Origin of the sequence: Pseudomonas spartinae (assembly GCF_965197125.1) — a bacterium.
GTDB classification, from domain to species: Bacteria; Pseudomonadota; Gammaproteobacteria; order Pseudomonadales; family Pseudomonadaceae; genus Aquipseudomonas; species Aquipseudomonas composti_A.
In genome coordinates, this window is the sequence record NZ_CBDAMB010000016.1 from 55274 (window position 1) to 108104 (window position 52831).

Annotated in this window: 46 protein-coding genes; 24 read left to right on the plus strand and 22 right to left on the minus strand. The window is 62.2% G+C overall.

What is annotated here, in order from left to right; genetic code table 11:
• The first annotated feature begins 47 nt into the window (after positions 1–47).
• The 4 genes from ACN8M7_RS23975 to ACN8M7_RS23990 all read left to right on the plus strand — a co-directional run bounded on the left by ACN8M7_RS23975 (position 48) and on the right by ACN8M7_RS23990 (position 6148).
• The gene (locus ACN8M7_RS23975; protein WP_490262391.1) at positions 48–785 is read left to right on the plus strand and encodes a putative metalloprotease CJM1_0395 family protein; all 738 of its coding nucleotides are present in this window, start codon (positions 48–50) and stop codon (positions 783–785) included.
• A 169-nt stretch (positions 786–954) separates the two neighbouring features.
• On the plus strand, positions 955–2760 hold the full coding sequence (locus ACN8M7_RS23980) for a phenylacyl-CoA dehydrogenase (protein WP_490262392.1): 1806 nt from the start codon (positions 955–957) through the stop codon (positions 2758–2760).
• A gap of 115 nt (positions 2761–2875) precedes the next feature.
• Positions 2876–4195: a GGDEF domain-containing protein gene (locus ACN8M7_RS23985; RefSeq protein WP_490262393.1), complete on the plus strand. Its 1320-nt coding sequence runs from the start codon at positions 2876–2878 to the stop codon at positions 4193–4195.
• A 174-nt stretch (positions 4196–4369) separates the two neighbouring features.
• Positions 4370–6148: an acyl-CoA dehydrogenase C-terminal domain-containing protein gene (locus tag ACN8M7_RS23990; RefSeq protein ID WP_490262394.1), complete on the plus strand. Its 1779-nt coding sequence runs from the start codon at positions 4370–4372 to the stop codon at positions 6146–6148.
• A gap of 52 nt (positions 6149–6200) precedes the next feature.
• Here ACN8M7_RS23990 and ACN8M7_RS23995 read toward each other — a convergent pair whose 3' ends face one another.
• Positions 6201–6794: a HutD/Ves family protein gene (locus ACN8M7_RS23995; protein WP_061242719.1), complete on the minus strand. Its 594-nt coding sequence runs from the start codon at positions 6792–6794 to the stop codon at positions 6201–6203.
• A 226-nt stretch (positions 6795–7020) separates the two neighbouring features.
• On the opposite strand from ACN8M7_RS23995, the gene hutI reads away from it, so the two are divergent.
• From hutI to hutC, 5 genes are all read left to right on the plus strand, one after another.
• Entirely contained in the window at positions 7021–8259 is a 1239-nt protein-coding gene (gene hutI, locus ACN8M7_RS24000) for an imidazolonepropionase (protein WP_490262395.1), read from the plus strand.
• Positions 8249–9184, plus strand: a complete 936-nt coding sequence (gene hutG, locus ACN8M7_RS24005) for a formimidoylglutamase (RefSeq protein ID WP_490262396.1) — start codon at positions 8249–8251, stop codon at positions 9182–9184. Before hutI ends, hutG begins: the two co-directional genes overlap by 11 nt.
• A gap of 26 nt (positions 9185–9210) precedes the next feature.
• The gene (gene hutU / locus ACN8M7_RS24010) at positions 9211–10875 is read left to right on the plus strand and encodes a urocanate hydratase (protein WP_490262397.1); all 1665 of its coding nucleotides are present in this window, start codon (positions 9211–9213) and stop codon (positions 10873–10875) included.
• Positions 10876–10992: 117 nt separating this feature from the next.
• Complete coding sequence (gene hutH / locus ACN8M7_RS24015) at positions 10993–12528, plus strand: histidine ammonia-lyase (RefSeq protein ID WP_490262398.1); 1536 nt, start codon at positions 10993–10995, stop codon at positions 12526–12528.
• A 129-nt stretch (positions 12529–12657) separates the two neighbouring features.
• Positions 12658–13368: a histidine utilization transcriptional repressor HutC gene (gene hutC / locus ACN8M7_RS24020; RefSeq protein ID WP_061242708.1), complete on the plus strand. Its 711-nt coding sequence runs from the start codon at positions 12658–12660 to the stop codon at positions 13366–13368.
• 80 nt (positions 13369–13448) lie between these two features.
• On the opposite strand, the gene ACN8M7_RS24025 is transcribed toward hutC, so the two are convergent.
• The 7 genes from ACN8M7_RS24025 to ACN8M7_RS24055 all read right to left on the minus strand — a co-directional run bounded on the left by ACN8M7_RS24025 (position 13449) and on the right by ACN8M7_RS24055 (position 22349).
• Entirely contained in the window at positions 13449–14108 is a 660-nt protein-coding gene (locus ACN8M7_RS24025; RefSeq protein ID WP_490262399.1) for an endonuclease, read from the minus strand.
• 374 nt (positions 14109–14482) lie between these two features.
• Positions 14483–15361: an alpha/beta hydrolase family protein gene (locus ACN8M7_RS24030; RefSeq protein WP_490262400.1), complete on the minus strand. Its 879-nt coding sequence runs from the start codon at positions 15359–15361 to the stop codon at positions 14483–14485.
• Complete coding sequence (locus tag ACN8M7_RS24035) at positions 15358–15939, minus strand: TetR/AcrR family transcriptional regulator (RefSeq protein WP_490262401.1); 582 nt, start codon at positions 15937–15939, stop codon at positions 15358–15360. The genes ACN8M7_RS24030 and ACN8M7_RS24035 overlap by 4 nt, the downstream gene beginning before the upstream one ends.
• 311 nt (positions 15940–16250) lie before the next feature.
• Positions 16251–16808: an NADPH-dependent FMN reductase gene (locus tag ACN8M7_RS24040; protein ID WP_061242700.1), complete on the minus strand. Its 558-nt coding sequence runs from the start codon at positions 16806–16808 to the stop codon at positions 16251–16253.
• A 193-nt stretch (positions 16809–17001) separates the two neighbouring features.
• Entirely contained in the window at positions 17002–18555 is a 1554-nt protein-coding gene (locus ACN8M7_RS24045) for an acyl CoA:acetate/3-ketoacid CoA transferase (RefSeq protein ID WP_490262402.1), read from the minus strand.
• 83 nt (positions 18556–18638) lie between these two features.
• On the minus strand, positions 18639–20024 hold the full coding sequence (locus ACN8M7_RS24050) for a GntP family permease (RefSeq protein ID WP_490262403.1): 1386 nt from the start codon (positions 20022–20024) through the stop codon (positions 18639–18641).
• A gap of 864 nt (positions 20025–20888) precedes the next feature.
• A complete protein-coding gene (locus ACN8M7_RS24055; protein ID WP_490262404.1) occupies positions 20889–22349 on the minus strand; it encodes a sigma-54 interaction domain-containing protein in 1461 nt (486 codons plus the stop codon).
• Positions 22350–22647: 298 nt separating this feature from the next.
• Here ACN8M7_RS24055 and ACN8M7_RS24060 point away from each other — a divergent pair, with 298 nt between their 5' ends.
• From ACN8M7_RS24060 to ACN8M7_RS24080, 5 genes are all read left to right on the plus strand, one after another.
• A complete protein-coding gene (locus ACN8M7_RS24060) occupies positions 22648–23649 on the plus strand; it encodes a DctP family TRAP transporter solute-binding subunit (protein WP_061242691.1) in 1002 nt (333 codons plus the stop codon).
• Positions 23650–23808: 159 nt separating this feature from the next.
• Positions 23809–24285, plus strand: coding sequence for a TRAP transporter small permease (locus ACN8M7_RS24065; protein ID WP_021490336.1), 477 nt, complete (start codon positions 23809–23811; stop codon positions 24283–24285).
• Entirely contained in the window at positions 24275–25570 is a 1296-nt protein-coding gene (locus ACN8M7_RS24070) for a TRAP transporter large permease (RefSeq protein ID WP_061242689.1), read from the plus strand. Before ACN8M7_RS24065 ends, ACN8M7_RS24070 begins: the two co-directional genes overlap by 11 nt.
• 123 nt (positions 25571–25693) lie before the next feature.
• Complete coding sequence (locus ACN8M7_RS24075) at positions 25694–26791, plus strand: GGDEF domain-containing protein (RefSeq protein ID WP_490262425.1); 1098 nt, start codon at positions 25694–25696, stop codon at positions 26789–26791.
• Positions 26792–26887: 96 nt separating this feature from the next.
• Positions 26888–27046: a YqaE/Pmp3 family membrane protein gene (locus tag ACN8M7_RS24080; RefSeq protein ID WP_074939855.1), complete on the plus strand. Its 159-nt coding sequence runs from the start codon at positions 26888–26890 to the stop codon at positions 27044–27046.
• Positions 27047–27183: 137 nt separating this feature from the next.
• Here ACN8M7_RS24080 and egtD read toward each other — a convergent pair whose 3' ends face one another.
• The 3 genes from egtD to ACN8M7_RS24095 all read right to left on the minus strand — a co-directional run bounded on the left by egtD (position 27184) and on the right by ACN8M7_RS24095 (position 30932).
• Positions 27184–28146, minus strand: coding sequence for an L-histidine N(alpha)-methyltransferase (gene egtD / locus ACN8M7_RS24085; RefSeq protein ID WP_490262405.1), 963 nt, complete (start codon positions 28144–28146; stop codon positions 27184–27186).
• A gap of 2 nt (positions 28147–28148) precedes the next feature.
• Positions 28149–29432 (minus strand): ergothioneine biosynthesis protein EgtB, encoded by a 1284-nt coding sequence (egtB, locus tag ACN8M7_RS24090; RefSeq protein ID WP_490262406.1) that lies wholly within the window; start codon positions 29430–29432, stop codon positions 28149–28151.
• 528 nt (positions 29433–29960) lie between these two features.
• Positions 29961–30932, minus strand: a complete 972-nt coding sequence (locus ACN8M7_RS24095) for a LysR substrate-binding domain-containing protein (protein WP_490262407.1) — start codon at positions 30930–30932, stop codon at positions 29961–29963.
• 126 nt (positions 30933–31058) lie between these two features.
• On the opposite strand from ACN8M7_RS24095, the gene ACN8M7_RS24100 reads away from it, so the two are divergent.
• The 3 genes from ACN8M7_RS24100 to ACN8M7_RS24110 all read left to right on the plus strand — a co-directional run bounded on the left by ACN8M7_RS24100 (position 31059) and on the right by ACN8M7_RS24110 (position 32600).
• Positions 31059–31487 carry a nuclear transport factor 2 family protein gene (locus ACN8M7_RS24100; protein WP_490262408.1) on the plus strand — a complete coding sequence of 143 codons (429 nt, stop codon included), beginning with the start codon at positions 31059–31061 and terminating at the stop codon, positions 31485–31487.
• 57 nt (positions 31488–31544) lie between these two features.
• Positions 31545–32228 (plus strand): type 1 glutamine amidotransferase domain-containing protein, encoded by a 684-nt coding sequence (locus tag ACN8M7_RS24105; protein ID WP_490262409.1) that lies wholly within the window; start codon positions 31545–31547, stop codon positions 32226–32228.
• A 75-nt stretch (positions 32229–32303) separates the two neighbouring features.
• On the plus strand, positions 32304–32600 hold the full coding sequence (locus ACN8M7_RS24110; protein ID WP_490262410.1) for a putative quinol monooxygenase: 297 nt from the start codon (positions 32304–32306) through the stop codon (positions 32598–32600).
• Between the two features lie 18 nt (positions 32601–32618).
• Here the strand turns inward: ACN8M7_RS24110 and ACN8M7_RS24115 are convergent, their stop codons facing one another.
• From ACN8M7_RS24115 to prpR, 8 genes are all read right to left on the minus strand, one after another.
• Entirely contained in the window at positions 32619–34511 is a 1893-nt protein-coding gene (locus ACN8M7_RS24115; protein ID WP_490262411.1) for a methyl-accepting chemotaxis protein, read from the minus strand.
• 78 nt (positions 34512–34589) lie between these two features.
• Positions 34590–35852, minus strand: coding sequence for an OprD family porin (locus ACN8M7_RS24120; protein WP_490262412.1), 1263 nt, complete (start codon positions 35850–35852; stop codon positions 34590–34592).
• A gap of 90 nt (positions 35853–35942) precedes the next feature.
• Positions 35943–37121 carry an acetyl-CoA C-acetyltransferase gene (locus ACN8M7_RS24125; protein ID WP_490262413.1) on the minus strand — a complete coding sequence of 393 codons (1179 nt, stop codon included), beginning with the start codon at positions 37119–37121 and terminating at the stop codon, positions 35943–35945.
• Between the two features lie 105 nt (positions 37122–37226).
• Complete coding sequence (locus ACN8M7_RS24130) at positions 37227–38999, minus strand: acyl-CoA dehydrogenase C-terminal domain-containing protein (RefSeq protein WP_490262414.1); 1773 nt, start codon at positions 38997–38999, stop codon at positions 37227–37229.
• A 41-nt stretch (positions 39000–39040) separates the two neighbouring features.
• Positions 39041–40699, minus strand: a complete 1659-nt coding sequence (locus tag ACN8M7_RS24135) for a cation acetate symporter (protein ID WP_490262415.1) — start codon at positions 40697–40699, stop codon at positions 39041–39043.
• Positions 40696–41025 carry a DUF485 domain-containing protein gene (locus ACN8M7_RS24140; protein ID WP_490262416.1) on the minus strand — a complete coding sequence of 110 codons (330 nt, stop codon included), beginning with the start codon at positions 41023–41025 and terminating at the stop codon, positions 40696–40698. Before ACN8M7_RS24140 ends, ACN8M7_RS24135 begins: the two co-directional genes overlap by 4 nt.
• Positions 41026–41111: 86 nt before the next feature.
• On the minus strand, positions 41112–42713 hold the full coding sequence (locus ACN8M7_RS24145) for a long-chain fatty acid--CoA ligase (protein ID WP_490262426.1): 1602 nt from the start codon (positions 42711–42713) through the stop codon (positions 41112–41114).
• A gap of 237 nt (positions 42714–42950) precedes the next feature.
• Positions 42951–44921, minus strand: a complete 1971-nt coding sequence (gene prpR, locus ACN8M7_RS24150; protein WP_490262417.1) for a propionate catabolism operon regulatory protein PrpR — start codon at positions 44919–44921, stop codon at positions 42951–42953.
• A gap of 204 nt (positions 44922–45125) precedes the next feature.
• Between prpR and ACN8M7_RS24155 the strand changes: the two genes are divergently transcribed.
• From ACN8M7_RS24155 to ACN8M7_RS24180, 6 genes are read left to right on the plus strand one after another with little or no spacing between them, the layout of a single operon-like run.
• Positions 45126–46187 (plus strand): phosphotransferase family protein, encoded by a 1062-nt coding sequence (locus tag ACN8M7_RS24155; RefSeq protein WP_490262427.1) that lies wholly within the window; start codon positions 45126–45128, stop codon positions 46185–46187.
• A complete protein-coding gene (locus tag ACN8M7_RS24160; RefSeq protein WP_490262418.1) occupies positions 46184–46561 on the plus strand; it encodes a DUF6285 domain-containing protein in 378 nt (125 codons plus the stop codon). The genes ACN8M7_RS24155 and ACN8M7_RS24160 overlap by 4 nt, the downstream gene beginning before the upstream one ends.
• A complete protein-coding gene (locus tag ACN8M7_RS24165) occupies positions 46551–47261 on the plus strand; it encodes a histidine phosphatase family protein (protein ID WP_490262419.1) in 711 nt (236 codons plus the stop codon). The genes ACN8M7_RS24160 and ACN8M7_RS24165 overlap by 11 nt, the downstream gene beginning before the upstream one ends.
• A 34-nt stretch (positions 47262–47295) precedes the next feature.
• Entirely contained in the window at positions 47296–48471 is a 1176-nt protein-coding gene (locus ACN8M7_RS24170) for an acyl-CoA dehydrogenase family protein (protein ID WP_490262420.1), read from the plus strand.
• Complete coding sequence (locus tag ACN8M7_RS24175) at positions 48468–49247, plus strand: SDR family NAD(P)-dependent oxidoreductase (protein WP_490262421.1); 780 nt, start codon at positions 48468–48470, stop codon at positions 49245–49247. The genes ACN8M7_RS24170 and ACN8M7_RS24175 overlap by 4 nt, the downstream gene beginning before the upstream one ends.
• Before the next feature lie 23 nt (positions 49248–49270).
• Positions 49271–49585 (plus strand): YdhR family protein, encoded by a 315-nt coding sequence (locus ACN8M7_RS24180; protein ID WP_490262422.1) that lies wholly within the window; start codon positions 49271–49273, stop codon positions 49583–49585.
• 46 nt (positions 49586–49631) lie between these two features.
• On the opposite strand, the gene ACN8M7_RS24185 is transcribed toward ACN8M7_RS24180, so the two are convergent.
• Positions 49632–50621, minus strand: a complete 990-nt coding sequence (locus ACN8M7_RS24185; protein WP_490262428.1) for an NAD(P)H-quinone oxidoreductase — start codon at positions 50619–50621, stop codon at positions 49632–49634.
• Between the two features lie 136 nt (positions 50622–50757).
• Between ACN8M7_RS24185 and ACN8M7_RS24190 the strand changes: the two genes are divergently transcribed.
• Entirely contained in the window at positions 50758–51642 is an 885-nt protein-coding gene (locus ACN8M7_RS24190; protein ID WP_490262423.1) for a LysR family transcriptional regulator, read from the plus strand.
• A gap of 35 nt (positions 51643–51677) precedes the next feature.
• On the opposite strand, the gene ACN8M7_RS24195 is transcribed toward ACN8M7_RS24190, so the two are convergent.
• Positions 51678–52451 (minus strand): SDR family oxidoreductase, encoded by a 774-nt coding sequence (locus tag ACN8M7_RS24195; protein ID WP_490262424.1) that lies wholly within the window; start codon positions 52449–52451, stop codon positions 51678–51680.
• 284 nt (positions 52452–52735) lie between these two features.
• Positions 52736–52831 (minus strand): transposase domain-containing protein (locus ACN8M7_RS24200; protein WP_143485438.1); only part of this gene is annotated, 96 nt, incomplete at its 5' end.

Genomic DNA, 52831 nt, shown 5'->3' on the forward strand with positions numbered 1-52831 from the left:
CACCCCGGCCGCGCGGATGCGGCCAGCAGCGGGGCAGGAGGGCGCTCATGCAGATCGGCAGCAGCCTGCCACCTTTCACTCCCGCGCCGTCCGCCAGTACGGCAAGGCCGCTGTCGCCCGAAGTTTCCCCTGACATTGCCCGTGCCGACCAGGCACCTGTCGCTGCGCCGCAAGAGCAGCAGGCCGACTCCCCGGCCTCCGGTCGAGACGAGGCGGATCGCGATGCCAGCCCATCGAGCCGTGCAGGCGAGCCTGAGCCCAGCCCCCAGGAGCAGCGCCAGCAACAGCTGGAAATCACCGATCTCGTTCAGCGTGACCGAGAGGTGCGCACCCACGAGCAGGCGCATGCTGCCGTCGGCGGGCAATACGCGGGAGCGCCGACCTACAGTTTCAAGCGCGGCCCCGATGGGCAGCGTTATGCCGTTTCCGGTGAAGTCGGCATCGATACCTCCCCCGTCCCCAATGACCCCGAAGCGACGCTGCGCAAGATGGAGATCGTCCTGCGCGCGGCGCTCGCGCCCATCGAACCTTCCCCTCAGGACATGCGCGTAGCCTCTCTGGCCCAGGCGCAAGCGGCGCAGGCCCGCGTCGAACTGGCCGAGCTGCGGCGCGCAGAGGCCACCAGCGCCAGCGAGGAGGCGGTGGCCGATGACGCGTCTCGCCCCGCCGATGAACAGCCTGCCGAGCAGCCGCAGCAGGCTTCGCCGCCAGCGCCTAATCTTGATCTGTATCGGCGCCTGGGCGAATCGCCCGCGCCGCAGCCTCGCATCGATCTGGTCGCGTAGCTGGCCGATTGGCAGCGCTTGACAAGGGGGTGGCGTAAACGTATGTTTCAAACGCCTGTTTGATTGCTTTGGCCGCAACCTCGTGGCCGGGCAGCCGGGAGTGATCCCGAGAGCGACCGCCAAGACGGTCACCCCAACTACTAGGAATCCACCGCAGAGGTTTACCGTTATGCCTGACTACAAGGCCCCCTTGCGTGACATTCGTTTCGTTCGTGACGAGCTGCTGGGTTATGAAGCGCACTACCAGAGCCTGCCAGGCTGCCAGGACGCCACTCCGGACATGGTCGACGCCATCCTCGAAGAAGGCGCCAAGTTCTGCGAGCAGGTTCTGGCACCGCTGAACCGTGTGGGTGACACCGAAGGCTGCACCTGGAGCGAGTCCGGCGTGAAGACTCCGACCGGCTTCAAAGAGGCTTATCAGCAGTTCGTCGAAGGCGGCTGGCCGAGCCTGGCTCATGACGTCGAGCACGGCGGTCAGGGCCTGCCGGAATCCCTCGGCCTGGCCATCAGCGAGATGGTCGGTTCGGCCAACTGGTCGTGGGGCATGTACCCGGGCCTGTCCCACGGCGCGATGAACACCATCTCCGCCCACGGTACCGCCGAGCAGCAGCACGTCTACCTGACCAAGCTGGTCTCCGGCGAGTGGACCGGCACCATGTGCCTGACCGAGCCGCACTGCGGCACCGACCTGGGCATGCTGCGCACCAAGGCCGAACCGCAGGCCGATGGCAGCTACAAGGTCAGCGGTACCAAGATCTTCATCTCCGCGGGTGAGCACGACATGGCCGACAACATCGTCCATATCGTTCTGGCCCGTCTGCCCGATGCACCGGCTGGTACCAAGGGTATCTCGCTGTTCATCGTGCCCAAGTTCCTGCCCAACTCCGAGGGCGGCGTAGGTGAGCGCAACGCGGTGTCCTGTGGCTCGATCGAGCACAAGATGGGCATCCACGGTAACGCCACCTGCGTGATGAACTTCGATGGCGCCACCGGCTTCCTGATCGGCCCGGCCAACAAGGGCCTGAACTGCATGTTCACCTTCATGAACACCGCTCGTCTGGGTACCGCGCTGCAAGGCCTGGCCCACGCCGAAGTCGGCTTCCAGGGTGGCATCAAGTACGCTCGCGAGCGTCTGCAGATGCGTTCGCTGACTGGCCCGAAAGCGCCGGACAAGGCGGCTGACCCGATCATCGTGCACCCTGACGTACGCCGCATGCTGCTGACCATGAAGGCGTTCGCCGAAGGCAACCGCGCCATGGTCTACTTCACCGCCAAGCAGGTGGACATCGTTCAGCACAGCCAGGACGAAGAAGAGAAGAAAGCCGCTGACGAACTGCTGGCTTTCCTGACTCCGATCGCCAAGGCCTTCATGACCGAGGTGGGCTTCGAGTCCGCTTCCCATGGCATGCAGATCTACGGTGGCCACGGCTTCATCAGCGAGTGGGGCATGGAGCAGAATCTGCGCGACTGCCGCATCTCCATGATGTACGAAGGCACCACCGGCGTTCAGGCGCTGGACCTGCTGGGCCGCAAGGTGCTGATGACGCAGGGCGGCGCCCTGAAGAACTTCACCAAGATCGTGCACAAGTTCTGCCAGGCCAACGAAGGCAACGATTCCGTCAAGGAGTTCGTCGAGCCGCTGGCCAAGCTGAACAAGGAGTGGGGTGACATCACCATGAAGATCGGTATGGCGGCGATGAAAGATCGCGAGGAAGTCGGTGCCGCGTCGGTGGACTACCTGATGTACTCCGGCTACGCCTGCCTGGCCTACTTCTGGGCCGACATGGCACGCCTGGCTGCCGAGAAGCTGGCCGCCGGTGCTGAAGACGAGGCGTTCTACAAGGCCAAGCTGCAGACCGCTCGCTTCTACTTCGCGCGTCTCCTGCCGCGTACTCGCGCGCACGTCGAAGCCATGCTGTCCGGTGCCAATAACCTGATGGAGATGGATGAAGAGCACTTCGCGCTCGGCTTCTGATTCCTTCAAGGTTGAATAACAACGCCGCCCCTCGGGGCGGCGTTGTCGTTTTTGCGCCGGGTACTGAAGCGAATGTCGCATCCTGTCGCTGTTTTCAAGAGTCGAAGCAGGCAGAATGCCTGCATCTCTCGCCAAGGATGTCAGCGTGATACGTCTGGCCAATTTGCGCCTCAGCCACTTCTTCTCCTCGCTGCCGTTGCTGGTGGGGGCATTGCTGGCTGCGCGCTTGCCTGTATTGAGCGAGTTCTTCATCTCCCTGTTCAACGTACTGCCGACCCTGCTGCTGTTGCTCGGCGGCGCCTTCTGTCTGGTCTATGGTCGTCAGCGTGAAGTGTTTCTGCTGCTGGCGCTGTATGTCGGCTACTTCCTGCTGGATATCCAGGTCGATCACTTTCGTAACAATGGTCAGGTGCGTGACGATGCGGCGCTGGTCTTCCATCTGATCTGCCTGCTGCTGCCGCTGCTCTATGCCCTCTACGGTTGCTGGGAGGAGCGCTCGCATCTGCTGCAGGACATCTTCGCCCGCTCGCTCGTGCTGCTGGCCGTCAGCGCGGTGGCCGTCGGGCTCGCGCGGCGTTATCCACAGGGCATCGCCGAATGGCTGGCGCAGATCCACTGGCCATCGCTGCACGGTGCCTGGATGAGTCTCGCGCAGCTGTCCTACCTGGTCTTCCTGCTGGCGTTCATTGCGCTGCTGGCGCAGTACCTGAGCCGCCCCCGCCCGCTGCATGCGGCGCAGCTGGTGGGTTTGTTCGGCCTGCTGTGGATGCTGCCGCAGGTGTTCATCCTGGCCAACGCGCTGCAAGTGATGATCAGCCTGGTGATGCTCATGCTGGTGGCGGCGGTGGCGCATGAGGCTTACCAGATGGCCTTCCGTGACGAACTCACCGGGTTGCCTGGACGGCGCGCGCTCAACGAGCGCCTGCAACGCCTGGGGCGTGATTACGTGATCGCCATGGTCGATGTCGATCACTTCAAGAAATTCAACGATACCCACGGCCACGACGTGGGCGATCAGGTGCTGCGTCTGGTCGCCAGCCAGCTGCGCAAGGTCGGTGGCGGCGGCAAGGCGTATCGCTATGGTGGCGAGGAGTTCACCCTGCTGTTTCCCGGCAAGAGCGTGGAGCAATGCGTGCCGCATATCGAGGCCGTGCGCGTGGCCATCGAGCAATACCGCATGCAGCTGCGCGACTCGCAGAGCCGACCGCGTGATGATCGTGAGGGCAAGCAGCGCCGCGCCGGCAAGACTGCCAGCGAAGTCTCGGTGACCGTGAGCATGGGAGTGGCCGAGCGGCAGGCCGAGCAGCGCACGCCGCAGGAGGTGATCAAGGAAGCGGACAAGGCGCTCTACAGCGCCAAGGCCGCCGGGCGCAACTGCATACGCAGCGCCTCGCATCGGCGTGGCGCCGTCAAGCTGGCGTCAGGGGGCCAATGAGGTCCTGGCGGACGAATGGTCGTGACGGCATGTCAGTCGTTCTGCAGGGGTGTTTTCACATCAGACAGTTGCTGACCTGTCGTGAATTATTGGTCACAACATGACCCTATGTGTCTATAAAGTTGTTCAAGTAAACTCGGTCATCTCACGTAAGTCCGTTTTCGAGGATGTGCCATGGCCGATTACAAAGCCCCCCTGCGCGACATGCGCTTCGTGCTCAATGAAGTATTCGAAGTCTCCAAGCTCTGGGCCGAGCTGCCGGCCCTGGCCGAGGTGGTGGATGAAGACACTGCCAATGCCATTCTCGAAGAGGCCGGCAAGGTCACCGCTGGCAGCATCGCCCCGCTGAACCGCAGCGGCGATGAAGAAGGCTGCTCCTGGGAAGATGGCGTGGTGAAAACCCCGGCTGGCTTCCCCGAGGCTTACCGTACCTACGCCGAAGGTGGCTGGGTCGGTGTCGGTGGCGCGCCTGACTTTGGCGGCATGGGCATGCCCAAGGTGATCGGTGCCCAGGTCGAGGAGATGGTCAACTCGGCCAGCCTGTCCTTCGGCCTGTATCCGATGCTGACCGCTGGCGCCTGCCTGTCGATCCTCAATCACGCCAGCGAAGAGCTGAAGGCGCAGTACCTGCCGAACATGTACGCCGGTGTCTGGGCTGGCTCCATGTGCCTGACCGAGCCGCACGCCGGTACCGATCTGGGCATCATCCGCACCAAGGCCGAACCGCAGGCCGATGGCAGTTACAAGATCAGTGGCACCAAGATCTTCATCACCGGCGGCGAACACGACCTGACCGAGAACATCATCCACCTGGTGCTGGCCAAGCTGCCGGATGCACCGGCTGGCCCGAAAGGCATCTCGCTGTTCCTGGTGCCGAAGATCATGGTGGGCGTCGACGGTTCGCTGGGCGAGAAGAACGCCCTGGGCTGCGGCTCCATCGAGCACAAGATGGGCATCAAGGCCTCGGCCACCTGCGTGATGAATTTCGACGGCGCCACCGGCTACCTGATCGGCGAAGTGAACAAGGGCCTGGCGGCCATGTTCACCATGATGAACTACGAGCGTCTGGGCGTTGGCATCCAGGGGCTGTCGCTGGGTGAGCGCAGCTACCAGAGCGCCATCGAATACGCCCGCGAGCGCATCCAGAGCCGCGCCCCGACCGGCCCGGTGGCCAAGGACAAAGCGGCTGATCCGATCATCGTGCACCCGGACGTGCGCCGTATGCTGCTGACCATGAAGGCGCTGAACGAGGGCGGTCGCGCCTTCTCCAGCTACGTTGCCATGCAGCTCGACACCGCCAAGTACAGCGAGGACAAGGCAACCGCCCAGCGTGCCGACGAACTGGTAGCGCTGCTCACTCCGGTGGCCAAGGCCTTCCTGACCGACATGGCGCTGGAAACCACCGTGCATGGCCAGCAGATCTTCGGCGGCCATGGCTTCATTCGCGAGTGGGGCCAGGAGCAGCTTGTCCGGGATTGTCGCATCACCCAGATCTACGAAGGCACCAACGGCATCCAGTCGCTGGATCTGATGGGGCGCAAGATCGTCGGCAGCGGCGGTAGCTACTACAAGCATTTCGCCGACGAGATCAGGGCCTTCGTTGCCTCGGCCGATGCTTCCATGGCCGAATTTACCCAGCCGCTGGCGGCTGCCGTGGACAACCTCGACGCGCTGACCGCCTGGGTGCTGGAGCAGGCCAAGGGTAACCCCAACGAGATCGGCGCGGCCTCGGTCGAGTATCTGCAGGCTTTCGGCTACACCGCCTACGCCTACATGTGGGCCTTGATGGCGCGCGCCGCGCTGGGCAAGGAAGGCGAGGACGAGTTCTACGCCAGCAAGCTGGGTACCGCACGCTTCTACTTCGCTCGCCTGCTGCCGCGCATTCATTCGCTCAGTGCCTCGGTCAAGGCCGGTAGTGAATCGTTGTACCTGCTGGACGCTGCGCAGTTCTGATCACGCGGCATCGTCCAAATGAGCCCCGGCCCGCGTGCCGGGGCTTTTCATTTCAGCAGGTGCACGGGTTCAGCCTGGCCAGGTAGAGCAGGGCGGGGCGTTGCGCTTGCAGGTACAGCTGGCCGCGCTCGTTCTCGATCAGCAGGCCATTGCCCGCCGCCAGGTGGTGCATCGCGCCGCCTGCATTCACGTCGACTGCGCTCTGCGCTGCATTCCACAGCAGCAGTACCGCGGCATCGTTCTCCAGCCCCTGGGTTCCCTGCCATTTCAGCAACTGCACCTGATGCGTCCAGGCGCTTCTTCGGGTCATCAGATTGAGGTCGGTGATCGGGCCGTCCAGCAGTTGCGCGTCGATGGCCTCTTCGCCAGCAAAAACCGCTATGGCGCCAGCGCTATGCAGCGTCTCGACCTGGCCATCCTCGCGTTGCAGGTGCAAGCCGTTGCCGGCGAGCACGGCCAGGCTGCGGTCGATGCCCGGGAAGCTGGAAAAGGCACCACCCACCGCCACCTGAGCACTGCTGATGCGCCAGGCGAAATCCTCCAGGCCGGCGCCTGCTGGCGAGATGGCCAGTTGCAGCGTCATGCCGCCGCCGTTCTTCCAGGGCATGGCCAGGGCAGTTGCGGGATCGAGCAGGGTGAAAGGCATGGATTCTCCAAATGTATATACATAATAGCCGGGGCGACGAGCGGCTTTGATCCCGCAGATGATAGTGGAGTCTCTGAATAGCGGCCGTTAGCTGGATCGCGCGCTATTTGCATAGACATGGAGCGCTTCGCTAATGCCCATGATCATGAACTTATGCGGATTGTGCTGGCTTGACGCCGATTGAATCCACTCATATTGTATATACAAAACAAGCCGGGAGAATCCCATGCCGATGCATTCCACCTCGAAACAGCTCTGGCGCGATGTGCAGGTCTTCGATGGCCTGGCGCAGCTGGACGAGGCGGTGAACCTGCTGGTCGAGGACGGTTGCATTGCCGGCCTGTGGCCATCGCGCACCTTCGACGAGGCGCAGGCTCAAGGTGCAGTCGAAGCAGGGCGTGGCGGCGTGATTACCCCGGGCCTGGTCGACTGCCACACCCACCTGGTCTATGCCGGCAACCGCGCCGGCGAGTTCGAGCAGCGCCTGGAAGGCATCAGCTACGAAACCATCGCCCGTAACGGTGGCGGCATTCTCAGCAGCGTGCGCGCCACTCGTGCGGCCAGCGAAGACGAACTGATCGCCGCCAGCCTGCCGCGTCTCGATGCGCTGCTGGCCGATGGCGTAACCACGCTGGAGATCAAGTCCGGCTACGGCCTGACCGTCGCAGACGAACTGAAGATGCTGCGCGTGGCCCGTCGCCTCGGCGAACTGCGCCCGGTACGGGTGCTCACCACGCTGCTCGGCGCCCACGCCTTGCCGCCGGAATATGCCGGTCGCGCCGACGATTACGTGAGCCTGGTCTGCGACGAGATGATTCCGGCCGCCGCAGCCGAAGGGCTGGCCGATGCGGTGGACGTGTTCTGCGAAGGTATCGGCTTTTCCCCGGCGCAGTGCGAGCGCATCTACCAGGCGGCCCAGGTCCACGGTCTGGCGATCAAAGCCCATGCCGAGCAACTGTCCAACCTCGGCGGCAGTGCCCTGGCCGCGCGTTACGGCGCGCTGTCCGCCGACCATATCGAATATCTGGATGAAGCCGGTGTGCGCGCCATGGCCGAGGCCGGCACCGTCGCCGTGTTGCTGCCCGGCGCCTTCCACGTGCTGCGCGAAACCCAGCTGCCGCCCATCGACCTGCTGCGCCAGTACGGTGTGCCCATGGCCGTGGCCAGCGACGCCAACCCCGGCACCTCGCCGATCTGCATGCCGACGCTGATGGCCAACCTGGCCTGCACCCTGTTTCGCCTCACCCCGCGCGAAGCCCTGGCCGGCATGACCGCCCACGGAGCCCGCGCCCTCGGCCTGCCAGACCTCGGCCGCATCGCCGTCGGTGCCCCGGCGGATCTGTGCCTGTGGGATATCCAGCAACCGGCCGAACTGGCCTACGCGGTGCAGGCCGGGCGTCTGCGCCAGCGCGTGTTCAATGGAGCCATCAGCTACGACAAAGAGGCCATTACTCATGCTCGCTGATCGTCACAGCATGGCCGCCTGGAGCGGTCGCACCGACCCGGAAACCGACAGCGCGCGCTGGCACCAGCGCATCCAGGCACTGGCAGAAGACAGCCAGCCGGGCCTGGCCTTGCTGGGTTTTGCCTGCGACGAAGGTGTGCGCCGCAACCATGGCCGCGTCGGCGCCGCCGCTGCGCCGCAAAGCGTGCGCAAGGCCTTGGCCAACCTGGCCTGGCACCGGCAGGCACCGGCCTATGACGCCGGTGACGTGACCTGCGAGGACGGCGACCTAGACGCGGCCCAGGCGCGCCTCGGCCAAAACGTCTGCGCACTGCTGGACGCCGGCCATCTACCGCTGGTGATCGGTGGTGGTCACGAAGTGGCGTTCGGCAGTTGGTCGGGCCTGGCCGAGCACCTGTCCGGCAACCCAGCCCCAAAAATCGGCATCGTCAATTTCGACGCCCATTTCGACCTGCGCGACCCGGCACATGTGCATTCCTCCGGCACGCCCTTCGCGCAGATCGCCGAGCAGTGCGCCGCACGCGGCTGGCCATTCCGCTACGCCTGCCTGGGCGTCAGCCGCGCCAGCAACACCCGCGCGCTGTTCGCCCGTGCCACCGAGCTGAACGTGCTGGTGCGCGAGGATCATGAGATTCGCGAGTCGACCCTCGATGCCATCGGTGCCGAGCTAGACGCCTTCGCCGCCGAGTGCGATGCGCTCTACCTGACCATCGACATCGACGTGCTGCCGGCCTGCGAAGCGCCAGGCGTCAGCGCGCCAGCCGCCCGTGGCGTGCGCCTGGAGCTGCTGGAACCGCTGCTCGAACGGCTCAAGGCCAGTGGCAAGCTGCGCCTGGCCGACCTGGCCGAGCTCAACCCCGAATACGACATCGACAACCGCACCGCCAAGGTGGCGGCGCGGCTGATCCATCTGCTCAGCCTCTGAGCCCCGAACAACAAGAGGAAACCGCTGTGACCAGCAAATACCGCGACACTGAAATCCGCGCCCCGCGCGGCACCACGCTCACCGCCAAGAGCTGGCTGACCGAAGCGCCGCTGCGCATGCTGATGAACAACCTCGACCCGGACGTGGCCGAGAACCCCAAGGAGCTGGTGGTGTACGGCGGCATCGGCCGGGCCGCGCGTAACTGGGAGTGCTATGACAAGATCGTTGAGAGCCTGACCAACCTCAATGACGACGAGACCCTGCTGGTGCAGTCCGGCAAGCCCGTCGGGGTGTTCAAGACTCACAGCAACGCCCCGCGCGTGCTGATCGCCAACTCCAACCTGGTGCCGCACTGGGCGAGCTGGGAGCACTTCAACGAGCTGGATGCCAAGGGCCTGGCCATGTACGGCCAGATGACCGCTGGCAGCTGGATCTACATCGGCAGCCAGGGCATCGTTCAGGGCACCTATGAAACCTTCGTCGAAGCCGGTCGCCAGCACTACGCCGGCAACCTCAAGGGCCGCTGGGTGCTGACCGCAGGCCTGGGTGGCATGGGCGGCGCCCAGCCGCTGGCCGCGACACTGGCCGGCGCCTGCTCGCTGAACATCGAATGCCAGCAGACCAGCATCGACTTCCGCCTGCGCAGCCGTTACGTCGACGAGCAGGCCACTGATCTGGATGACGCGCTGGCGCGCATCGCCACGTACACCGCCGAAGGCAAGGCCATCTCCGTCGCTCTGCTGGGCAATGCCGCTGAGATCCTGCCGGAGTTGGTACGCCGTGGCGTGCGTCCGGACATGGTCACCGACCAGACCAGCGCCCACGACCCGCTCAACGGTTACCTGCCGATTGGCTGGACCTGGGCCGAGTACAAGGATCGCGCAGCCACCGACCCGGCTGGTGTGGTCAAGGCCGCCAAGCAGTCCATGGCCGTGCACGTGCAGGCCATGCTCGACTTCCAGAAAATGGGCGTGCCGACCTTCGACTACGGCAACAACATCCGTCAGATGGCCAAGGAAGAGGGCGTGAGTAATGCCTTCGACTTCCCCGGTTTCGTCCCGGCCTATATCCGCCCGCTGTTCTGCCGCGGCATTGGCCCGTTCCGCTGGGCGGCGCTGTCCGGCAACCCCGAAGACATCTACAAGACCGACGCCAAGGTCAAGGAACTGATCCCCGATGACGCCCACCTGCACCGCTGGCTGGACATGGCCCGCGAGCGCATCGCCTTCCAGGGCCTGCCGGCGCGCATCTGCTGGGTCGGTCTGGGCCAGCGCGCCAAGCTTGGCCTGGCGTTCAACGAGATGGTGCGCTCGGGTGAGCTGAGCGCGCCGGTGGTGATCGGCCGCGACCACCTGGACAGCGGCTCGGTGTCCAGCCCCAACCGTGAGACCGAAGCCATGCAGGACGGCTCCGATGCCGTGTCCGACTGGCCGCTGCTCAACGCCCTGCTCAACACCGCCAGCGGCGCCACCTGGGTCTCGCTGCACCACGGCGGTGGCGTGGGCATGGGCTTCTCCCAGCATTCGGGTATGGTCATCGTCTGCGATGGCACCGATGAAGCCGCCGCGCGCATCGCCCGCGTGCTGACCAACGACCCGGGCACCGGGGTGATGCGTCACGCCGACGCCGGTTACCAGATCGCCATCGATTGCGCCAAGGAGCAGGGCCTGAATCTGCCGATGATCGACTAAGGCAAGTTCAACGCCGGCCCGATGGGCCGGCGCATCAATCACTGCAAGCATCGCGACTTCAGCCATTATTCGGCTCTGATTCGCCAGGCGCGAACTCACTCCGTGGAAGAACAGAACATGACCACCCTGAACCTGAAACCCGGCCAACTGACCCTGGCCGACCTGCGCGCCGCCTACCAGGCGCCCGTGCACCTGACTCTGGACGCCAGCGCTCACGAAGCCATCGACGCCAGTGTTGCCTGCGTCAACCAGATCATCGCCGAAGGCCGCACCGCCTACGGCATCAACACCGGTTTCGGCCTGCTGGCCTCGACCCGCATCGCCAACGACGACCTGGAAAAGCTGCAGCGTTCGCTGGTGCTGTCGCATGCCGCCGGCATCGGTCAGCCACTGGATGACGCCATGGTGCGCCTGATCATGCTGCTGAAGATCAACAGCCTGGCGCGCGGTTTCTCGGGTATCCGTCGCCAGGTGATCGAGGCGCTGATCGCCCTGGTCAACGCCGAGGTCTACCCGCATATTCCGCTGAAAGGCTCGGTCGGTGCCTCCGGTGACCTGGCGCCGCTGGCGCATATGTCGCTGGTGCTGCTCGGCGAAAGCCAGGCGCGCCACCAGGGCCAATGGCTGCCGGCCAGCGAGGCGCTGGCCATTGCCGGCCTGGAGCCGATGACCCTGGCCGCCAAGGAGGGCCTGGCCCTGCTCAACGGCACCCAGGTGTCCACCGCCTACGCCCTGCGCGGTCTGTTCGAGGGTGAAGACCTGTACGCCGCCGCCAGCGTCTGTGGCGCGCTCAGTGTCGAGGCGCTGCTCGGTTCGCGTTCGCCCTTCGATGCGCGCATCCATGCCGCTCGCGGTCAGCGCGGGCAGATCGACGCGGCGGCTGCCTTTCGCCATCTGCTCGGCGACAGCAGTGAAATCGGCCGCTCCCACGCCGCCTGCGACAAGGTGCAGGACCCGTATTCGCTGCGCTGCCAGCCGCAGGTCATGGGCGCCTGCCTGACCCAGCTGCGCCAGGCTGCCGAGGTGTTAGCCGTCGAGGCCAACGCGGTATCCGACAACCCGTTGGTGTTCGCTGCCGAGAGCGAGGTGATTTCCGGCGGCAACTTCCACGCCGAGCCGGTGGCCATGGCCGCTGACAACATCGCCCTGGCCATCGCCGAGATCGGCTCGCTGTCCGAGCGCCGTATCTCGCTGATGATGGACAAGCACATGTCGCAACTGCCGCCGTTCCTGGTGGCCAACGGCGGGGTCAACTCCGGCTTCATGATCGCCCAGGTCACCGCTGCCGCACTGGCCAGCGACAACAAGGCCCTGGCTCACCCGCACAGCGTCGACAGTCTGCCGACCTCGGCCAACCAGGAAGATCACGTGTCGATGGCGCCGAACGCCGGCAAGCGTCTGTGGGACATGGCCGAGAACACCCGTGGTGTGCTCGCCGTGGAATGGCTCGGCGCCTGCCAGGGCCTGGACTTCCGCGAGGGGCTGAAAAGCACGCCGGCCCTGGAGCAGGCTCGCCAGGCATTGCGCGCCAAGGTGCCGTACTACGTCGAGGACCGCTTCTTCGCCCCGGACATCGCCGCCGCCGACGAGCTACTGGCCGAACGCGTGCTGACGCCGCTGCTGCCGGCCGGCATGTTGCCTTCCTTGAGCTGAACTGCGTAGCCCGGATGCAATCCGGGGCCTGGGTTTTGAGGCTCCCGGATTGCATCCGGGCTACGGCGCTGGGAGCGGAGCGCTTAGCTCCGCTATCATCCGCGCACCCGGTCTTGCCAAGGAGCTTTCGTGACCACCACCCCGCGCTACAAAGCCATCGAGGCCTTCCTGCTGGAGCGCATCCAGGGCGGCGCGTTTCCAGTCAACCACCAGATCCCGCCGGAGGAGCAGCTGGCGCGCGACTTCGGCGTCAGCCGCATGACCGCCAACAAGGCGATCCAGAACCTGGTGCAGCAGGGCTACCTGATGCGCCAGGCCGGCCTCGGCACCTTCGTCACCGACCGCAAGGCCGAATCGCCGCTGCACGAGGTGATGAACATCGCCAGCGAAGTGCGCGGTCGCGGCCACGCCTACGCTAACCGCGTGCTGCGTTGCGAAGCGATTGCCGCCGACGATGAAGTGGCCCTGCGCCTCGGCGTGCGCCTGGGCACCGAGGTGTTTCACAGCGTGCTGGTGCACCTGCAGGACGGCTTGCCGATCCAGCTCGAGGACCGCTTCGTCAATCCGCGCTGGGTGCCCGATTACCTGGCGACGGATTTCAGCCAGCGCACGCCCAACGAGGTGCTGGTGGCGAGTAGCCCGATGTCGGATGTCGAGCATGTGGTCGAGGCCGTGCTGGTGGACGCGCGTACCGCCGAACACCTGCAGATCGACCCGGCCATGCCTTGCCTCAGCGTGATCCGCCGTACCTGGTCCGGCGATCACCTGATCAGCTATGCACGGCTGATTCATCCCGGTGAGCGCTACAAGCTGCGCTCGCTGCACAAGCGGCGGGGGTAAGTGCGCCGGGCGCACCGAGAGGTTCTGAACAACAGCGATGTCCGCCAGATTGCCCGGTGCGCACGGCGCGCCCTAGGGCTCTAATCGCTGATCAACTGATCCACCAGCGACGGATCATCGATAAAGCGATTGCGGGTGTCCTGCAGCGTTTCGATCTTGTCGTTGCGTGCGCGTTCTTCGTCGTCCGGCGGGTCCAGGCGGTGCCAGGCCTTGTACATCGGCACCAGGCCGACGATGGGCAAGCCGTATTCGACATGCATGTAGAAGATCGCGCGGGCGATGTTGCCCTTGGCTTCGTCACGCGGCTCCACCAGCTGGAAGCTGGTTCTCATGTCGCAGCCGATATCGGCGAACTTGCTCGGCAGCTCATCGGCCAGCTCGCCGAACTGCGCATTGCGCCTGACCAGCTCGACGCGGCTCAGGGCCGGATAGTGGTTGTGCAGGTCGGCGACGATGAACGGATAGCGCGGGTTCATGATGGTGCACTGGCGGTCGGTGATGCAGCGCATCGCGCTCTTGAGCTGCTTGCTGCTGTAGATCGGGCTGGCGGTCAGAGCCCCGCTCTCGCGTTCGAAGCTCTGGCCGCAATAGAGCGTGGTGCCGCCATTGCCGTACAGGTCTTTCCAGAACGCCTGCTCGATGGCCTGCTTGGGGTCGCCTAGCTGAGTCTGACCGCCGGCCAGGGAGACGGTGCTGATGCAGGTTGCCAGGCAACCGAGAAGCAGGGTAACTGCGCGCATACTCTAGCCCCAGTGACCGCCGTTGTCGGGGTCTGTTGTTTTTGTAGGACAAGCTGGAGTCTAGCAAGACGTACGTCACAAAAAACACAGCCACGTGCCGTCTCCCAACTTGAGATAGTCAGGGCAAAGCGGGGCTGCAGGCAGCGAATGGCGCCGTGTAAGCCATGGCTTACATGATGTCCCGATTATCGCCACTGTTGGCCGATCAGGTACGAGCGTACTCTGCACAGTATGGATTCAGCGCAGGAAGCGCCTAGACGAACAGGGACACGCTGGACAGCCGCCAGGATGGTGAGCAGATCAAGGATGTCAGGACAAACAGTCTGCAAGGCCCCGCAATCGCGGGGTTTTCTTTTTTTTGCGCTTGAAAATCTTCAGGCCGCCACTCGCTCGGCCATACGCAGCTCGAACCAATCCAGAGTCTCGTCCCACAGGCGCTGCGCCGCAGGGCGGAAATACCCCATATGACCGATGCCGCCCAGGCCCTCAGCTTGTGAGTCGAGCGTGCGCGCCTGGTAGGGCGCGTTGCCGTAAGCGGCCATGAAGGCATCGCGTGAGGCGGGTGGCGCCCACAGGTCGTCCAGGCTGTTGAGCGCCACCATCGGCGTGCTCACCTGGGCGAAGCGCTCGGCCAGCCCCGGCATCTGCGGGTCGTCGAAAAAGTAGCGGGGGAAGCGGCACCAGCGTTTCCACTGGCGGTAGACGCCCAGCGGCAGATCCTCGCCCATGCCCAGCTTGCTCCAGGCCAGATAGCCCTTGTAGCGCGTCATCAACGGGCCGATCACCCGCCACATGGCTAGCACGCGCAACTGCTCGCTCTTGGGCATCCAGCCATGCCAGCCGGCGCCGGTGCCGAAGGTGTAGAAGCCGGCGACCTGATCGTGATTGGGCAGCAGACCGAAGGCGTGACCGCCGAAGGAGTGGCCAACCATGAACAGCGGGCGCTCGGCATGCCGGTGCTGATCCACGGCAGCAGCCAGGTCAAGGTGAGCCCAGTCCAGGTACTCCATCTCGAAGCCGCGCAGGCTGGCTGGCCTGGACTGACCGATGCCACGATAGTCCAGGGTCAGGGTGTTGAAGCCGCGGCTGGCGGCGTATTCGGCGAAGCGGCGGTAGAAGCCTTGCGGCACCCCGGTGGCTCCGGCGATCAGCAACTGCGCCCGGGGCTGCTCGGCGTGGTAGCGCGTGGCGGCCAGTGGGTAGTCGTCGAGGGCGAGCAGGGGCAGTGTCTCACTGCGGATTGGCGCATTCATGCTGGCGTGGACTCCGTGTGCTGCTGGCGGGTCAGATGGAGCAGGGTGGTGACGGCCTGTTTCAGTGGCTCGCTGCTGCCGGCGACGCGTGCTTGCAGCAAACCCCCTTCGTAGAGCGCGACGAACAACGCGGCCAGCCCCTCCGGCTGTGGATAGCCGTGGCGCTGTAACTGCTGCTGCAGCGCCTGGCGGATGGTGACGAAGGCATTGGCCAGGGCCGCACGAATTTCATGATCTTCCGGGCCGCTTTCCAGGGCGACGGCGGCCAGCGGGCAGCCGCGTTCGAAGGCGCTGTCCTGCAACTGCCCGAGAGCGCCGTGCAGCCAGGTGGTCAGCGCATCGAGTGGATCGGCCTGACGCTCGAAGAGCGTGGCGAACGCCTGCCCGGCGCGCTGGCCGACGCGTTCGATAGCGGCTACCGCCAGCTCGGTCTTGCCGTTCGGGAAGTGATGATAGAGGCTGCCCTTGGGCGTCTCGGCGGCGGCCAGCAGTTCGCTCAGGCCGACGCCATGCAGGCCTTTGCGCTGCAGGGCATCGATCATGGTGTCGATCAGTTTGTCGCGTGTGGTCTTGGTCATGGCCAGGATTATGTAGACCGGTCGGTCTAGTGGCCAGTGTCATTCAGGACGTGGATCAGGCCATATCGGCAACGTGCGCGCGGCTCAGGGCGTGCCCCAAGTGCCATCGAGCGCCGTGCGCAGCAGATCGATCATCACCTGCCTGGCCCCTGCATTCGCGACGGCGCGCCGCATGCCGCTCCGGCCAACGCCCCCCTGTTGCGCTTGCTCGAATACCTCTCGGGTGCTCACGCCCATATGACCTGAACACCCTTTTGCGAGTCTGTCGCGACGCCCCGACCGGTCAATGGCGGGGCGTTGTTTATGCGGATTCAGCCGACATGCTTGCTGACCCAGGCGGCGTAAGCGTCGATGAATTTCTGCAGGAAGGGCTTGATGCTGTCGCTGAGCGCACCGTTGTCGTCGAAGAAGTTGCCGGCGCCGCCAAGATAACCTTCCGGCTGCTGCAGCACATGCACGTCGAGGAACACCAGGCACTGGCGCAGGTGGTGGTTGGCGCCGAAGCCGCCGATGGCGCCTGGCGAGGCACTGAGCACGGCGCCGGGCTTGCCGCTGAAACCGCTCTGGCCATAGGGGCGCGAGCCGACGTCGATGGCGTTCTTCATCGCGCCGGGGATCGAGCGATTGTATTCCGGGGTGACGAACAGCACCGCGTCGGCGGCCTTGAGCTTGCTGCGAAACGGCGCGTAGGAGGCCGGGGCGCTGTCGCCGTCGGCGTCTTCGTTGTACAGCGGCAGGTCGCCGATCTCGATGATTTCCAGGTTCAGCGAGGCGGGTGCCAGATCAGCCAGCGCCAGGGCCAGTTTGCGGTTGATGGAGGCTTTGCGCAGGCTACCGACCAGTACGGCGACGTTGTAGGTCTTGCTCATGTTTACTCCAGAGGCTGTGGTGAGGAAGGAACAACCACTATAGACCTCGGATTTTTCAGCAGGTGCTGATCTTGGGCGTCATCAGGGCGCTGGATGCGTCTGGCCGAGCTCGCTGACTGTCTTGCGTCACAGCGGCGGAGCAAAAAAACGGGCCGATCGGGCCCGTAAGTTCACGCTCAAAGTTGTTCTGGTGTCAGCCCAGGCAGTGCGCCAGGCCGATGGCCTCGGGCTTGAACAGCCGCGCGTCCATCAGTTTCGGCTCGCGCACGATGGGGGCGAAGTCCATGCGCGCGAGAATGTCGCGCTCGATGTCCACGCCCGGCGCCACTTCGATCAGTTCCAGGCCTTCGGTACTCAGGCGCAGCACGCAGCGCTCGGTGACGTAGAGCACCGGCTGGCCGCGTTCGGCGGCCAGGCGCCCGGCGAAGGTGCGGTGCTCCACCTCGGCGACGAACTTGCGCAGGTCGCCGTCCTGAACGATGCGCAGCTGGCCGTTCTCGATGCGGATATCCTGCGCGCCAGCACTGAACGTGCCGACGAACACCACCTGCTTGGCGTTCTGGCTGATATTGATGAAACCGCCGGCGCCGGCCAGGCGCGAGCCGAACTTTGACACGTTGAGGTTGCCCGCCGCATCGGCCTGAGCCAGACCGAGAAAGGCGATGTCCAGGCCGCCGCCATCGTAGAAATCGAACTGATAGGGCTGGTCGAGCAAGGCGCTGTGGTTGCTCGCCGCGCCAAAGTCCAGGCCCGAGGCCGGCACGCCGCCGATCACGCCGGGTTCGGCGGTCAGGGTCAGGCGCTCGATCACGCCTTCTTCGGCGGCCACTGCGGCGACGCCCTCGGGCATGCCGATACCAAGATTGACCACCGCGCCGGCCTTGAGCTCCAGCGCGGCGCGGCGGGCGATCAGCTTGCGCACGTCCAGCGGCATCGGCGCCAGGCTGTCCATCTCCACCCGGGTCTCGGCGGCGAAGGCCGGGTTGTAGGCGGTGGCGAAGGTCTGTTGGTGATTGCCCGGTTCGGCCACCACCACGCAGTCGACCAGAATGCCGGGGATCTTCACCTGGCGCGCATTCAGCGAGCCGCGCTCGACGATGCGCTCGACCTGGGCGATCACCAGCCCGCCGCTGTTGCGTGCAGCCATGGCGATGGCCAGGCTCTCGATGGTCAGCGCCTCGCGCTCGAAGCTGAGGTTGCCGTCGGGATCACTGCTGGTGGCGCGGACGATGCCGACGTGGATCGGGAAGCTCGGGTAGAACAGATAATCCTCGCCATCGATGGGCATCAGCCGCACCAGATCGCTGGTGGTACGCGCATTGAGCTTGCCGCCGCCATGACGCGGGTCGACGTAGGTGCCCAGGCCAACACGCGATAGCTGCCCCGGCTTGCCGGCGGCGATGTCGCGAAACAGCTGGGAGATCACCCCCTGCGGCAGGTTGTAGGCCTCGATGCGATTGTCCACCGCCAGCTTCTGCAGTGCCGGCACCAGGCCCCAGTGGCCGCCGATCACCCGGCGCACCAGGCCTTCATGGGCCAGGTGGTTGAGGCCACGGCCCTTGCCGTCGCCCTGGCCAGCGGCATACACCAGGGTCAGGCCCTGTGGCGCCTGCTCAGCGACGAAACGCTGTTCCAGGGCGATGGCGATCTGCTCGGCGAAACCGATGCCGACGAAGCCACCGGTGGCCAGGTTGGCGTTGTCCGGAATGCGCGCCACGGCGTCGGCGGCGGTCATGATCTTGCTCATTGCGGGTACTCGTGAATGGCAGAGGACTGTAGGAGCGGCCGGGCGGTGTTCCGCTTCAGCCACGACCGCTCCTACAGCGGTCATCAGAAGCTTCCAAACAGGGTGCCGAGGGTGATCACTACCGCCAGCGCCACCATCGGGAAAGCCACGGTGTTGACGAAGATGAACTTGTACGACTCACGGTGGGTGAGCTTGCAGATCGCCAGCAACGAGATCACCGCGCCGTTGTGCGGCAGGGTATCCATGCAGCCCGAGGCCATGGCGGCGACACGGTGCAGCAGCTCGGGACTGATGCCGGCGGCGTTGGCCAGGGTCAGGTATTGCTCGCCGAGGGTCTTCAGCGCGATGGACATGCCGCCGGAGGCCGAGCCGGTGATGCCGGCGAGAATATTCACCGCCACCGCTTCGGAAATCAGTGGGTTGCTGGACACGCCCAGCACCAGATCACGGATGACGACGAAGCCGGCCAGCGAGGCGATCACGGTGCCGTAGCCCACTTCGGCGGCAGTGTTGAGGATCGGCAGCATGGAGCCGAAGGCGCCGTCGTTGACGCTCTTCTTCAGGTCCATCCAGCGTTTCCAGTGCAGGGCGATCAGCAGCACGATGGCGGCGCCGAGGGCGACGATGATCGACCAGATGCCGATCAGCGACTTGGCATCCTGCAGGCCGCCGTATTCCGGCTTGGCCAGGTAGCTGGTATCCATCGCCGGCAGAATCTGCTTGGCCATCAGAAAGTTCAGCGCGATCACCACGAAGATCGGCAGCAGTGCCAGCCAGAAGCCGGGAATGTCGCGGCGCTCTTCCTCCACTGGATCGTCGCGGTGCTCGCCATAGCCCTCACCTGCGGCCATCAGCTTGCGCGACTGCGCGGTGAGCCACCAGGTGCCGAGGCCGAACATGATCAGCCCGGCGATCACCCCCAGGCCTGGCGCGGCGAAGGCGTCGGTGCCGAAGAAGGGATTGGGGATGGCGTTCTGGATCGCCGGGGTACCGGGCAGGGCGGTCATCGTGAAGGTGAACGAGCCGAGGGCGATGGCGCCGGGGATCAGGCGCTTGGGAATGCCCGCTTCACGGAACAGCGCTGCGCCGATCGGATACACGGCAAAGGCCACCACGAACAGCGACACACCGCCGTAGGTGAGTATGCCGCAGGCCAGCACGATGGCCAGGATCGCGCGCTCGCTGCCGACTTTCGCGACTATGCCGTGGGCGATGGCGCGGGCTGATCCCGAATCGTCCATCAGCTTGCCGAACAGCGCGCCGAGCAGGAACAGCGGAAAGAACTGGATCACGTAGCCGCCCATGGCCTTCATGAACACCTGGGTGTAGGTGGGCAGCAGCAGGCCGATGTCACCGGCGAACAGCAACGCCAGCAGGGCCAGCAGCGGGGCGAGGATCAGGACGTTGATGCCGCGATAGGCGAGGTACATCAACAAGGCGAGGGACAGCAGAATACCGAGGGTACCCATGGGTGATTCCTTTTGTTGTTGTTCTAGCGGCTCGAGGCCGTTTTATCGGAAAGGCGCGGATACGGCAGCGCGCCTTTGCCGGATATAGAGCCAGAGTCGTGCCAGGGTGGGGTGAAAGCTTGGGTGATAGGGCGGGAAGGCTTGTGGCTGGGGGATTTCAGGCTTTAGGCCGGGTGCTGGGCAGGTAAGCCGGATGCAGATAAGTGTCCAGATTTATGGATTTAATCCAGGTTTGTGGATTTGTTCGGATAGATTTTCCAGGAATCTGGATGCGTAGCCCGGCTGCAATCCGGGGCTTTTGGGGATGTCAGGTCCCCGGATTTCATCCGGGTTACGTAACGGCGGCCCGCCACGCTTTCTGTAGGAGCGGCTTCAGCCGCGAAGCGTTGCGGGGGCTTATCGCGGCTGAAGCCGCTCCTACGAAATGCACGCAAGATCTCTGCAGGGCGGGTAAACCCGCCAATGGCCAAGGCGTTTCCACGGGTAGCCCGGATGCAATCCGGGGCCTTTGTGGATGCCAGTTACCCGGATTTCATCCGGGCTACGTAATTGCGGCCCGCCACGCTTTCTGTAGGAGCGGCTTCAGCCGCGAAGCGTTGTGGGGGCTTATCGCGGCTGAAGCCGCTCCTACGACATGCACGCAGGATCTCTGCAGGGCGGGTAAGCCCGCCAATAGCCAAGGCGTTTCCATGGGTAGCCAGGATGCAATCCGGGGCTTTTGGGGATGTCAGGTCCCCGGATTTCATCCGGGCGACGTGATTGCGGCCCGCCACGCTTTTTGTGGGAGGGGCTTTAGCCGCGACTGTTGTGGGGGGAAACGTTGCGGGTGGAGCATCGCCGGCAACTAGTCTCCTAAGACGATGCTCAGCCCCGTCGCCCCAGCCCATGCTGCGCCAGCTTGGCGTAGAACCCTGCGCGGGAAATGCCCAGGCGTTCGGCCGCCAACTGTCGATTGCCGCCCGTTGCCACCAATGCCGCCTGCAGCGCCTGGCGCTCGGCTTGCGCCAGCTGATCGGCCAATGTCTGCGTCGTACTCGTCATCACCGGAGCAACGGGCGACGGCTCACTCGGCGCGACCGGGTCGACCAGCAAACCACGCAAGGCCTCACCATCCAGCCGCCCATCGACCGCCAATTGTGCCCGCTCCAGCAGGTTGCGCAGCTCGCGCACGTTGCCCTTCCACGGCTGCGCGCAGAGCAGGGCCAGGGCGTCGTCGCTCAGCTCCAGCGGCGCCAGGCCGGAGCGGTTGGCCAGGTCATCGAGCAGGTGTTCGATCAGCGCCGGAATATCGCTGGCACGTTCGCGCAACGGCGGCACGCGCAGGGCCAGCACGTTGAGGCGGTAGTACAGATCATCGCGGAACTGCCCGGCGGCCACCTTGGCTTCCAGGTCGATATGGGTCGCCGCGATCACCCGCACGTTGAGCGGTTTGACCTGGTTGGAGCCAAGCGGCTCCACCTCCTGCTCCTGCAGCACGCGCAGCAGCTTGGCCTGCAACGGCAGCGGCAGGTCGCCGATTTCGTCGAGAAACAGCGTGCCGCCGTTGGCCACCTCGAACTTGCCGATGCGCCCCTTGCGCTCGGCGCCGGTAAAGGCGCCCGGTGCGGTGCCGAACAGCTCGGCCTCGACCAGGGTTTCCGGAATCGCCGCGACGTTGACCGCGACGAAGGGGCCGTTGGCCCGAGGCGACAGGTTGTGGATGCCCTGGGCCAGCAGCTCCTTGCCGGTGCCGGTCTCGCCACGGATCAGCACCGTGGCGTCCAGTTGCGCAGCACGGCGGGCCTGGCGCTTGACCTCACTGGCCGCAGCACTGGCGCCAATGAACCCGGCAATGGTGTAGCGCGCCCGCCGCGCCTTGGCCAGCTCGTGCTGGGTGGCGAGCAACTGGCTCTGCAGGTTGTTGTACTTGGCCATCAGCGGTTTGAGATGGCGGGCGCGGTCGAACAAAACGAAACCCAGCGCGCCGACCAGGGTGCCGTCCTCGTCGCGCAGCGGAATGCGGGTGACCACGAAGTGCTCGCTGCCGAAGGCCATCAGGTCGAGCATGCTCGGCTGGCCGCTTTCCACCACCTCGCGCAGGCGGCTGGCCGGCAGCACTTCCTCGATTTCCTTGCCCAGTGCGGTGCGCGCATCGGCGATGCCGACCTTCTGTGCGTACTTGTCGTTGATCCAGACGATGCGCGCCTGGCGGTTGACCGCGATGGTGCCCTCGCACTGCGCGTTCAGGTGATCGAACAGCAGCGGCATGGCCACCGCGCGAAAGCGCTCGGGCGAGACGCCGATGATCAGGCCGTGCTGGTCGAGGTCGTCGCGGGAGATGGCCATGGGCGAATGTCCGGAAGTGAGGTGCCGGTGATTATGGGCAGCGCCGTTCCAGGCGGGCAACGTCAACAGTCATCGGACAATGGCAATCGCCGCGCGCTTCTGGAATAGTTGGGCGGCTGCGCGTAACCCGCCGGCATCTGCCGATCGCCCACAAGGCCTGCCCGGCAGCCGTGACACCTGCCGTGTCCCTTTTGCATGCCGACCTGGCGTGCCAGGCGAGCCAACCGCCCGCCGCTGGATCCGCACCGCTGTGTCGGTGCCACAACGACAACTCCAAGATCCACACAAGGACGCCCCGATGAAACTCAAGCGACTCTTTTCCGCGCTCGCCGCTGGCGCTGCGCTGACCGCCCTGTGCGCCACCGCGCAGGCGCGTGAATACTCCGTTTCCACCGTACTCTCCGACGCTTTCCCCTGGGGCCAGGCCGCACAGAAGTGGGCCGATCTGGTCAACGAGCGCTCTGAAGGACGCATCACCCTGCGCGTTTACCCCAACGCGCAACTGGTCGCCGGCGACCAGACCAAGGAATTCTCCGCCATGCGCTCGGGCCTGATCGACATGGCCGTGGGCTCGACCATCAACTGGTCGCCGCAGGTGCCGGAACTCAACCTGTTCTCCCTGCCGTTCCTGATGAAGAACGATGCCGACCTCGATGCCATCACCCAGGGTGAAGCCGGTAAGCTGGCTTTCGCCGCCATCGAGCAGCGCGGCATCGTGCCGCTGGCCTGGGGCGAGAACGGTTTCCGTCAGCTGTCCAACTCGGCCAAGCCGGTGCGCAGCCCGGCCGACCTGGCGGGCCTGAAGATCCGCGTGGTCGGCTCGCCGCTGTTCCAGGACACCTTCACCACCCTCGGCGCCAACCCGACGCAAATGAGCTGGGCCGACGCCAAGCCGGCACTGACCACCGGCGCGGTGGACGGCCAGGAAAACCCGCTGTCGGTGTTCGACGTGGCACGTGTCGACCAGGTGGGCCAGAAGTACCTGACCCTGTGGGACTACATGGCCGACCCACTGGTGTTCGCCGTCAACCAGCGCGTGTGGAAATCCCTGCCCGAGGAAGATCGCGAACTGCTGCGCCAGGCCGCCATCGACGCCGGCAAGTGGGAGATCGAGCTGTCGCGTGGCGCTCAGGCCCAACGCCTGGCCGACGTGCGTGAGCGCGGCGTGGAAGTGATCGAACTGACCGACGCCGAGCGCGCCGCGTTCGTCGAGGCCACCGCCAGCGTGCAGGAGAAATGGGCACCGCGCATCGGCGACGCGCTGATGGAAGCCGCGCGCAAGGCCGTGGCCCAGCCCTGATTCGTTTTATCTGACCGGACGCCCAAGCAGTACAGGGCGCCGTGGTGGGTGTCCCTTGGCCCTGCTCTGCTCCCCTCTCCCGCGTGCGGGAGAGGGGCCGGGGGAGAGGGCGGGGGGCGCCACCGCACGAGCGAGTTGTTCCGGTCATTCGAGGTTCTTATGAGCAAGCAAGTCGACGCGCCGCTGGAGCGCGTGCTCGCCACCCTGGCCCTGGTGATCATCAGCCTGATCAGCCTGGCCAACGTGGTGGTGCGTTATTTCACCGATGCATCTTTCGCCTTCACCGAGGAAATCTCGGTGTTCCTGCTGGTCATCCTCACCTTCGCCGGTGCTTCGGTGGCCATGCGCAGCAACCGGCATATCCGTATCGGCCTGCTCGAGCGCCTGTTCCCGCGCCTGCGCACGCCGCTGATCCTGCTGCAGTGGCTGGCCGGCGTGCTGGTACTGGGGCTGGTGTGCTGGTACGGCGGGCAGTTCGCCTGGGAGGAGTTCCAGTGGGATTCCGAGTCGCCCGGCCTCGGTCTGCCCAACTGGTGGTACGTGATCTGGCTGCCGGTCCTGGCGCTGCTGGTGTTCGTGCGCCTGACCCAGATGACCGTCGATCGCCTGCGCGGGAGGATCAGCGATGAGCCCTGATCTTTGGCTGATCCTCAGTTTCGTCGTGCTGCTGGCGCTCGGTGTGCCGGTGGCGTTCGCCCTCGGCCTGTCCGGGGCCATCGGCATCATCGCCGGCCTGTCGCCGGACATGCTCGCCACCCTCGGCACCAACACCTACAACGGCGTGGCCAAGTACCCGCTGATCGCCATTCCGCTGTTCATCCTCACCGGCCTGGTGTTCGAGAAAGCCGGCGTGGCGCTCAGATTGGTGCGCTTCGCCCAGGCGTTGATCGGCCCACGGCATGGCGGTTTGGCCCTGGTTGCGGTGCTGGTGTGCCTGATCATGGGCGGCATGAGCGGTTCCGGCCCGGCCGACGCCGCCGCCGTGGCCATGGTGATGCTGCCGAGCATGACCAAGGCCGGTTACCCCAAGCCGTTCTCGGCCACGCTGATCGCGGCGTCCGCCTCGACCGCGATTCTGATTCCGCCGTCGATTGCGCTGATTCTCTACTCCATCGTGGTGCCAGGCGTGGACCTGCGTGCGTTGTTCGCCGCGGGTCTGTTCCCCGGCATTCTCGCCGGCCTGGTGCTGTTGCTGCCGGCCTGGCTGCTGTCGCGTCGCTATGGTTGGGAGAGCCCGGAGGAGGGCGAGCGCCCGGCTATCGGCGCAAGCTTCAAGCAGGCGCTGCCAGCGTTGTTCGCCCCGGTGCTGATCCTCGGCGGCCTGCGCAGCGGCCTGTTCACGCCGACCGAAGCGGCCGTGGTCGGGGTGACCTATGGCGTGCTGGTCGGCCTGTTCGTCACCCGTGAGCTGGACTGGCGCAGCCTCTGGCGCCTGTGTGGCGAGGCGGGCGTGATCTCCGGTGTGGTCATGCTGATCATCGCCCTGGCTGGCATCTTCGCCTGGGCCGGCACTATGCTCGGCACCTTCCGCCATCTGGCCGAATGGCTGATCTCGCTGTCGGACAACGGCTGGGTGCTGCTGGCGCTGGTGATGCTCGCCGTGCTGCTGGCCGGCATGTTGCTCGATGCCATCTCCATCTACCTGATCCTCATGCCTATCCTGATTCCGGTGATGCAGCACTTCGGCTGGAACCCGGTGTGGTTCGGCATTCTGCTGGCGATGAACATCGCCATCGGCCAGTTCACCCCACCGGTGGCGATCAACCTGATGGTCACGGCGGAGGTCGCCAAGATCCGCCTGGAACAGACCGTTGGCTGGGCCGCGCTGTTCGTCGTGGTGATGTCCAGCGCCCTGCTGCTGGTGGCGATCTTCCCGGAAATCGCCCTGTGGCTGCCGCGCGTTCTGGGTTACGCGGTGTAAAACGGGCAACGACGTCTATAGTTGCCTGATGGTGCGCTGCGGGGGGCGCAGGTCGTTGAAACAGCGTGAGTGGTTTTCAACGGCCTGCTGGGCGTATCGAGGGCGGCGGTACTGGGCAATAAAATGGGCGATGGCGACTATAACGATCACAGGGATGTAGCAGGGCACTGCGAAGGGCTGCGTGAGTCCGGCAAGCGTGCGCTGATGCGTACCATCCTGCTCGCCACCGGCCTGACCCTGGGCGGCTTCTCCATCCTGCAGGCGCTGGCCGGCAACTATCCGTTCGCCATCATCGAGGTGCTGTGCACCGCCTTGCTGCTGTTCGGCGCCTGGCGCATCGAGCGCGCTCGACGTCTGTACCTGTGGATCTACCTGTACCTGATCCCGACCTTCTGCTTCATCCTCTACATCATCGTCATGCCGGATGCCTCATCGGGAGCTTTCGTCTGGCTGTACATGATTCCGCTGCTGGCCTACCTGCTGCTGGGCAAGCAGCGCGCCTTCCTGCTGACCGCTCCCTTCATGCTCGCGGGGCTATTGCTGTACTTCGCCGACAACCGCGTGAACCTCGACACCCACGGCCTGATCGATATCGGCAACGCGGCCCTGTGTGGCGTGCTGATCCTGGTGTTCGTGCATATCTACGACGGCTTGCGCATGCAGGCCTACGAGGAGCTGGAGCGCCAGGCGCAGACCGACTCGCTGACCGGCGTCGCCAGCCGTGGCAGTTTTCAGCATGCGCTGCAGCGCGCCATCCAGGAGGCCGAGCGCAGCAATGGACATCTGGTGCTGGTGCTGCTCGACGTCGACCACTTCAAGCAGGTCAACGATCAGTGGGGGCACGAGGCTGGTGACATGGCCTTGCAGCACATCTGCCAGACCCTGCAGCAGCGCCTGCGCGTTACCGATTTTCTCGGGCGCCTGGGTGGGGAGGAGTTCGGCGTGCTGCTGCGTCATACCGACAGCACCGGCGCCGACCCGCTGGTGGAGAAGCTGCGCCGGCAGATCGCCGAGCAACCGCTGGACTACGACGGCGAACAGATCGAACTGTCCGCCACCTTTGGCCTGGCCGCCTGGCCGCGAGACGGTCGCAGCGCCGCCGAGCTCTATCGCGCCGCTGACCGCCGCCTGTACAGCGGCAAGCAGCGCGGCCGCAATCAACTGGTCAGTGCCGATATGCCGACCGAGCTGCTGCTGGACAAGTTCGACGTGCGGCTGTGAGCGCTCGACAACACAGCGTTCTGACGGGCATTTGAACTGCAAGGCACTACTCGGAGTCTGTTTCAGTACACCTTATGGAATGTAAAGGAGTACCGCATGGACCTTATCCGTATCCTCATCGCCATCCTGCTGCCGCCTCTGGGCGTATTTCTCCAGGTCGGTTTCGGCGGCGCGTTCTGGCTGAACATCCTGCTCACCCTATGCGGTTATATCCCCGGCATCGTGCACGCGGTGTACATCATCGCCAAACGCTGAATCGCACTGACATCAGCTCAAGCGCGCTGGCCTCCCTCTCCCACTCGTGGGAGAGGGGCCGGGGCAGAGGGCAAAAGATAGCGCAGCACCTTCTTTCTTCTCCTCGCGTCCCGACGTCCACCAGGCCCAAAGCCTCCTCACTCCCGCCGCAAAAAATGCACGCTGAACAGCTGCGCAGGGTCGCGCCACATGGCGACCGAGGCGAAGCCGCATTCACTTGCCAGCTCACGAAAGCCACTGGGCGTGTACTTGTAGGAGTTCTCCGTGTGCAGGGTTTCGCCAGCGGCGAAGTCGAACACGCGGTCCTCGATTCTCACCCGCTGCGCCTGTCGGCTGACCAGATGCATCTCGATGCGCGACTCGGTTTCGTTGAAGAACGCCCGGTGCTGGAAGCGACGCGGGTCGATGTCGCTGTGCAGCTCGCTGCGAATGCGCTCGAGCAGGTTGAGGTTGAACAGCGCGGTGACCCCGGCCTGATCGTTGTAGGCGCGTTCCAGTACCTGAGGGTCCTTGACCAGATCCACACCGATCAGCAGACCGCTACCTGCCGGCAACGCCTGATGCAGGTTGTGCAGAAAGGCGCGCGCCTCGCTCGGGTCGAAGTTGCCGATGCTGGAGCCGGGGAAGAACGCCAGCGGGCGTTGCCCCAGCGCCTCGGCGGGTAGCTTCAGTGGCTGGCTGAAGTCGGCGCACAGCGCGTGCACATCGAGCCAGCGATAGTCGGCTGCCAGACGGCGGGTACAGCTCTGCAGAAACTCGCGGGAGATATCGATGCCCAGGTAGCGTGCCGGGCGCAGGGCTTCGAGCAACAGGCGAATCTTGCGGCTGGCACCGCTGCCCAACTCCACCAGGCTGGCGTTGCGCCCGGCCAGCTCGGCGATATCCTGCGCGGCCAGGCGCAGGATGGTTTCCTCGGTGCGCGTCGGGTAGTACTCCGGCTGCAGGCAGATCATCTCGAACAGCTGCGAGCCGCGATGATCGTAAAAGAACTTCGGCGACATCGCCTTCGGGCTGGCCGCGAAGCCGCGCAACGCTTCCTCGCGCAGGGCGTCCTGTTCCGGGCTGAGGATTTGTTCGTGGGTACGGATTGCCAATGCCATGCTCAGAGCTCCTTGGCCAGGCGCAGGCCGGAGAACTGCCAGCGCATGGTGGGGTAGAAGAAGTTGCGATAGGTGGGGCGAACGTGGTCTTCCGGCGTGGCGCAGCAACCGCCGCGCAACACCATCTGCCCGGACATGAACTTGCCGTTGTACTCGCCCAGGCTGCCGCCCAGCGGGCGAAACCCGGGGTAGGGCCGATAAGCGCTGGCGGTCCATTCCCAGACGTCACCATACAACTGCTGCAAGCCATCGCCCGCACCTGCAGCCACCGGCTGCAGATGATCGTTCTCGACGAAATTGCCCCGCAGCGGTTCGTCCTGCGCGGCGACTTCCCACTCTTCCTCACGTGGCAAACGCGCCTGCGCCCAGGTGGCGAAGGCCTCGGCCTCGAAGTAGCTCAGGTGACAGACCGGCGCATCGAGATCCAGCTCGCGCGGGCCGCCCAGGGTCAGCTCCAGCCAGTTATCGCCCTCGCGCAGCCAGTACAGCGGCGCCTGCCAGCCGGCGCGCTGGATATGATCCCAACCGTCCGCCAGCCACAGCGCCGTGCTGCGATAACCGCCATCGCGGATGAACTCAAGATATTCGCCGTTGCTCACCGGTTGGCTGGCCAACTGAAAGGCCTCGACGAACACCCGATGGCGCGGCCGCTCGCAATCGAAGGCAAAGCCCTCGCCGGCATGGCCGACCTGGCGCAACCCGGCGGGAAACTCGATCCAGCGCAGCTCGCCGGCCGCCGCTCCGCCCGGCTTGAGGTCGTGCCGATAGACCGGGCGCAACGGGTTCTGCGCCAGGATGTGCTTGATATCCATCAGCAGCAGCTCCTGATGCTGCTGTTCGTGCTCCAGCCCTAGCTCGATGCGTTGCAACACCTCGTCGGCCAGCTCAACGCTGCGCTGGTTGAGCAACTGCGCCATGGCCAGATCGACATGGTGGCGATAGGCGTACATCTCACGCACCGTCGGCCGCGACAACAACCCGCGCCGCGCCCGCTCGAAGGGCGTGCCGTGGGTCTTGTAGTAGGAGTTGAACAGATGGTCGTAGCGCTCATCCAGCGGGCGATAGCCCGGCAGAAAGGGCTGCAGCACGAAGGCCTCGAAGAACCAGGTGACATGCGCCAGATGCCACTTCGGTGGGCTCACGTCAGGCATGCTCTGGATTACGTAATCCTCAGCCTCCAGCGGCTGGCAAAGCCGCTCACTGGCGGCGCGTACTCGCTGATAACGCTGCCATAGCGGTTCGAGGTGCGGCGGTGAAACGGCGATCCTGCTGGTGCGGTCTCGCATAACTCGCATCCTTTGCTGGCGCCGCGTAGCGCGACGGTTCTAAAAGCCGACTGGCCAATAGGGGCAAAGGTTCAAGGAAAAATGTGGCGTTTGCATGGCAAGGGCCAGAAACGCACCGCAGCATACCCCTGCGATACTTAGGTTATGTCGTTGGGGTGACACCTTTCGTGCGGAGGGGCGGTCTATTGCAGTTGCCAATGCGCAATTGCACTCAGCTGACCAGCCATTTGCATCCATTTGACCGACGGAGCACGTAGGAATAAGCCGTCACGACAGGCAGAAACCGGCCGACTCTGTTTAAAAAGTCCCGTTGCGATTTTTGTCCACGAAAAAGCGTTAGTGACGTTGAAATTTGGTTCGCTCAGAAGGCGGAGAGCTGTCTTGTTTTTTACGTAGCAACGCTGGAGTCGAGCGATTTTTGATCTATCGAAAAGCGGCTCTCTCAGAAACCGACTTTTTCAACAGAATCGGCCATGAGCAGCCTTTCATTACGGGTCAATTTTCTTCCCACGAGACATTGCCGCGGCCTTAGAGCTTTGAGTCCGTAAGGAAGCAAGCGTCCTCGTCCCCCCGAAGTACGTATCCCTCATAGAGGTTCTCGAAATCCACCTCTCTGAAGCTGTTGGCAAGGAAATCCAGCAGGGTCCTGACCAAGTGGGGAAGCCCACGGCGGGAGGGAAATAATGCATGAACAACACCTTGGGCTGGGGCCCAATCATGCAGCAGGGGCCTCAGAACCCCATTGCGGACATCTTTGAACACAACGACCCTAGGTAGCTGAACTATGCCTCCGGCCTCCAAGGCAACTCGACGAAGTGTGATCATGTCGTCGGTGATCAATCTGGGGGTATGCATAACTGTCGCCTGCACACCGTCAGGGCCTTCCATATTCCAAGTGTACTGATTTGAGCAGCCGCCCAAGCTCAAACTCGGGAAGCGTGCCAGGTCAGCGAGGTTGCGAGGGGAACCAAGGCGCTCAATCAGTCTTGGACTACCTACAAGCTCCTGAGGGCTGGAGGACAGTCGTTTCATGATTAAGCCGCTACTTTCGAAAGGCGGAAAGCCTACATGGAGCGCGATGTCGAAACCCTCGCGCAGCGGATCTATTTGGCGATTGGTGCTTTCTAGATGCACCTCCACCTCGGGATAGCGATCCATGAAGCGCGCAATCATTCCTGCCACCAGGAAATTTAGTAGAGCAGTGGGGCATGAAATGCGGACCAGACCTCTGGGTTCTGCTTGACTGCTGTCGATTACCGACTGAGCTGCCTTTGCTCCTTCCAGCATAGTGAGGCAGTGCTGGTAATACTCCATGCCTAGGTCCGATACAGCGAACTGTCGCGTGGACCGGTTGATTAGCCGAACACCGAGTCGCTCCTCAAGCGTGGCCAGATGTCGACTGAGTCTGGACTTAGGAACGCCCAGAGCCCGGCTCGCTGGGGCTATACCCTGATGCTCGACTATCTGCGCGAAGAAGTAGAGCTCGTTTAAGTCGTACATCGTTTCAGCGTTCCAAGAATGAAATGGTCATTTCTAATCAGGTGCCTACCGAGCAATCCGTGAGGGGACTATCTTGACACCGGTCGGGTGCTTTTGCCCTGGTTTGTCGAGCAGGAGGCATGGAAAGTGATCTCAGCATTGGATGTGGCGCAGCGCTTCTTCACCCATTATCAGAATCGTGATGTGGAGGGGATGCTTACGTGCTTTGCACCTAGTGGCCAGATTGATTACCTGCCAATTGGATTGAGCGGCGCGGCTGACGATGTCGGGCGACAGATTTGGGGAGCCCTGCTGGATGTCTTCCCTGATCTGAGCAATCAAGTAACCGCTACCCATCTGGAGCAGTCCGGACACGTCGTTGTAGTTGAGGTGACGATTAGTGGCACTCAATCCAAGGATGCGTTTGGCATCCAGAACCAGGGGCGTCGGTATGAGCTCCCACACGTCTTCATCATTCGCACCGACGAGGCGCAGAGAATCACTTTGATGAAGGCTTACTGGGACAACGCCGCGTGGTACTTGGCGCTTGGTCGCACCAGCCTCATGGATGCCTAGTAGGCATGCAATGAGCAGTCTGACTCTTCCTTCAAAATTGAAATTATGAGGTGTTTTATGAGCAAGAAGATGCTGGTGGTACTGACCAGCTATCCCAAGTACCCGAACCTTGAGCGCGCCACCGGTCTCTGGCTGGGGGAGGCTGTGCACTTCGTGAAGAAAGTCGAGGCGGCGGGCTATCAGATTGATTATGTAAGCCCCAAAGGCGGGTATACCCCGATTGATCCACATAGCCTGGCTATGGCTGATGCTACCGACTGGGAGTGGTACCAGAACAGCGACTTCATGAGCCGCCTGGGTGCGACCCTGAAGCCCAGCCAAGTCAATCCGAATGACTACTCGGTGATCTACTACGCTGGCGGTCATGGTGTTGTCTGGGACTTCCCTGATAACGAAGAGCTGCAAGCCATCAGCCGTAGCATCTATGAGAACGGCGGCATCGTATCCTCCGTTTGTCATGGTGCGGTGGGGTTGCTGAATATCAAACTGTCCGATGGAGCTTTGCTGATCAAGGGCAAGGAGGTCACCGGCTTCTCCAATGCCGAGGAGAAGTTGGCCGAATTGGACAAGTATGTGCCTTACCTTACCGAGGACGAGATGGTGAAACGTGGAGCTGTCTACAAGAAGGCGGCAGAACCGTGGGCACCTTTCGCAGTGGCTGATCAGCGTGTTGTCACTGGGCAAAATCCGGCTTCCGGCGGTCCCGTGGCTGAGCTCGTACTGAAGGAGCTGGCAGGCTAACGCTGTTGCTTGCGGCCACCCCAATGCTGCCACGCACGGCGTGGGGTGGCTTTTCTCATTGGAGTTCCCTTACACATGTCCCCACCTGTTTATGTAACGGCCAGCTTTGCGGTAAAGCCGGACGCTTTAGATGAAATACGCGTCATATTGGCGGAGTTATCGGACAGAACCCGGGAGGAACCGGGATGCCTCGACTATGGCTATTACCAGTCCCTGGCCGATCCATTCCAATTCTTCTCGTTCGAGGTATGGCAAAACGCAGAGGAAGAAGCCTCGCATTGGCAGACTGAACATCTGCAGAGGGCTCTCGAGCGAGCAGCTCCTCTTTTGCAGGACACTCCTAGAATTACTCGTTCGACTCGTATTACCTGAGGCCTGTTTCGGCTTCTATCAGGTGCGGAAACCTCCTACCAAGCGCAGCAAGTTGCTGGCCTGTTCCTCCAATCTGGCACAGGCACCTTGTGTCGCACGTAGATTGCCCATGCCATTTTGATTGAGCCGGCTGATCTCGCTGACCTGTTGAGCGAGAGACTCGATGACAATCGTTTGCTCTTCGGTAGCGGTGGCCACTGATTGGTTCACGCTGTCCATTTCGCCGATCCGTGTGGTAACGCTCATCAAGTGCTGCCCTGCATGATCGGCGATTTCAAGTGTTTGCTGTCCCCGCATCTGGCTGGCGGTCATGGCGGAAACCACCTTGCTTGCTCCGGCCTGTAGCTCCTCGATCATCTGTTGAATTTCCTGTGCCGAAGCTTGAGTGCGGTGAGCCAGTCCTCTGACTTCGTCGGCGACAACTGCAAAGCCGCGCCCTGCATCTCCTGCGCGTGCAGCCTCGATAGCCGCGTTTAAAGCAAGCAGATTGGTCTGGGCTGACACTCCCTGAATCACATCGAGAATCTTGCCAATGTCTAGGGTGCGGCTAGCCAGTGAGTCGATTGCTGATCCGGAGGTCGTGATTTCGCTGGTCAATTTTTCGATAGAGGAGAGCGTTTGCTTTACCGTGAGTGCCCCTGATTCGCTTTGACGCTTGGCGTCGCTGGCCTGAGTTGATGCATCGGCAGCACTGTGAGCAATCTCCTGGGCGGTCGCTCCAAGCTGGACGATTGCAGTTGCCATGCTTGTGGTGCGGTTGGTCTGTTCGTCGCTACTGGCAACTAGGTTGTCGGTGGTAGTTAGCACTTGCTCGGCTACAGCGTGCAGCTCTTGGGCGCTAAGCGCGACCTGGCTGACGGAGTTATGAATGCGTGCTACGAAACGGTTGAAGGAGTTGGCCAATGCGGCCAGTTCATCGGTCCCGCGCGCTGTCAGGCGCATCGTCAGATCGCCTTCGCCGCCAGCTATGTCTTGCATTGCATGGCTAATCTCAGTCAGTGGCCGCATCAACCAGTGGACGAGGGCGCCTAGCAGTATCAACACCGTAAGCACTGAAAGCGCGGTAGCACTATAGGCGGTGCTGCGGAACTCACTGAGCGGCTGGTAGGCGACAGCTTTGTCGATGAGCAGTGCGACGTACCAATTATTACCCGCCAGCTCCATGATTGGCGTCAACGCAAGCAATTTTGTTTCGTCACCTTCTTCGATCTCTTGAAGGCCTGTGGCAATCCTTGGTGTAGTTCGTGGATAGGCCTCGGCCAGGGTTTTGAAGACAAGCTCGCCAGTAGGGTGTAGGAGAATTCGCCCGCTATCGTTGACAAGAAAAGCGAGACCGTCAGAGCCGGGGTTCGCTGCCTGTAGCATCTCGCTGATGTTATCCAAGGTAATGGCTCCGGCTGCTACGCCAGTTTGTTGGCCATTAACTTCAATGGGATAGGCTATTGCTAGGGCTGGTCGGTTGGTGCCGGCGTACAAATAGGGCTCAGTGATTACTAAGCGCTTCGCTTCGATGGCTTGCTTGTACCAGCCTCGTGTTCGCGGGTCGTATCCCTCCGGCATAGGACTATCGGGTGCGGTAAAGAACTTACCCTGCGAGGTGCCCAGCGATATGGATAGGAACAGCTTTCGGTAAACCTCCTGATCTAGGAGCTTTCGAATTGCTTCTTCACTCTCTTCTGATGTCTCCAGTTGTTGAGCCAGTTGGGTGACCAAGTGTCCACGTCCATCCAGCCAGTTGCGGATGTTGTTCGCCAGTAGTCTCCCGTTGCTAACAAGTTCGGACTCCAGTTTTTCCTGTGTGGTTTGTTCCTGGCGTTTATCTTGATAGAGGGTAAAGAGTCCAAAGGCGGCAATAACCACTAGCGAGGCTGTCAGCAGTATCTTGCGGGAAAATGAGCGTATATGAAGCATCTTTGCTAGCTCCATCGTGCATTCTAAAGGGGGAGGACTGTGGGCAAAGTGGCCGAGCCTGCTCGGCCACATCGGGGGTTACCAGAGGGGCAGTGTGTAGCTGAGGATCAGCCGGTTATCGTCTAGATCGTTACCGAAATGACGTGTGCGGACTGTGGCGTTACGCCATTTCACACCAAGGTTCCGCAATGGACCGCTCTGAAACACGTAGGCGATGTCGGTATCGCGCTCCCATTCATCACCGGTCTGTTGAGCTGTACCCAGATTAATGTCGGTGCCGCTGAGATAGCGGGTCATGAAGGTCAATCCGGGAACACCCACCGAGGCGAAGTCAAAGTCGTAGCGCACTTGCCACGAGCGTTCGTCACGATTGGCGAAGTCACCGAACTGGACGTAGTTGAACAGGAATGGATCACTGCCGGCGATGTAGGCATAGCCCGTGTCACCGGCCATTTTTTGGTAGGCGAGTCCGAGACTATGGGCGGCGTGACGGTATGTCAGCATGACACCGAAAGCATCATTGTCGACGTTGCTGCTACCGGCATCCCTGGCGCGGGCGGCACGCAATTCGGTGCGCAGTGATCGTCGATCGTCCAGGCGTAGGTTGTGGCTGAGGCTGAGAATGTGCTGCCGGTAGATATCCTCGAGTTCGCCGTAGTGGTAGGCGCTACTCAATTGATCGGTCCATTGGTAACTCATGCCGGCGAAGTTGAAGGCATCGCTGGTCTTGCTGCTCTTAACGCCAATAGCGCCGGCGCTACCGTTGCTGGCGGTCATATCTTCGAAGTCTGAGGAGTTACGCTGGTTGACCTGGGTCAGGCGGCCCGCATCGAGCGTCAAACCGTCGAATTCTTGGGAGCTTAAATGGCCACCCCGGAAGCTTTGGGGGAGCAAGCGACCATCGTTGTAGGCAACGCTAGGCAGGCGTGGCTGCAGTACACCCAGCTTGAGCAAGGTGCGTGAGGCCTTGAGTTTGGCGGTCAGTCCCAGTTCCCCGTACTCGTCCTGAGCCTGCCTGCTTTCCCGATCTTGCTTGAGCAGTTGCGTGCCGCTGCGCCCTCCGCCGGAGTCAAGTTTGACGCCGAGCATGCCGAGTGCGTCGATGCCGACACCAATATCCCCCTCGGTGAAGCCCGATTCGTAACGCACCATAAACCCTTGCGCCCATTCCTCAGCTTTGGCTTGACTGGCGCCAGCCTGACGGAAGTCTCGGTTCATGTAGAAGTTGCGCAACTCCAGGCTGGCCTTACTGTCGTCGAGTAGTGCTGCGCTCGCTGGTAGGGTCAGGCCAAGTGCGGTGCCGACAAGAAGTAGGCGTGTTGTGGGTGAGGTGTGCTTCATGGTGATGTCCTCTTTTTGTTTTTTGATGGAACAGCAGGCTCCGCACCGAGCCAGTTGGCTCGATGTGAGGAGAGGGGAAGCGGGGGGAACTTAGCGTTGTAGAAGTATGGCTATGCCTTGTCCGCCACCGATGCACAGCGTGGCTAGGGCACGGCTGGCGTCGCGGCGCTGCATCTCGTGGATCAGGCTAACCAGGATGCGGCAGCCTGATGCGCCGATGGGGTGCCCCAGGGCAATGGCACCTCCGTTGACGTTGACCTTGGCGCTATCCCAGCGCAGTTCACGGCCGACGGCGATGGCCTGGGCGGCGAAGGCCTCGTTGGCCTCGATCAGGTCGAGTTGCTCTAGGCTCCAGCCGGCACGCTCCAGCGCTTTGCAGCTGGCGAACACGGGGCCAATACCCATGATGGCGGGGTCTACGCCGGCGCTGGCGCTACCGGCAATGGATGCGAGGATCGGCAAGCCAAGTCGAGTCGCCATTTCCTCGCTCATCATCATCACCGCCGCGGCACCGTCGTTGAGAGTGGAGGAGTTGCCGGCAGTCACAGTGCCGTCGCTTTTGAAGGCTGGACGCAGCTTACCCAAGCTATCCAGGTTGGTGTCGGCGCGCGGCTGCTCGTCCTTGGCGAAGGTGATTGATGCACCACCGCGTTGCGGCACAGATACCGGGACAATTTCGGCGGCGAAGCGGCCGGCTTCCTGCGCAGCCTGGGCGCGCTGCTGCGAGCGCAGGGCGAAGGCGTCCTGCTCGGATCGGCCGATGCCGTACTGCTCGGCCAGGTTCTCTGCGGTGATGCCCATGTGGTAATCGTTGAAGGCGTCCCACAGGCCATCTTGAATCATGGTGTCGACCAGTTGTGCATGGCCCATGCGCAGACCGCTGCGGGCGCCGGGCATGATGTAGGGTGCCAGGCTCATGTTCTCCTGGCCGCCCGCGATGACGATCTCAGCATCGCCGCTGTGAATGGCCTGCGCGCCGATGAGCACCGCCTTAAGGCCGGAGCCGCAGACCTTGTTCAGGGTCATGGCCGGGACTGTATGCGGCAGGCCTGCGAGGATGGTGGTTTGGCGAGCAGTGTTCTGGCCGCTGCCTGCTGTCAATACTTGGCCCATGATGACTTCGTCCACTAACGCCCCATCCAGCCCGGTATCTGAAAGCAGACGACGTATCACCGCCGCGCCGAGTTCGGGCGCAGGGACTCGGCTCAGTCCGCCTTGGAAACTGCCGATGGCGGTGCGGCTGGCGGCAACTATCACGGTCTTGCGCATCTGGGTCTCCTAGCGGATGCAGTGCTCCTCCTTACTAGGTGCACTGCGTTACCACGAATAAAAAAACGCGGCCCAAAGGGGCTAAAGCCGCGCTACGCTCAATCGTTAGAACTGTTCTGCGGCCAGGCCATAGAGCGACTGGCTGCCGGCGCGGATGCTCGCCTCCAGGCTCAGGCTGCGTGGCAGCAGGCGGCTGAAGAAGAACTCGGCAGTGGCCAGCTTGCCGCCGTAGAAGGCTTGGTCCTCGCTCTGCTTGCGCTGCGCCACCGCCGCCATACACGCCCACATATAGGCGTAGGCGACGTAGCCGAACAGGTGCAGATACTCCACCGAGGCGGCGCCCACCGAGTTGGGATCGGCCTTGGCCTGCTCCAGCACCCAGCCACTGACCGCCTCCAGGCGCTCTAGTGCTTCGACCAGGCGCTCAGCATGGGGCGACGCGTTGGTGTGGGCGAAAGCACGCACTTCACTGGCGAACAGGCGCAGTGCGGCGCCACCGTTGGCTACGACCTTGCGCCCGAGCAGATCGAGGGCCTGGATGCCGTTGGTGCCTTCGTAGATCTGCGCGATGCGCACGTCGCGCACCAGCTGTTCCTGGCCCCACTCACGGATGTAACCGTGGCCACCGAATACCTGCTGGCCGTGCACGCAGCTTTCCAGCCCGGTGTCGGTGAAGAAGGCCTTGGCCACCGGGGTGAGCAGGGCGACCAGGGCTTCGGCGTTGTGCCGCTCATCCGCGTCCTCGGCGTACTTGGCCAGGTCGAGCTGCTGGCCGACATAGCAGGCGAAGGCGCGTCCGCCCTCATTCAGCGCCTTCATGGTCAGCAGCATGCGGCGCACGTCGGCATGCACGATGATCGGGTCGGCGACCTTGTCCTGGTTGACCGGACCGGTGGCGGCGCGGCTCTGGATGCGCTCGCGGGCGTAGCCGACCGCCGACTGGTAGGACGCCTCGGCGCAGCCGATACCCTGGATGCCGATGGACAGGCGCTCGTAATTCATCATGGTGAACATCGCCGCCAGGCCGCGATTCTGCTCACCGATCAGGTAGCCGGTGGCGCCGTCGAAGTTCATCACGCAGGTGGCCGAGGCCTTGATGCCCATCTTGTGCTCGATGGAGCCGCAGCTCACCGCGTTCCGCTCGCCCAGGCCGCCGTCGGCGTTCACCATGACCTTGGGCACCAGGAATAGCGAGATGCCCTTCGGCCCGGCCGGTGCGTCCGGCAACTTGGCCAGCACCAGGTGGATGATGTTCTCGGTCAGGTCCTGCTCGCCGCCGGTGATGAAAATCTTGCTGCCGCTGATCTTGTAGCTGCCATCGGCCTGGGGTTCGGCGCGGGTACGGATGATGCCCAGGTCGGTGCCGGCATGCGCCTCGGTCAGGCACATGGAGCCGGCCCAGCGCCCCTCGTACATCGGTGGCAGGTAGGTGGTTTTCAGTTCATCGCTGGCGTGGGCGTCGATAGCCAGGCAGGCGCCGGAGCTCAGTGCCGAGTACAGGGCGAAGCTGGAACCGGCGGCGTAGAGCATTTCCTCGAAGGCCACGGCGAGCATCTTGGGCATGCCCATGCCGCCGTACTCGGGGTTGCCGGACAGGCCGACCCAGCCGCCCTCGGTGTAGGTGGCATAGGCTTCGCGGAAACCGGCCGGGGTGCGCACCTCACCGCCTTCCCACTGCGCGCCTTCCTCGTCGCCGCTGCGGTTGAGCGGGGCGATCAGGCCGCCGGTGACCTTGGCCGCTTCTTCGAGGATGGCGTCTGCGGTGTCGGCATCGACGGTTTCCGCCAGGGCCGGCAGGCGCGCCCACAGGCTTGGCGCCTGGAACACCTCATGAAGGACGAAGCGCATGTCGCGCAGCGGGGCGTTGAACGTAGTCATGGATGATTCTCTTGATGACAGGGGGGCGTGCCCCCTGTTCTTCAGTGGGAGGTTGCAGTCGCGATACCCAGTCCAGTCTCGGCGCGCACCAGCTGGTCGTCGAAGCCTTGGCGGTCCTTGGTGGCTTGAGGGCTGCGGTCGAACTTGGACACAAGGACAAGCACCAAGAAGGCCAGCGGCATGGAGAACAGGGCCGGATGATCGTAGGGGAAGATCGCCTGATCATGTCCAAGTACGGTTACCCAGACGGTGGGAGAAAGGATCACCATGGTCAGTGCCGACAGCAGCCCTGCTAGCCCTCCACAGATCGCGCCACGTGTGGTCAGGCCTCGCCAGTACATGGACATGATCAGCACCGGGAAGTTGGCCGAGGCGGCGATGCCGAAGGTCAGCCCTACCAGAAAGGCGATGTTGACCTGCTCGAAGAGGATCCCCAAGGCGATGGCCACCAGCCCCAGACCTACCACCGCTAGGCGAGAGACCTTCATCTCCTCGGCCTCGCTGGCCTGGCCACGCTTGATCACCGTGACATAGAGGTCATGAGAGATAGCGGAGGCGCCAGCCAGAGTGAGACCTGCTACTACCGCAAGGATGGTGGCGAAGGCCACAGCTGAAAGGAAACCGAGGAAAAGGCTGCCACCGACAGCTTTGGCCAAGTGCATGGCCACCATGTTTCCGCCGCCTACCAGAGCACCGCCCAATTGCCCATTCACGAAGTACTGTGGGTCGGTGCCAACTATGACGATAGCGGCGAAGCCCAAGACGCAGACCACCAGGAAGAAGAACCCGATAAACCCTGAAGCGTAGAACACCGACTTACGAGCTTCGCGTGCATTAGGTACGGTGAAAAAGCGCATCAGGATATGCGGCAGGCCGGCCAGGCCGAACACCAGACCAAGCGCCATAGAGGCAACATTCAGCGGGTTCGACAGCATGCTTCCGGGGCCCATGATGTTCCAGCCGCTGGCATGTGTTTCTACTGCCCGTTTGGCCAGTGTCTCAAGGCTGAAGCCAAACTCTGCGAGGGCGAGCAGCATTAAGGTGGTGCCACCTGCCAGCAGCAGGACAGCCTTGATGATCTGAACCCAGGTAGTCGCCAGCATGCCGCCGAAGATGACATAGACCAGCATGAGTGCACCCACTACCACCACGGCGACGGCATAGTCCAAGCCGAACAGCAGCTTGATCAATTGCCCAGCACCGACCATCTGTAGAAGCAGGTAGCAACAAACCACTGTCAGTGAGCCGCACGCGGCAAGTACCCGGATGCGTCGCTGGTCGAGACGGAAAGAGACGATGTCGGCGAAGGTGTAGCGTCCGAGGTTACGCAAGCGCTCGGCCATCAGGAAAGTGAGGATAGGCCAACCAATGAAGAAGCCAGTGACATAGATGAAACCGTCATAGCCCTTGGCGAACACCAGGCTGGAGAGGCCCAGCAGGGTAGAGGCCGACATGTAGTCGCCGGCGATGGCCAGGCCATTCTGGAAGCCGCTGATTCCACCTCCTGCGGTGTAGAAATCATGGGTTGATTGAGTGCGCCGTGATGCCCACCAGGTGATTACTAGGGTGGCGAACACGAACAGCATGAACATGCCAATGGCATCCAGATTAATTGGCTGCTTGCCGCCGTCGGCGGCGCTGGCCAGCGGCGGAAGGAAGCTGAACCCGGAAGCAACGCCGTAGGTGTAGATACGTTTCATACCTGGCTCTCCGTGATGATGCTGTCGCCAAGACGGTCGAAGTGGTTATTGGCACGGTGCACGTACCAGCCGGTAAGCAGCCAAGTGGCAAGCAGCAGGAGCGTGCCCAGAGGTATGCCCATGCTGAGGTGGCTGCCAGGGTAGATCGGCTGTTGCAGTAGCTCCGGTCTCATCGCGGCTACCCCCATGAACAGGAAGTAACCTGCGAGCACCAAAGCGGAAAGTAACCAACTGGTGCGCGAACGGGTCCGGGTAAGTTCGATGAACTTGGGGTTCTGCCGAATGCGCCGATAGTGCTCGGTATGTGGATCAGGCATACAGGTCATGAGGCCTCCGATTGTTTTTGTTGTAGGGCTGGGCGTCGACCTACCCTAGGGCAGGTCGCTGGTTGGTACTGAAAGAGGCACTTGGCTCAGGGCCAGGTGTAATCGACGTAGCGTTCGCGCAATGTCTTCTTACTGACCTTGCCGGTGGCTGTATGGGGTAGCTCGTCCAGCAACTCGCTGGCATCCGGTAGCCACCATTTCGGCACCTTGCCCTCAAGGAAAGTGATTAGTTCCGCATGGCTCGGTGCCGCGTCAGACAATCTGGGCACAATCACCAGTAGGGGGCGTTCGCTCCAGCGTGGATGAGGAACACCCACCACTGCCGCTTCAGCCACTTGTGGGTGGGCCATCACGGCGTTCTCGATTTCCACGGAGCAGATCCATTCCCCGCCGGACTTGATGACGTCCTTGATGCGGTCGGTGATCTGCATGTAACCCCGAGGGTCGATGGTGGCGACATCGCCTGTGTCGAACCAGTCTTCCGAACTGTCCTGGCCGTAGTAGCCGTTGCGTACCCAGGGGCCGCGTACCTGCAGGGCGCCTGACGCGATACCGTCATGCGGCAGTCGCTGGCCAGCTTCGTCAACGATGCGCATCTCCACGCCAAACAGAGAGCGTCCGGACTTGAGCAGCTGTGGTCCGCGAGCAGCCTCATCCAGCTCGTCATACCAGTGCTGATGACGGTTATAGCTGCCCATGGGGCTCATCTCGGTCATGCCCCAGCCGTTCTCCAAGGCCACGCCGTGCCGGCCCATGGCCTCGATCAGAGCCAGCGGGCAGGCCGCTCCGCCGGTCACGGCACGTTGCAGGCTGGGCACCTCAATGTCATGAGTTTTCAGGTATTGGCTGATGTTGGCCCAGAGGGTCGGAACCGCAAGGGAGAAGGTGACGCCTTCATCGTTGATCAGCTGCACCATTGCCGCTGCATCGCCAACTTTAGGCCCTGGCAGTACCAGCTTGGCGCCAACCATCACAGCGTTGTAGGGCATGCCCCAAGCGCTGACATGGAACATCGGTACCATGGGCATCACCACGTCTATAGCGCGCAGGCCGACGTTGTCGGCCATGTTTTGTGCCATGCCATGGAGCACCGTACTTCGGTGACTGGTCAGTACGCCCTTGGGATTGCCAGTGGTGCCCGAGGTGTAGCAGAGGCCACTGGCCTGGCGTTCATCGAGCTCGGGCCAGACATACTCCTCGTCAGCTTCGGCCAGCAGTGCCTCGTAGCTCAGCAGGTTGGTCAGGCTGCTGGCGGGCAATTCGTCGGCTCCGCAAAGAGCGATGAAATGCCGTACCGAGATCAGTTCGTTCTGCAGATCTTCCACTAGGGGAATGAACTGAGGATCAATAAACAGCACATCGTCTTTCGCATGGCGAATGATGTAGCTGATCTGCTCGGGGAAGAGTTTGGGGTTGATGGTGTGGCAGATCCGCCCAGAACAGGGCGCGGCGTAGTGAAGCTCGAAATGCCGATGATCGTTCCAGGCCAGGGTACCGATTCGGGCATCTGGTGGGCAGTCTAGAGCCTCAAGAACATTGGCCAGCCTGTTGACCCGAGCGAATGCCTGAGCGTAGCTGTAGCGATGCACGCGTCCGTCGGCGAACAGGGACACAATCTCGGTGTCGGCTGCAACCTGCAGGGCATGCCGCATTATCGCGGTGATCCCGAGGTTGAAGTTCATCATCATGCCTTGCACAGGCGACCTCCTGCCTTGTTCTTGTATAAGGGCGTTGGAGTTGCCAGTTAGTGGGCTGGCAACCTCTTGGCAGGAGAAGAGCAAGGCCTGTGCCAGGCTCTCAAAAGGAGTTCATTTGTTGAAAAAAGACGTTTTAAATCAATGCGATGGGTTTCTGATCTTTGCGTAATCAATAGCTGGCTGGCATTTTGATTGTTTCAATATTGAATTGATTTTCAGGAATTTATTTCACTCCTGCAGAGTCTTTGGGGCTCCTCGTAAACGCCGCCAAAGGGTGGTACGACTGATGCCCAGACGGCGCGCGGCCTCATTCATGTCACCCTCGCAGGCCGCGAGTACTTTCTGTACATGCGCTACCTCACTGGCCTTGCCTACATGGCGCAGATCCTCGGCGGTAGTCGAGTCTTCGGTGTCCGAAGGTTGCTGGCTACTCTCCTCGAACAGCTCTGGAAACAACGGTCGTAGCTGGTGATGGTTGCGTTCGTCGGTCAGGCTTTGAGCGGACAGGGCGGCGCGCTCGACGAGGTTCTCCAGTTCGCGAATGTTGCCCGGCCAGCGATGGGTCTGCAGGTTCGGCATTAGTCGTTCCAGCAGCTTCTGGCCAGCTGCGACGGTAGATAGGGGTAGGCGTTGCAGGATGGCGTTGGCAAGCAGCGGAATATCCGGGATGCGGTCCCGTAGCGGGGGGACCGCCAGGCGCAGAATGTTCAGTCGATAGTAGAGATCTTCGCGAAAGCGACCATCGGCGATCCGTCCGCGCAGATCGCAATGGGTGGCGGCAACTACACGGATATCCACTGGCGTTGGCTCTGACGCCCCCAGGCGCAGTACCTCGCGCTCCTGAAGCACTCGCAACAGGCGAGTTTGCAGGGTAACGGGCATGTCGCCGATCTCGTCGAGGAACAGGGTGCCGGTATGTGCCGCCTCGATGAGTCCTGTCTTGCCTCCTTTGCGCGACCCAGTGAAGGCGCCTTCTTCGTAGCCGAATAGCTCACTTTCCAAGAGGGCCTCGGGAAAGGCGGCGCAGTTGATTGCGACAAAAGGGCCTGCCTGGCGCGGGCTAGCGTTGTGCAGGCTTTGCGCTAGTAGTTCCTTGCCGGTCCCACTTTCTCCGGTGATCAATACGGTTGAGTCGGTTGTGGCGTAGCGCCGCGCCAACTCTAGCACCGCGCGAAAGGCTGGCGTTTTGCCCAGGATCTGCTCGAAGCGGTAGCGCGCAGTGAACTGTCTAGGGCGTGCCTGACTACGGATGCGTCGGTCTGCGCGCTGGATTACGTTGGTTTCCTGGCAGGAAATGACGGCGCCATCCGGTTTGCCATTCTCAATGATGGGGCTGATGTTGGCCGCCAGTATCCGACCGCCGACACGTACGATTCGGTTCTCCTCGCCTTCTCCGCCGCGCAGCGTGGTGGTGATGTCCAATTCAGGCATCAGTTCGGCTATTGATCGATCCCGCGCCCAGTCGCTGGAGATGTCCAGAAACTGCGCCATGCGAGGGTTGAGCGACTGGACAATGCCGGTGGCGTCTACCGCGATCACCCCGTCGCTGAGGTTGCGTAGCACGGCATTCAGACGTTGTTGTTGGATCAGTGCGCGAGTTCGGCTACGGGAGATCGCCAGGGTCTCGTCCAGGGTTCGTCGAATCGCGTCGGCATTGAGCGCGAGCACACCCCTTGCGCCTAGCGCTTCGGCCAGTTCCACTGCGGTAGAGGTGCCCACGATCACCCGGTAGCCGTCGTCGACCAGTTGGCGGATGCGCTGGCGTGCTTCCTCGAGGCTGGAATAGGTGGCCTGACGCAGGTCGACAGTGAAGAGCGAGGCCATGGCGTCCAGTTCGGGGTGTCCGCGTTGAAAGCTGAGGATGCCCACTTTGGTGGCCTGTGTCCTGGCTAGGTCGAGGGCGCGGATCAGGTCGTACTCGCCCATGCGGATCGATAGGGTGCTGGTGGCGATGTGGCGCCGTAGGTAGTCGGCGGTGGCGCCGGAGCAGATGATGATGTCGACGTCCTGTCTGTCGTCTAGTGCCCGCCCAGTGTGGTGCAGCTCCGTGACTGTGGTTTCGACGATCTCGACCAGGGCGCGATCTTGATAGTCGGGAATAACCTGTTGAACGATGCGGGCCATGTGGCTGGGCCCTTCCGGCATGCGTAGGTGGGTAATGAGGGCAACGATCCTGGGGAGGTAGCGTTCTTCTTGCATGGCATCACATCTGCTGAGGCGGAGTCTTTCTAGACTGAAACAAACATTTCATATTTGCAAAGAGTGAGTTTCCTAAAGGTGTGAATAAATTCCTTTTCTGATTATTAACTCATTGTTTTTAAATAAGAAAATATAGATTTTCGCGAACTGGAACGGCTCTTGCTCTCTCGTCCACAGGTCACCACCTGTGAGCAGGCATTGCCGATGTACAGCATTTCATCATCAACTGGATCCGGGCATCCCCGGATCAACATCCCAGAGGCACTGACGCCACTGGCCAATTTCCTAACGCGACAAACCGGAAGCGCTGCCGTTCGTATCGACAGTTGCGAGCGGCTGTCCGGTGGCGCCATTCAGGAGAACTGGTTGCTGACGGCCACGCTGGAGGACGGCGGTCGGCTAGTCGAGTGTCGTTGGGTACTACGTACCGATGCTCCTTCCTCGGTGGCGGTCAGCATGAGTCGGGAGCAGGAGTTCGCAGTTCTGCAGGCGGTGCATGAGGCCGGTGTCAAGGTTCCCGAACCGCTCTGGTTGTGTCGCGATCCGGCAGTGATCGGTCGCGACTTCTTTGTCATGCAGGCTCTGTCCGGCTCGGCCAGTGGCTACCGGCTCAGCACAGACCAGGCTCTTGAGCCACAGCGTTCCGAGCTGTGTCGGGAGCTAGGCCGCAGCCTGGCGTTGCTGCACCGGATTACGCCTGACCACCCGGCGCTCGGCTTTCTGCCCGCGCCGGTGGCTGATCCTGCGCAGGCCAGTATCGATCAGTATCGCCAGTATCTGGATGCTCTGCCGGGCAGCCATCCAGTCATCGAGTGGGGTTTGCGCTGGTGCGAGCTGAACCGTCCCGAGCCGCAGTCTTCGCGCTTGATTCACCGTGACTACCGCACGGGTAACTACATGGTGGATCAGGGCCACCTGAGTGGGGTTCTGGACTGGGAGTTTGCCGGCTGGGGTGACCCTCGCGAAGACCTCGGCTGGTTTACCGCCAAGTGCTGGCGATTCGGCCGTCCCGACAGACAGGCGGGCGGCCTGGGCGACATTGACGACTTTCTGGATGGCTACCAGTCAGTATCCGGCTATCGCCCGTGTGGCGATGAGCTCAGGTATTGGCAGCTGATGGCCCATCTACGTTGGGCGGTCGTAGCTCTGCAACAGGCGCAGCGCCACCTGACTGGTCAGCAGCACTCGCTGGAGTTGGCCCTGACCGGTCGCATGGTGCCGGAATTGGAACACGAGATTCTCAGCCTGAGCGGAGGTATGCGATGAACAGTCCAGATGCAAGGGAGCTCCTGTTGACTTCCCGCGAGCTCTTGCTGGAGCAGTTGCTGCCTGCACTACCGTCACACCTGCATTACGAGTGCAGGATGATCTCCAGTGCCATGGCGATAGCTGTGCGCGAGATCGAGCAGGGAGACCGCTGCACGCAGACTGAGGATCGTGAGCTAACCCGGTTGCTGGCAGCCCACGGTCTGGTAGGACTCACTACGAACGATGGTCGCGCCTTGCTGGCGCAGTTCATCCGCCAAGGGTTGTACGACCAACAGGGGCGGGAGCAGCAGGCATTGCTTGTTGCTCTGAACGAAATCACCCGAGCCAGGTTGGCTGTGAGCAACCCCAAGGTGGTGGCCAATGCGCGCTGACCAGGGGAGCTATCGTCGACGGCGCTGCTACTTGGTACGGCATGGTCACGTTGATTACTTCGACGAGCAAGGCAGGCCGCTCGATCCTCGCACGGTGTCGCTATCCCGTACTGGTGCACAGCAGGTTTGGGCGCTTGGGCAGGTGATGCAGGAACTGCACTTTGACCGCGTACTCTGCTCCGACTACCCACGAGCCCGGCAAACCCTCGACCTGCTGCTAGTTGGGCAGGAGGCATCGGTCGATGTCCTGCCTGAACTGCGTGAGATTCGCGCCGGCCGGTTGCGCGATATCCCTGCCGAGGTTCTGCGGAACACCATCACGGGAGCATACCGCGACGCTGCTTTGCCGGATGCGAGCTTTCTCGGCGGTGAGCGTTGGGTTGATTTTCAGAGCCGTGTGCTGGGACCGTTCTTCGAGTTGCTCACAGACCCCTCCTGGGAAAGCGCTCTGATCGTCAGTCACGACGCGGTCAATCGCATTTTGTTGGCCTGGGCGGCCGGCGTTGGTCTGGCGGGCATCGCAGCCTTCGAGCAGGACACCGCCTGCCTCAACATCATCGATGTCGACAGCAATGGCCCCGAGGTGCTGGGCGGGATCATTCGCACCCTCAACCTCACCCCCTACAACCCCCACAAGGCCGGTCTCGACGGCACTGTGCTGGAAAATTTGTTCAGCGCGCTCGAGCCCGCGGCTCTTTGAGCCTGAATCGTTTAGCAACCATAGGAAGACCAACATGAATTTCGCCCTTTCCGATGAACTGCTGGCTCTACAGGCCAAGGTGCGCGAGTTTATCTCAAATGAAATTATCCCTATGGAGCAGGACCTGCGGCAGACTGCCCACGGCCCGTCCCAGGAGCTGCGCCAGACGCTGGTGGAGAAGGCCCGAGCTCAGGGGTTACTGACACCGCATGCTTCCCATGAGATGGGCGGGCTGGGGCTCTCCCATGTTGCCAAAGCGGTGATCTTCGAGGAGGCAGCCTATTCGCCACTCGGGCCGACGGCCATGAACATCCACGCGCCGGACGAAGGCAACATCCATCTTATGGAGGTGGTGGCCACCGAGGCGCAGAAGGATCGTTGGCTACGCCCACTCGTGCAGGGGCATATCCGTTCTTGCTTCGCCATGACCGAGCCGGCACCAGGCGCGGGCTCCGACCCCTCGATGCTCGCCACCACCGCCGTGCGCGACGGTGATGACTACATTATCAATGGGCACAAGTGGCTAATCACCGGTGCGGAGGGCGCCAGCTTTGCGATCATCATGGCACGCACCGAAGATGGCAACGCCACCATGTTCCTCACTGACACTGATCGGCCCGGTTTCATCCTAGAGCGCATGATGGATTCTCTGGACACGTGTTTCACCGGAGGTCACGCGGTCCTGCGCTTCGAGAACCTGCGCGTGCCTGCCTGTGACGTGTTGGGAGAGGTGGGCAAAGGTTTTCGTTACGCCCAGGTACGGCTGGCGCCGGCACGTTTGACCCATTGCATGCGTTGGCTTGGCCAGGCTCGGCGAGCTCATGACGTGGCCAGCCGCTATGCCAGTCGTCGAGAGTCGTTCGGACGCAAACTGGGTGAGCATCAGGGTGTCGGTTTTATGCTGGCAGACAATGAGATGGACTTGCTCACTACGCGTCTAGCCATCTGGCATTGTGCCTGGATATTGGACCAGGGCGGACGTGGCAACTTTGAATCGAGCATGACCAAGGTGATCAGTTCGGAGGGCATCTGGCGGGTGATCGACCGCAGCGTGCAGATCCTTGGCGGTCAGGGTGTAACCAGCGAGGCGATAGTCGACCGAATCTTCCGCGACGCTCGTGGCTTCCGTATCTACGATGGCCCTAACGAGGTGCATCGCATGAGCCTGGCACGCAAGCTCCTCGCTCGCCTGGACGGAGGTGCGCAGTGAGCCGTTCACCTGTACAACTCTTCGACCTGCGTGGCAAATGCGCCTTGATCACTGGAGCTTCCAGCGGCCTGGGTCGACACTTCGCTCGCACCTTGGCTGCAGCTGGAGCGCGGGTAGCGGTCGCTGCCAGACGAGTTGATCGCCTGGATGAATTGGTCAATGACCTACGGTTCGAAGACCATGAGGCCAAGGCTTACGCTCTTGATGTCACCTCGCGACAATCGGTGGTCGATTGTCTTGCAGCCATTCGAGCGGACTTCGGAGGGGTCGATATCTTGGTCAACAACGCTGGAGTCAGCGATACCAAGCGTGTCCTTGACTACGATGACCACGACTGGCAAATGATCCTTGATACCAATCTCAAGGGTGCCTGGATGGTTGCCCAGGAGGTCGCTCGAGGCATGGTAGATGCGGGTCGGGAGGGTAGTTTGATCAATATCACTTCCATCCTGGCCGCGCGCGTGAGCGGTGGTGTTGGCCCTTATTGCGCCGCTAAGGCAGGGCTCAGTCATCTGACCCGTGCCATGGCCTTGGAGTTGGCTCGCCATGACATACGAGTAAATGCAATCGCTCCTGGCTATGTGGTTACTGAGATCAATGAGTCTTTCCTTGTCAGCGAGGCCGGAGATCGCTTGCGGACTCGCATCCCATCCAGGCGCTTCTGTAGTCCGAGTGATCTCGATGGTGCTCTGTTGCTACTGGCCTCAGATGCGGGGAAAGGGATGACCGGTAGCGAGATCGTTATCGATGGCGGGCATGCCTGCTCTGGACTTTGATGGACTGGCATCAGGAGGCAACAATGATTACCGCGATAGTTCAGATTCAACTACCAACCGCTTTGGATCTCAGTAAAGCGAGTGAGATTTTCGAGTCGACCGCACCCCAGTATCAGCAGGTTCCGGGCCTCATACGCAAGTACTACCTGCTGTCGGAAGATGGTACTCAAGTCGGTGGGGTGTACCTCTGGGAGTCACGAGAGCAGGCCCTGGCTCAATACTCGGCCGAGTGGCGAGACTTCGTGAAGCAGAAGTATGGAACAGGGCCCAACGTGCAGCTATTCGAGACCCCAGTGGTAGTCGACAATTTGCTGTCGAAGATCGTCGTCGCCGACTGAAGGAGTGAGGCACGCCATTCTTTGAGTGGCGTGCCTTGTCAGCGGACTATCGCACTGTGGTCTGGAGGACGATCTTCCCGATATGTCGGCCGGAATCCATCAGCTCATGTGCCGCCTTGGCATTGGTTAGATCGAAGGTTACATGGACCAGCGGTTTGATCTTACCGCTACGAATATGTGGCCATACCTGGGACTCGAGTTCGGCGATGATTTCGGCTTTTTCGTCGTGGCTGCGTGAGCGCAACGTAGAGCCAATATGGGTAAGTCGTTTAACCAGCATTGGGAATAGGTCGACGTTGGTAGCCACTCCCTTGATCAGGCCAATCTGCACGATGCGACCATTCATTGCTGCTGCTCGTAGATTGCGGTCCACGTAGTCGCCGCCAATGATGTCGACGATCACATCGACTCCACGTCCTTCGGTTTCGCGCATAACCTCTGCTACGAAGTCCTGCTCCTGATAGTTGATGGCGTGGTCTGCACCAAGAGATTGGCTGGCGGACTGTTGCGTAGGGTTGGCTACGGTTGTGAAGATCTTAGATGCTCCAAAGACCTTGGCGAGCATAGTAGCGGTGGTGCCAATCCCGGATGCGCCGCCATGAATCAAGATCGACTCACCGGCCTTGAACTGGCCGCGCTGGAACAGGTTGACCCACACGGTCATGAATGTCTCTGGCAGCGCTGCAGCCTCGACCATACTCAAGCCATCGGGCAGGTGCAGTGTGGTACGTGCGTCTGCAGTGGCGTATTCGGCATAGCCGCCGCCCGGAATCAGAGCCATGACCTGGTCGCCAACTTTGAAGTGCGCCACCTCTTGACCCAGCGCCACGACCTCACCAGAGACTTCAAGGCCGGGGATATCCGATGCTCCAGCTGGAGGGTCGTAAAGCCCCTTACGCTGAAGTACATCCGGACCATTGACTCCAGCGGCTTGCACTCGGATTAACACCTCTTGCGGGCCTGGTGTTGGAATTGGGCGTTGGGCTGGTACTAGCACCTCGGGACCACCCGGTTGAGTGATCTCGATGACTGTCATGCGCTGTCCGGTAGTTAGTGTGCTCATGGGGAAACCTCAGTGCTGTGGGGGCTGACAGTCATCCTAGGGGCGAGCTGTCCGACGGTCGCGCAGTGTTTTTACAAGGCTAAGCTGCAGTAACGCAGCGGAGAGACAAATGAATTGGAACGATGCGCGGGCTTTCCTCGCACTGGCTCGGCGACCGACATTGAGGGGGGCTGCACGCGAGTTGAATGTGGACCAGGCGACAGTAAGTCGCAGGATTGCTGCCATGGAGCACGCACTTGGCTCCACGTTGTTCCTTCGCACCGCCAGCGGTTATCAGCTCACAGCGGTGGGGGAGACCATCCTGGAAGCGGCTGAGCGCATGGAAGAGTCGGCTAACGAGTTGATACGTAGCGCACAAGGACAAGACAAGGCTTTATCTGGCGAGGTCCGTGTGACCAGTACCGACTCGCTGGCAATAGACTTTGTAATACCGGCGATTGCACGTTTGCACTCCTTGCACCCGGACGTGAGGGTTGCCCTTAACAGTTCTTCCGATCTGCTCAACCTGTCTAGGCGCGATGCGGATATCGCCATACGCACGCGTAAGCCGGATAACCCTGATCTGGTGGTTCGACGCCTGGCGAGCTGGCCTATGGGGCTATTTGCGGCGCGCAGATATCTCGATATTCATGGTGAGCCAGAGTACGGAGCAGCGTTTGCTGGGCACGACATAGTGATGTACGAACCCTATCTCAACGATGGCCGTGAGTTGACGCTGGTGGGGGAACCGATCAGTGCCGGCCGTATTGTGATGACGGGCAATACCAGCATTATGGTGCGTAATGCCGTCAAGGCTGGGCTAGGCGTGGGAGAAATTCCGCTCTATATGGGGAAGCAAGATGGTTTGGTCCGTCTCTGGCCTGCCCGCGAACGCGACAAGCCCTACGAGGTCTGGTTGGTGACCCATGGCGACCTCAGGCATACCGCGAGGATACGTGTGGTGATCGAAGCGCTGGCGCAAGAGTTTGCTGCTTTCTCCAGCGAGGACCGCTAGGTATGCGAAGGGAGACTAGGTGTTCACCTGCGGCTCTAAACTTTTCGCTCCCACACGTCCAATTGTTCCCTTCGAACCATTTCTTCAGCGCTGGCCGGTTTTACGGTCCGGTATCTAGGGCAATCAGCTTCAATGACCTCAATGATGGCTTCGATCATCTCAGCTGGATCATGTTGGCGATTAAGCTCGCGGACAGGCCAGTGCTCGGTGAGTCGCTCGCCTAGGTTCCACCACTGATCCATGCTTTCCATACCGGTATCATTAAAACCAGTGCGGAAGGCTCCGGGGTTAACGGTAATGACTTCGACACCGTAAGGCTTGAGTTCCTCGTGCATGGCCGAGCAAATCCCCTCAACAGCATGTTTGGACGCCGCGTAGGCGCCGTCAAACGGGACTTTCACTAGTCCGGCCACTGACGAGGTCCAGACAATCCTCCCTGACTTGCCTCTCACCATGGCGCGCGCAAAGCCTTGCGCCAGCTCCAGAGCAGCGAAGACATTCGTCTCAAAAACCGAGCGAAAAACCGACATCGGAATTTCGACTATGGGGCCAGACTCCATGATGCCGGCATTGTTGAAAAGAACATCGATTTCGATGTTAAGGGCGTTGGCTCTGTCAATCTCGTTGAGGACATCGAGCTTGATGACCTGCATTTCGATTCCTGCGGCCTGCGCCGCATGTCGGAGATCCCAGACCTGAGGCCAGATCTGACATCCTGCAATTACATTGTGGCCACGTTTCGCAAGTCCAAAGGCTACTCCTCGACCAAACCCGGAGGCCGCACCGGTGACAAGTATTGTCTTAGACATGACGATTACCTCCGGGCTTGTACATTTGGCTTTCAGCTTTTGCCTAGCCATTTGTCTGTCCAGCTGACACGCTTGATCGTGTCGAGCTGCGCGGAAGAGGTAGGTAATACGTATCCTCTTGGGAACTTCATGGCAGTGTATTCGGGCCTGTCCAAGCGTTTTACGCATCCACCAGCCTATTGAAGCTTAGTACCCTGCAGCGCTAGTAGTTTCGAGCGTTTGCTCGGCTGCTCCTCGACAGTGAATTTTCATGGTAAGCGTCCGCCGAACTCACCTTGCGTGATTCAGGCAGGTACCCACTGATGCGGCAGTAGTTGGCCGATCTCACTCGCCCGCTGCGTCGGCAGTCGTGTCAGCACGTCCTTGAGATAGGCATACGG

Bases quoted from the DNA above. Each gene is read 5' to 3' on its own strand.
- ACN8M7_RS24145 (WP_490262426.1), bottom strand. From the start codon at position 42,713: ATGATGATGAACTTCAACCTCGGGATCACCGCGATAATGCGGCATGCC.
- ACN8M7_RS24120 (WP_490262412.1), bottom strand. From the start codon at position 35,852: ATGAAGCACACCTCACCCACAACACGCCTACTTCTTGTCGGCACCGCA.
- ACN8M7_RS24105 (WP_490262409.1), top strand. From the start codon at position 31,545: ATGAGCAAGAAGATGCTGGTGGTACTGACCAGCTATCCCAAGTACCCG.
- ACN8M7_RS24155 (WP_490262427.1), top strand. From the start codon at position 45,126: ATGTACAGCATTTCATCATCAACTGGATCCGGGCATCCCCGGATCAAC.
- ACN8M7_RS24115 (WP_490262411.1), bottom strand. From the start codon at position 34,511: ATGCTTCATATACGCTCATTTTCCCGCAAGATACTGCTGACAGCCTCG.
- ACN8M7_RS24195 (WP_490262424.1), bottom strand. From the start codon at position 52,451: ATGTCTAAGACAATACTTGTCACCGGTGCGGCCTCCGGGTTTGGTCGA.
- ACN8M7_RS24140 (WP_490262416.1), bottom strand. From the start codon at position 41,025: ATGACCTGTATGCCTGATCCACATACCGAGCACTATCGGCGCATTCGG.
- prpR (WP_490262417.1), bottom strand. From the start codon at position 44,921: ATGCAAGAAGAACGCTACCTCCCCAGGATCGTTGCCCTCATTACCCAC.
- ACN8M7_RS24165 (WP_490262419.1), top strand. From the start codon at position 46,551: ATGCGCGCTGACCAGGGGAGCTATCGTCGACGGCGCTGCTACTTGGTA.
- ACN8M7_RS23990 (WP_490262394.1), top strand. From the start codon at position 4,370: ATGGCCGATTACAAAGCCCCCCTGCGCGACATGCGCTTCGTGCTCAAT.
- ACN8M7_RS24025 (WP_490262399.1), bottom strand. From the start codon at position 14,108: ATGCGCGCAGTTACCCTGCTTCTCGGTTGCCTGGCAACCTGCATCAGC.
- ACN8M7_RS24160 (WP_490262418.1), top strand. From the start codon at position 46,184: ATGAACAGTCCAGATGCAAGGGAGCTCCTGTTGACTTCCCGCGAGCTC.
- ACN8M7_RS24035 (WP_490262401.1), bottom strand. From the start codon at position 15,939: ATGACCAAGACCACACGCGACAAACTGATCGACACCATGATCGATGCC.
- ACN8M7_RS23985 (WP_490262393.1), top strand. From the start codon at position 2,876: ATGCCTGCATCTCTCGCCAAGGATGTCAGCGTGATACGTCTGGCCAAT.
- ACN8M7_RS24045 (WP_490262402.1), bottom strand. From the start codon at position 18,555: ATGAGCAAGATCATGACCGCCGCCGACGCCGTGGCGCGCATTCCGGAC.
- ACN8M7_RS24130 (WP_490262414.1), bottom strand. From the start codon at position 38,999: ATGACTACGTTCAACGCCCCGCTGCGCGACATGCGCTTCGTCCTTCAT.
- ACN8M7_RS24110 (WP_490262410.1), top strand. From the start codon at position 32,304: ATGTCCCCACCTGTTTATGTAACGGCCAGCTTTGCGGTAAAGCCGGAC.
- ACN8M7_RS23995 (WP_061242719.1), bottom strand. From the start codon at position 6,794: ATGCCTTTCACCCTGCTCGATCCCGCAACTGCCCTGGCCATGCCCTGG.
- ACN8M7_RS24050 (WP_490262403.1), bottom strand. From the start codon at position 20,024: ATGGGTACCCTCGGTATTCTGCTGTCCCTCGCCTTGTTGATGTACCTC.
- egtD (WP_490262405.1), bottom strand. From the start codon at position 28,146: ATGGCATTGGCAATCCGTACCCACGAACAAATCCTCAGCCCGGAACAG.
- ACN8M7_RS24185 (WP_490262428.1), bottom strand. From the start codon at position 50,621: ATGACAGTCATCGAGATCACTCAACCGGGTGGTCCCGAGGTGCTAGTA.
- ACN8M7_RS24060 (WP_061242691.1), top strand. From the start codon at position 22,648: ATGAAACTCAAGCGACTCTTTTCCGCGCTCGCCGCTGGCGCTGCGCTG.
- ACN8M7_RS24190 (WP_490262423.1), top strand. From the start codon at position 50,758: ATGAATTGGAACGATGCGCGGGCTTTCCTCGCACTGGCTCGGCGACCG.
- ACN8M7_RS24070 (WP_061242689.1), top strand. From the start codon at position 24,275: ATGAGCCCTGATCTTTGGCTGATCCTCAGTTTCGTCGTGCTGCTGGCG.
- hutG (WP_490262396.1), top strand. From the start codon at position 8,249: ATGCTCGCTGATCGTCACAGCATGGCCGCCTGGAGCGGTCGCACCGAC.
- hutI (WP_490262395.1), top strand. From the start codon at position 7,021: ATGCCGATGCATTCCACCTCGAAACAGCTCTGGCGCGATGTGCAGGTC.
- ACN8M7_RS24065 (WP_021490336.1), top strand. From the start codon at position 23,809: ATGAGCAAGCAAGTCGACGCGCCGCTGGAGCGCGTGCTCGCCACCCTG.
- ACN8M7_RS24170 (WP_490262420.1), top strand. From the start codon at position 47,296: ATGAATTTCGCCCTTTCCGATGAACTGCTGGCTCTACAGGCCAAGGTG.
- ACN8M7_RS24180 (WP_490262422.1), top strand. From the start codon at position 49,271: ATGATTACCGCGATAGTTCAGATTCAACTACCAACCGCTTTGGATCTC.
- ACN8M7_RS23980 (WP_490262392.1), top strand. From the start codon at position 955: ATGCCTGACTACAAGGCCCCCTTGCGTGACATTCGTTTCGTTCGTGAC.
- ACN8M7_RS24075 (WP_490262425.1), top strand. From the start codon at position 25,694: ATGGGCGATGGCGACTATAACGATCACAGGGATGTAGCAGGGCACTGC.
- egtB (WP_490262406.1), bottom strand. From the start codon at position 29,432: ATGCGAGACCGCACCAGCAGGATCGCCGTTTCACCGCCGCACCTCGAA.
- ACN8M7_RS24135 (WP_490262415.1), bottom strand. From the start codon at position 40,699: ATGAAACGTATCTACACCTACGGCGTTGCTTCCGGGTTCAGCTTCCTT.
- ACN8M7_RS24125 (WP_490262413.1), bottom strand. From the start codon at position 37,121: ATGCGCAAGACCGTGATAGTTGCCGCCAGCCGCACCGCCATCGGCAGT.
- ACN8M7_RS23975 (WP_490262391.1), top strand. From the start codon at position 48: ATGCAGATCGGCAGCAGCCTGCCACCTTTCACTCCCGCGCCGTCCGCC.
- ACN8M7_RS24095 (WP_490262407.1), bottom strand. From the start codon at position 30,932: ATGTACGACTTAAACGAGCTCTACTTCTTCGCGCAGATAGTCGAGCAT.
- ACN8M7_RS24040 (WP_061242700.1), bottom strand. From the start codon at position 16,808: ATGAGCAAGACCTACAACGTCGCCGTACTGGTCGGTAGCCTGCGCAAA.
- ACN8M7_RS24030 (WP_490262400.1), bottom strand. From the start codon at position 15,361: ATGAATGCGCCAATCCGCAGTGAGACACTGCCCCTGCTCGCCCTCGAC.
- hutH (WP_490262398.1), top strand. From the start codon at position 10,993: ATGACCACCCTGAACCTGAAACCCGGCCAACTGACCCTGGCCGACCTG.
- ACN8M7_RS24080 (WP_074939855.1), top strand. From the start codon at position 26,888: ATGGACCTTATCCGTATCCTCATCGCCATCCTGCTGCCGCCTCTGGGC.
- ACN8M7_RS24055 (WP_490262404.1), bottom strand. From the start codon at position 22,349: ATGGCCATCTCCCGCGACGACCTCGACCAGCACGGCCTGATCATCGGC.